Origin of the sequence: Blastococcus capsensis (assembly GCF_030165005.1) — a bacterium.
GTDB lineage: Bacteria > Actinomycetota > Actinomycetes > Mycobacteriales > Geodermatophilaceae > Blastococcus > Blastococcus capsensis.
Genome location: NZ_JASNNW010000007.1, coordinates 114,674 through 168,923, shown reverse-complemented (window position 1 = coordinate 168,923; position 54,250 = coordinate 114,674). Strand labels below are relative to the sequence as shown.

Annotated in this window: 58 protein-coding genes (2 of these 58 cut by a window edge); 35 read left to right on the top strand and 23 right to left on the bottom strand. The window is 74.0% G+C overall.

The features are described 5' to 3' along the window. Both QOZ86_RS08360 and QOZ86_RS08355 read right to left on the bottom strand, forming a co-directional pair. On the bottom strand, nt 1-71 hold the start of the coding sequence (locus tag QOZ86_RS08360) for an MFS transporter (RefSeq protein ID WP_284491497.1). It extends 1,108 nt beyond the left edge of the window; the window shows 71 of its 1,179 coding nt (coding positions 1-71); its start codon is at nt 69-71; its stop codon lies beyond the left edge, outside the window. Continuing rightward, nucleotides 68-772 (bottom strand): GntR family transcriptional regulator, encoded by a 705-nt coding sequence (locus QOZ86_RS08355; protein ID WP_284491496.1) that lies wholly within the window; start codon nt 770-772, stop codon nt 68-70. Before QOZ86_RS08355 ends, QOZ86_RS08360 begins: the two co-directional genes overlap by 4 nt. Nucleotides 773-844: 72 nt before the next feature. Here QOZ86_RS08355 and rraA point away from each other — a divergent pair, with 72 nt between their 5' ends. Continuing rightward, nucleotides 845-1,333: a ribonuclease E activity regulator RraA gene (gene rraA / locus QOZ86_RS08350; protein ID WP_284491495.1), complete on the top strand. Its 489-nt coding sequence runs from the start codon at nt 845-847 to the stop codon at nt 1,331-1,333. A gap of 11 nt (nt 1,334-1,344) precedes the next feature. On the opposite strand, the gene QOZ86_RS08345 is transcribed toward rraA, so the two are convergent. After that, entirely contained in the window at nt 1,345-1,578 is a 234-nt protein-coding gene (locus QOZ86_RS08345; RefSeq protein WP_284491494.1) for a hypothetical protein, read from the bottom strand. Nucleotides 1,579-1,595: 17 nt separating this feature from the next. Between QOZ86_RS08345 and QOZ86_RS08340 the strand changes: the two genes are divergently transcribed. Next, a complete protein-coding gene (locus QOZ86_RS08340) occupies nt 1,596-2,225 on the top strand; it encodes a hypothetical protein (protein ID WP_284491493.1) in 630 nt (209 codons plus the stop codon). A gap of 5 nt (nt 2,226-2,230) precedes the next feature. On the opposite strand, the gene QOZ86_RS08335 is transcribed toward QOZ86_RS08340, so the two are convergent. The 3 genes from QOZ86_RS08335 to QOZ86_RS08325 all read right to left on the bottom strand — a co-directional run bounded on the left by QOZ86_RS08335 (nt 2,231) and on the right by QOZ86_RS08325 (nt 5,047). After that, nucleotides 2,231-2,785 carry a dihydrofolate reductase family protein gene (locus QOZ86_RS08335; protein WP_284491492.1) on the bottom strand — a complete coding sequence of 185 codons (555 nt, stop codon included), beginning with the start codon at nt 2,783-2,785 and terminating at the stop codon, nt 2,231-2,233. A 63-nt stretch (nt 2,786-2,848) separates the two neighbouring features. Then, a complete protein-coding gene (locus tag QOZ86_RS08330) occupies nt 2,849-3,583 on the bottom strand; it encodes a FadR/GntR family transcriptional regulator (RefSeq protein ID WP_284491491.1) in 735 nt (244 codons plus the stop codon). Nucleotides 3,584-3,706: 123 nt separating this feature from the next. Next, nucleotides 3,707-5,047 carry an MFS transporter gene (locus tag QOZ86_RS08325; RefSeq protein WP_284491490.1) on the bottom strand — a complete coding sequence of 447 codons (1,341 nt, stop codon included), beginning with the start codon at nt 5,045-5,047 and terminating at the stop codon, nt 3,707-3,709. Nucleotides 5,048-5,472: 425 nt separating this feature from the next. Between QOZ86_RS08325 and QOZ86_RS08320 the strand changes: the two genes are divergently transcribed. From QOZ86_RS08320 to QOZ86_RS08225, 20 genes are all read left to right on the top strand, one after another. After that, the gene (locus QOZ86_RS08320) at nt 5,473-6,741 is read left to right on the top strand and encodes a CaiB/BaiF CoA transferase family protein (protein ID WP_284491489.1); all 1,269 of its coding nucleotides are present in this window, start codon (nt 5,473-5,475) and stop codon (nt 6,739-6,741) included. Further along, nucleotides 6,738-7,544: an enoyl-CoA hydratase/isomerase family protein gene (locus QOZ86_RS08315; protein WP_284491488.1), complete on the top strand. Its 807-nt coding sequence runs from the start codon at nt 6,738-6,740 to the stop codon at nt 7,542-7,544. The genes QOZ86_RS08320 and QOZ86_RS08315 overlap by 4 nt, the downstream gene beginning before the upstream one ends. Further along, nucleotides 7,541-8,797 (top strand): acyl-CoA dehydrogenase family protein, encoded by a 1,257-nt coding sequence (locus QOZ86_RS08310; protein ID WP_284491487.1) that lies wholly within the window; start codon nt 7,541-7,543, stop codon nt 8,795-8,797. The genes QOZ86_RS08315 and QOZ86_RS08310 overlap by 4 nt, the downstream gene beginning before the upstream one ends. After that, nucleotides 8,794-9,573 (top strand): SDR family NAD(P)-dependent oxidoreductase, encoded by a 780-nt coding sequence (locus QOZ86_RS08305; protein WP_284491486.1) that lies wholly within the window; start codon nt 8,794-8,796, stop codon nt 9,571-9,573. The genes QOZ86_RS08310 and QOZ86_RS08305 overlap by 4 nt, the downstream gene beginning before the upstream one ends. Before the next feature lie 49 nt (nt 9,574-9,622). Beyond that, nucleotides 9,623-10,501 (top strand): 3-hydroxyacyl-CoA dehydrogenase family protein, encoded by an 879-nt coding sequence (locus QOZ86_RS08300; RefSeq protein WP_284491485.1) that lies wholly within the window; start codon nt 9,623-9,625, stop codon nt 10,499-10,501. A 25-nt stretch (nt 10,502-10,526) separates the two neighbouring features. Beyond that, the gene (locus tag QOZ86_RS08295) at nt 10,527-11,402 is read left to right on the top strand and encodes a 3-hydroxyacyl-CoA dehydrogenase family protein (protein ID WP_284491484.1); all 876 of its coding nucleotides are present in this window, start codon (nt 10,527-10,529) and stop codon (nt 11,400-11,402) included. After that, on the top strand, nt 11,399-12,178 hold the full coding sequence (locus QOZ86_RS08290) for an enoyl-CoA hydratase-related protein (protein WP_284491483.1): 780 nt from the start codon (nt 11,399-11,401) through the stop codon (nt 12,176-12,178). Before QOZ86_RS08295 ends, QOZ86_RS08290 begins: the two co-directional genes overlap by 4 nt. Next, a complete protein-coding gene (locus QOZ86_RS08285; RefSeq protein ID WP_284491482.1) occupies nt 12,175-13,209 on the top strand; it encodes an acyl-CoA dehydrogenase family protein in 1,035 nt (344 codons plus the stop codon). Before QOZ86_RS08290 ends, QOZ86_RS08285 begins: the two co-directional genes overlap by 4 nt. Further along, the gene (locus tag QOZ86_RS08280) at nt 13,206-14,372 is read left to right on the top strand and encodes a CaiB/BaiF CoA transferase family protein (protein ID WP_284491481.1); all 1,167 of its coding nucleotides are present in this window, start codon (nt 13,206-13,208) and stop codon (nt 14,370-14,372) included. The genes QOZ86_RS08285 and QOZ86_RS08280 overlap by 4 nt, the downstream gene beginning before the upstream one ends. Beyond that, on the top strand, nt 14,369-15,364 hold the full coding sequence (locus QOZ86_RS08275; protein ID WP_284491480.1) for an NADPH:quinone oxidoreductase family protein: 996 nt from the start codon (nt 14,369-14,371) through the stop codon (nt 15,362-15,364). The genes QOZ86_RS08280 and QOZ86_RS08275 overlap by 4 nt, the downstream gene beginning before the upstream one ends. Before the next feature lie 44 nt (nt 15,365-15,408). Next, nucleotides 15,409-17,106, top strand: a complete 1,698-nt coding sequence (locus QOZ86_RS08270; RefSeq protein WP_284491479.1) for an AMP-binding protein — start codon at nt 15,409-15,411, stop codon at nt 17,104-17,106. Beyond that, nucleotides 17,103-18,041: an NAD(P)-dependent oxidoreductase gene (locus tag QOZ86_RS08265; RefSeq protein WP_284491478.1), complete on the top strand. Its 939-nt coding sequence runs from the start codon at nt 17,103-17,105 to the stop codon at nt 18,039-18,041. Before QOZ86_RS08270 ends, QOZ86_RS08265 begins: the two co-directional genes overlap by 4 nt. Further along, nucleotides 18,038-18,448: a carboxymuconolactone decarboxylase family protein gene (locus tag QOZ86_RS08260; protein ID WP_284491477.1), complete on the top strand. Its 411-nt coding sequence runs from the start codon at nt 18,038-18,040 to the stop codon at nt 18,446-18,448. Before QOZ86_RS08265 ends, QOZ86_RS08260 begins: the two co-directional genes overlap by 4 nt. A 26-nt stretch (nt 18,449-18,474) precedes the next feature. Further along, nucleotides 18,475-19,305 carry an N-acyl homoserine lactonase family protein gene (locus tag QOZ86_RS08255; RefSeq protein WP_284491476.1) on the top strand — a complete coding sequence of 277 codons (831 nt, stop codon included), beginning with the start codon at nt 18,475-18,477 and terminating at the stop codon, nt 19,303-19,305. Then, nucleotides 19,302-19,700 (top strand): hypothetical protein, encoded by a 399-nt coding sequence (locus QOZ86_RS08250; RefSeq protein WP_284491475.1) that lies wholly within the window; start codon nt 19,302-19,304, stop codon nt 19,698-19,700. The genes QOZ86_RS08255 and QOZ86_RS08250 overlap by 4 nt, the downstream gene beginning before the upstream one ends. After that, nucleotides 19,697-20,575, top strand: coding sequence for an alpha/beta fold hydrolase (locus tag QOZ86_RS08245; protein WP_284491474.1), 879 nt, complete (start codon nt 19,697-19,699; stop codon nt 20,573-20,575). The genes QOZ86_RS08250 and QOZ86_RS08245 overlap by 4 nt, the downstream gene beginning before the upstream one ends. Then, complete coding sequence (locus QOZ86_RS08240; protein ID WP_284491473.1) at nt 20,572-21,480, top strand: amidohydrolase family protein; 909 nt, start codon at nt 20,572-20,574, stop codon at nt 21,478-21,480. Before QOZ86_RS08245 ends, QOZ86_RS08240 begins: the two co-directional genes overlap by 4 nt. Before the next feature lie 47 nt (nt 21,481-21,527). Next, the gene (locus QOZ86_RS08235; RefSeq protein ID WP_284491472.1) at nt 21,528-23,090 is read left to right on the top strand and encodes an acyl--CoA ligase family protein; all 1,563 of its coding nucleotides are present in this window, start codon (nt 21,528-21,530) and stop codon (nt 23,088-23,090) included. 63 nt (nt 23,091-23,153) lie between these two features. Beyond that, nucleotides 23,154-24,578 carry an NADP-dependent succinic semialdehyde dehydrogenase gene (locus tag QOZ86_RS08230; protein WP_284491471.1) on the top strand — a complete coding sequence of 475 codons (1,425 nt, stop codon included), beginning with the start codon at nt 23,154-23,156 and terminating at the stop codon, nt 24,576-24,578. 53 nt (nt 24,579-24,631) lie between these two features. Continuing rightward, nucleotides 24,632-25,624 carry an NAD(P)H-quinone oxidoreductase gene (locus tag QOZ86_RS08225; protein ID WP_284491470.1) on the top strand — a complete coding sequence of 331 codons (993 nt, stop codon included), beginning with the start codon at nt 24,632-24,634 and terminating at the stop codon, nt 25,622-25,624. On the opposite strand, the gene QOZ86_RS08220 is transcribed toward QOZ86_RS08225, so the two are convergent. The 5 genes from QOZ86_RS08220 to QOZ86_RS08200 all read right to left on the bottom strand — a co-directional run bounded on the left by QOZ86_RS08220 (nt 25,610) and on the right by QOZ86_RS08200 (nt 29,976). After that, a complete protein-coding gene (locus QOZ86_RS08220; RefSeq protein WP_284491469.1) occupies nt 25,610-25,828 on the bottom strand; it encodes a hypothetical protein in 219 nt (72 codons plus the stop codon). The genes QOZ86_RS08225 and QOZ86_RS08220 overlap by 15 nt on opposite strands. Nucleotides 25,829-26,147: 319 nt before the next feature. Then, nucleotides 26,148-28,475 carry a heavy metal translocating P-type ATPase gene (locus tag QOZ86_RS08215; RefSeq protein WP_284491468.1) on the bottom strand — a complete coding sequence of 776 codons (2,328 nt, stop codon included), beginning with the start codon at nt 28,473-28,475 and terminating at the stop codon, nt 26,148-26,150. After that, nucleotides 28,472-29,404, bottom strand: coding sequence for a DUF8832 domain-containing protein (locus tag QOZ86_RS08210; protein WP_284491467.1), 933 nt, complete (start codon nt 29,402-29,404; stop codon nt 28,472-28,474). Before QOZ86_RS08210 ends, QOZ86_RS08215 begins: the two co-directional genes overlap by 4 nt. A 13-nt stretch (nt 29,405-29,417) precedes the next feature. Then, nucleotides 29,418-29,630 carry a heavy-metal-associated domain-containing protein gene (locus tag QOZ86_RS08205; RefSeq protein WP_284491466.1) on the bottom strand — a complete coding sequence of 71 codons (213 nt, stop codon included), beginning with the start codon at nt 29,628-29,630 and terminating at the stop codon, nt 29,418-29,420. 25 nt (nt 29,631-29,655) lie between these two features. Then, nucleotides 29,656-29,976, bottom strand: a complete 321-nt coding sequence (locus tag QOZ86_RS08200) for a metal-sensitive transcriptional regulator (RefSeq protein WP_431521206.1) — start codon at nt 29,974-29,976, stop codon at nt 29,656-29,658. Nucleotides 29,977-30,254: 278 nt separating this feature from the next. On the opposite strand from QOZ86_RS08200, the gene QOZ86_RS08195 reads away from it, so the two are divergent. Genes QOZ86_RS08195 through QOZ86_RS08180 form a run of 4 tightly spaced genes read left to right on the top strand, consistent with a single transcriptional unit; the run spans nt 30,255 to nt 32,955 of the window. Further along, nucleotides 30,255-30,659, top strand: coding sequence for an STAS domain-containing protein (locus tag QOZ86_RS08195; RefSeq protein WP_284491465.1), 405 nt, complete (start codon nt 30,255-30,257; stop codon nt 30,657-30,659). 49 nt (nt 30,660-30,708) lie between these two features. After that, entirely contained in the window at nt 30,709-31,980 is a 1,272-nt protein-coding gene (locus QOZ86_RS08190; protein WP_284491464.1) for a YibE/F family protein, read from the top strand. After that, complete coding sequence (locus QOZ86_RS08185; RefSeq protein WP_284491463.1) at nt 31,977-32,636, top strand: class I SAM-dependent methyltransferase; 660 nt, start codon at nt 31,977-31,979, stop codon at nt 32,634-32,636. The genes QOZ86_RS08190 and QOZ86_RS08185 overlap by 4 nt, the downstream gene beginning before the upstream one ends. Continuing rightward, nucleotides 32,626-32,955, top strand: a complete 330-nt coding sequence (locus tag QOZ86_RS08180) for a TraR/DksA family transcriptional regulator (RefSeq protein ID WP_284491462.1) — start codon at nt 32,626-32,628, stop codon at nt 32,953-32,955. The genes QOZ86_RS08185 and QOZ86_RS08180 overlap by 11 nt, the downstream gene beginning before the upstream one ends. 33 nt (nt 32,956-32,988) lie before the next feature. Here QOZ86_RS08180 and QOZ86_RS08175 read toward each other — a convergent pair whose 3' ends face one another. Genes QOZ86_RS08175 through QOZ86_RS08155 form a run of 5 tightly spaced genes read right to left on the bottom strand, consistent with a single transcriptional unit; the run spans nt 32,989 to nt 38,054 of the window. After that, a complete protein-coding gene (locus QOZ86_RS08175; RefSeq protein WP_284491461.1) occupies nt 32,989-33,969 on the bottom strand; it encodes a glycosyltransferase family 2 protein in 981 nt (326 codons plus the stop codon). Continuing rightward, nucleotides 33,966-34,853: a glycosyltransferase family 2 protein gene (locus tag QOZ86_RS08170; protein WP_284491460.1), complete on the bottom strand. Its 888-nt coding sequence runs from the start codon at nt 34,851-34,853 to the stop codon at nt 33,966-33,968. Before QOZ86_RS08170 ends, QOZ86_RS08175 begins: the two co-directional genes overlap by 4 nt. Continuing rightward, complete coding sequence (locus tag QOZ86_RS08165) at nt 34,850-35,914, bottom strand: prenyltransferase/squalene oxidase repeat-containing protein (protein WP_284491459.1); 1,065 nt, start codon at nt 35,912-35,914, stop codon at nt 34,850-34,852. Before QOZ86_RS08165 ends, QOZ86_RS08170 begins: the two co-directional genes overlap by 4 nt. 34 nt (nt 35,915-35,948) lie before the next feature. After that, nucleotides 35,949-36,737 (bottom strand): class I SAM-dependent methyltransferase, encoded by a 789-nt coding sequence (locus QOZ86_RS08160; RefSeq protein WP_284491458.1) that lies wholly within the window; start codon nt 36,735-36,737, stop codon nt 35,949-35,951. 54 nt (nt 36,738-36,791) lie between these two features. Further along, nucleotides 36,792-38,054: a glycosyltransferase family 4 protein gene (locus QOZ86_RS08155; RefSeq protein ID WP_284491457.1), complete on the bottom strand. Its 1,263-nt coding sequence runs from the start codon at nt 38,052-38,054 to the stop codon at nt 36,792-36,794. A 96-nt stretch (nt 38,055-38,150) separates the two neighbouring features. Between QOZ86_RS08155 and QOZ86_RS08150 the strand changes: the two genes are divergently transcribed. The 3 genes from QOZ86_RS08150 (at nt 38,151) to QOZ86_RS08140 (ending at nt 40,565) form a co-directional block, all read left to right on the top strand. Beyond that, nucleotides 38,151-38,444: a Dabb family protein gene (locus tag QOZ86_RS08150; protein WP_284491456.1), complete on the top strand. Its 294-nt coding sequence runs from the start codon at nt 38,151-38,153 to the stop codon at nt 38,442-38,444. A 49-nt stretch (nt 38,445-38,493) separates the two neighbouring features. Continuing rightward, nucleotides 38,494-39,264 carry a hypothetical protein gene (locus QOZ86_RS08145; protein WP_284491455.1) on the top strand — a complete coding sequence of 257 codons (771 nt, stop codon included), beginning with the start codon at nt 38,494-38,496 and terminating at the stop codon, nt 39,262-39,264. Nucleotides 39,265-39,449: 185 nt separating this feature from the next. Next, nucleotides 39,450-40,565, top strand: coding sequence for a DUF4192 domain-containing protein (locus QOZ86_RS08140; protein WP_284491454.1), 1,116 nt, complete (start codon nt 39,450-39,452; stop codon nt 40,563-40,565). Between the two features lie 15 nt (nt 40,566-40,580). Here the strand turns inward: QOZ86_RS08140 and QOZ86_RS08135 are convergent, their stop codons facing one another. After that, nucleotides 40,581-42,659 (bottom strand): S9 family peptidase, encoded by a 2,079-nt coding sequence (locus tag QOZ86_RS08135; protein WP_284491453.1) that lies wholly within the window; start codon nt 42,657-42,659, stop codon nt 40,581-40,583. 461 nt (nt 42,660-43,120) lie between these two features. Further along, the gene (locus tag QOZ86_RS08130; RefSeq protein WP_284491452.1) at nt 43,121-43,846 is read right to left on the bottom strand and encodes an iron-dependent transcriptional repressor DtxR; all 726 of its coding nucleotides are present in this window, start codon (nt 43,844-43,846) and stop codon (nt 43,121-43,123) included. A gap of 152 nt (nt 43,847-43,998) precedes the next feature. Between QOZ86_RS08130 and QOZ86_RS08125 the strand changes: the two genes are divergently transcribed. The 3 genes from QOZ86_RS08125 (at nt 43,999) to QOZ86_RS08115 (ending at nt 48,391) form a co-directional block, all read left to right on the top strand. Continuing rightward, nucleotides 43,999-45,180 (top strand): acetoin utilization protein AcuC, encoded by a 1,182-nt coding sequence (locus tag QOZ86_RS08125; RefSeq protein WP_284491451.1) that lies wholly within the window; start codon nt 43,999-44,001, stop codon nt 45,178-45,180. Next, on the top strand, nt 45,173-47,926 hold the full coding sequence (locus QOZ86_RS08120; RefSeq protein WP_284491450.1) for a bifunctional acetate--CoA ligase family protein/GNAT family N-acetyltransferase: 2,754 nt from the start codon (nt 45,173-45,175) through the stop codon (nt 47,924-47,926). Before QOZ86_RS08125 ends, QOZ86_RS08120 begins: the two co-directional genes overlap by 8 nt. Before the next feature lie 177 nt (nt 47,927-48,103). Then, the gene (locus tag QOZ86_RS08115) at nt 48,104-48,391 is read left to right on the top strand and encodes a methyltransferase domain-containing protein (RefSeq protein ID WP_284491449.1); all 288 of its coding nucleotides are present in this window, start codon (nt 48,104-48,106) and stop codon (nt 48,389-48,391) included. A gap of 167 nt (nt 48,392-48,558) precedes the next feature. On the opposite strand, the gene sigB is transcribed toward QOZ86_RS08115, so the two are convergent. Continuing rightward, nucleotides 48,559-49,545 carry an RNA polymerase sigma factor SigB gene (gene sigB / locus QOZ86_RS08110; protein ID WP_284491448.1) on the bottom strand — a complete coding sequence of 329 codons (987 nt, stop codon included), beginning with the start codon at nt 49,543-49,545 and terminating at the stop codon, nt 48,559-48,561. 282 nt (nt 49,546-49,827) lie between these two features. Then, complete coding sequence (gene dtd, locus QOZ86_RS08105; RefSeq protein ID WP_348637958.1) at nt 49,828-50,277, bottom strand: D-aminoacyl-tRNA deacylase; 450 nt, start codon at nt 50,275-50,277, stop codon at nt 49,828-49,830. Nucleotides 50,278-50,458: 181 nt separating this feature from the next. Here dtd and QOZ86_RS08100 point away from each other — a divergent pair, with 181 nt between their 5' ends. After that, on the top strand, nt 50,459-50,860 hold the full coding sequence (locus tag QOZ86_RS08100; protein ID WP_284491447.1) for a nuclear transport factor 2-like protein: 402 nt from the start codon (nt 50,459-50,461) through the stop codon (nt 50,858-50,860). Nucleotides 50,861-50,910: 50 nt separating this feature from the next. Here QOZ86_RS08100 and QOZ86_RS08095 read toward each other — a convergent pair whose 3' ends face one another. Further along, nucleotides 50,911-52,290 (bottom strand): sensor histidine kinase, encoded by a 1,380-nt coding sequence (locus tag QOZ86_RS08095; RefSeq protein WP_284491446.1) that lies wholly within the window; start codon nt 52,288-52,290, stop codon nt 50,911-50,913. Next, nucleotides 52,287-52,982 (bottom strand): response regulator transcription factor, encoded by a 696-nt coding sequence (locus tag QOZ86_RS08090; protein WP_284491445.1) that lies wholly within the window; start codon nt 52,980-52,982, stop codon nt 52,287-52,289. Before QOZ86_RS08090 ends, QOZ86_RS08095 begins: the two co-directional genes overlap by 4 nt. A 146-nt stretch (nt 52,983-53,128) precedes the next feature. On the opposite strand from QOZ86_RS08090, the gene QOZ86_RS08085 reads away from it, so the two are divergent. Together QOZ86_RS08085 and QOZ86_RS08080 are read left to right on the top strand one after the other, a co-directional pair. After that, on the top strand, nt 53,129-53,458 hold the full coding sequence (locus QOZ86_RS08085; protein WP_284491444.1) for a PepSY domain-containing protein: 330 nt from the start codon (nt 53,129-53,131) through the stop codon (nt 53,456-53,458). A gap of 51 nt (nt 53,459-53,509) precedes the next feature. After that, complete coding sequence (locus QOZ86_RS08080) at nt 53,510-53,878, top strand: PepSY domain-containing protein (protein WP_284491443.1); 369 nt, start codon at nt 53,510-53,512, stop codon at nt 53,876-53,878. 110 nt (nt 53,879-53,988) lie between these two features. Here QOZ86_RS08080 and QOZ86_RS08075 read toward each other — a convergent pair whose 3' ends face one another. Then, nucleotides 53,989-54,250, bottom strand: partial view of a hypothetical protein gene (locus QOZ86_RS08075; RefSeq protein WP_431521205.1) — the 3' portion only. 53 nt of this gene lie beyond the right edge of the window; the window shows 262 of its 315 coding nt (coding positions 54-315); the start codon falls outside the window, past its right edge — the gene reads right to left on this strand; the stop codon is at nt 53,989-53,991.

Sequence of the window (54,250 nt, the reverse complement as noted above, 5' to 3'; positions counted from 1 at the left end):
GTGATCACCTGGGTGAGCGCGGCGTGCAGCAGGAGCACGGCGAGCATCCGCCGCGCGGGGTCGGCGCTCACGGGCTGGGGTGGTCGGTGCCGGCACCGCCGTCGGCCAGCCGATCGGCCGATCGGGCCCCGAGGCTGCTCGCCACGTGCCGGCGCATCAGCTCCGCCGCGGCCACCGCGTCCTGATCACGGACGGCCTCGAACAGCAGTCGGTGCTCGGTCGCCCGGGCATCGCGCTCGGCCTGGCTGCGCCCGGTCTCGAGCCCGTGCCGCCGGTAACGGTCGCTCTTGACCCAGAGGCCGTCCAGCGTCTGCACCAGCAGGGCGTTGTGGGAGGCCTGGTGGATGGCCGCGTGGAACCGGTGGTGGCTCTCCAGCTGGGCGGTGGAGGGGCGGGTGGGCAGTGCCTCCAGGCCGGCGAGGGCGGCCGCGATCTCGGCGAGGTCGGCGTCGGTCCGGCGCTGCGTGGCGAGGGACGCCGCCAGCGGGTCGAGGGCACCCCGCACCTCCAGCAGATCGCGGGCCTCGGTGGCATCCAGCGGGCGTACTCGGGCGTCCCGGTGCGCATCGAGCTCGACCAGGCCTTCCTGCTTGAGCCGGCAGAGCGCCTCGCGCAGAGGAGTGGTGCTCATGCCGATGGTCCGGGCGAGTGCGACCTGCGGCAGCACGGCGCCCGGGATGAGATCTCCGGAGAGGATGAGTTCGCGGATGCGGGCGTAGGCGAGGTCGCCCTTCGTCATGAAGGGGAGGTCCTCGCCAGCTCCTCTGGCCATGAACTCCTCCTCTGGTGACGGCGACTGTTATAGGTTATAACGAGAGCCTGTCGCCTCCGAGAGCGAGTTGCCGTGCCTGTTCCCGCCACCACCGACCTCTGCGACGCCCACCCCTCGGCCCAGGTCTGCGAGCCGGTTCTTCAGTCGTTCGGCGGCCGGTCGGCCTTCGCCGGCCCGATCACGACGCTGAAAGTGTTCGAGGACAACACGTTGGTGCGCGAGGCGGTCGGCAGGCCGGGGGAGGGTCGGGTGCTGGTGGTGGACGGCGGAGGATCGCGCCGGTGCTCGCTGTTGGGCGGGAACCTCGGGGTCGCCGCCGCGACCAACGGCTGGGCAGGGGTGGTCGTGCACGGCTGCGTCCGGGACGTCGCCGAACTCGCCGCGCAGCCGATCGGCGTGCGGGCGCTCGCTGCGTTCCCGCGCAAGAGCGAGCTCGGTCTGCACTCGGGCCAGACCGGGCTGCCGGTCCTCTTCGCCGGGGTCCTCTTCCGCGAGGGAGAGTGGCTGTGCGCCGACGAGGACGGCATCGTGGTCCTGCCGGGCGCTCCGTCGGCCGGCTGAGCCGCCCGCGGTCAGCTGCGGCGCAGCACGCGGGCGAGGCGGTGCTTCCGGCCGGCGGTCAGCTCGGCTCCCGGAACGGGGTCCGGCTCCGCGACGGCGGCGAGGGCCGCGTGCCGTTCGTGCAGGCGACTGCGGACGTCGTCGGGCGAGTACGCACGGCGCTGCCGCTCATTGCGGGCCAGCACGGTGCCGGTCGCGGCGACGCCGGCGAGCCCGGCCAGTCCCAGGAGCTTCCAGAGGCGCACGTCCGTAACGTAGCGCCGTGCCCCCGCTGACCCTCGACGAGGCGGTCGACCTCACCCGCACCGGCGACGTGTGGGTCTTCCGCGGCGCCTCGGTCGCCGACCGGGCCATCCAGACCCTCACCAACGCCCCGGTCAACCACGTCGGCATGGCCGTGGTGCTGGAGGACCTGCCTCCGCTGCTGTGGCACGCCGAGCTCGGCCGGTCGCTGCCCGACGTGTGGGCCGGCCGGCACCAGCGCGGCGTCCAGCTGCACGACCTGCGCGACGCCGTGCTGACCTGGCGGCAGAAGTACGGCCAGCGGGCGTGGCTCCGCCAGCTCGTCGGCCCCGCGGACGACGGTGGCGTTTCCCCGGAGATGGAGAACGCCGTCCTCCGCACGATCGCCCGCATGGACGGCCGGCCCTTCCCGACCACCCGGCACCTGGCCGGCGGGTGGGTCAACGGCCGGCTGCGCCGGGGGACCACCACCGAGGCGGTGTACTGCGCCGAGCTGGTGGCCGCCACGTACACAGCGATGGGCCTGCTCAGCGGCGACCGGCCGCGCAACTGGTACGACCCGGGCAGCTTCTGGTCCGGCGACGACCTCGAGCTCCAGCAGGGCGCCGCCCTCGGGCCGGAGATCCCGGTCGACGCCCCGGCGGCCTGAGGGCGCTACCGCCGCACCCGGTAGGTGCTCTGCACCATCCCGCCGGCGAAGCTGCGCGTGCCGACGTGCTCGAGCGGCACGTCGGCGGCCAGCTCGCCGAACGGCGTCAACCCGGTGCCGATCAGCACCGGGACCCGTGACAGCGTCAGGTCCGAGACCAGGCCGGCCGCGAGGAACGCGTGCACCGTCCGGCCGCCGTCGACGTACACCCGCCGGTACCCGGCCGCGTCCAGCGCTGCCACCGTCTCCCCCAACGACCGGTGCACGGTGATCCGCGGATCGACGTCGGCCGGCAGCGAGGTGCTCAGCACGTGCACCGGCTTCCCCTGGTAGGGCCAGTCGGCGAACGGCGCGATGAACTCGTAGGTGGCGCGGCCCATGACCAGGGCGTCGACGCCGGAGAGGAACTCGGCGAATCCGAAGTCGCCGCCGGCGCCGTCGTCCGGTGCACCGCCGGCCTCGCCGCCGCCGGTGCGCCAGGAGAGATCGCCGTCGAGGCGGGCGATGAACCCGTCGACGCTCATGCCGAGGAAGACCGAACCGGTGAAGGAGACGTCCATGCCGGGCACCGTGCCGCACGGGTACGACAGCGCGGCCTGCTGCCCCTGGGCGGGGCGGGCCGCTCAGCGCTGCTGGTAGGCCAGCAGGTGCTCGCGCAGGTAGGTGAGGTGCTCGATCATCGCTTCCTCGCCGGCTGCGGGATCCCGGTCGGCGAGCGCGCGCACGATCCGCTGGTGCTGGCGCACGGTGGTCCGGCCCACCTCGGGGGAGAGGTCGAGGTAGTGCACCGGCTCGGTCTCGAGGTGCAGCGCGCTCACGAACGAGGCCAGCACCCGGTTGCCGGAGGCCCGGGCGATCGCCCCGTGGAATTGCTCGTCCAGGGCCGGCACCCGGGGATCCTCCACCGAGATCGACTTCTGCAGGGCCACGATGTCCCGCAGTTCCTGCAGGTCCTCCTCGGTGCGGTGGACGGCCGCCAGGCGCACGGCCGGCACCTCGAGGTGCTGCCGGACCAGCGCGACCTCCTCGAACTCGATCGTGCCGAGCGCGAGCAGGTGGTGCACGGAGTCGACGAGCGCGCTGCGCAGCGCGGAGTGGTCGACGTTGCGGACGAAGCTGCCGCCCCCGGCCCCGGGGGTCTTGGTGATCAGGCTCTGCGTGGACAGGGACCGCAGGGCCTCGCGCACGGTCGTGCGGCTGACCGCGAACTGCCGGGCCAGTTCGACCTCGCCCGGCAGCCGGTCGCCCGGACGCACCGAGCCGGAGAGAATGGCCGCCTTGATCTGGTCCTCGACCTGCTGGCGGGGCCGCAGCACCTTCTTGCCGATGCTGCCGTGCACCGACACGGATTCCGCCACTGCGTCCCCTCGTCTGCCAGGGCCCGCCCCGGCCGGGGCGCCCGGCGGGGGCTCGGGGTGGGTTCCGGGTTTGTCTTCCATGTGGCCACCCGTCTGCGGAGGGCTCCGTCGCGTCGGTGACCGTCAGTGCTCGAGTGCCGGCTCCTTCGTCGCCGCGGCGAAGTCGACGTCCTTGGTCTCCGGACCCATCGCCGCCCCGACCGTGATGAACGCGCAGCCGATCACCAGCAGCGGCAGCACCGTCCACTCGAAGGGCATGAAGGCGGACAGGCCGGACTGGTAGAAGGCGTAGAAGGAGGGGATGACCACCGCCAGGCTGTAGCCGAGCCCGAAGCCGGTCGCCCGGACCCCGGTCTGGAAGCGCTCGTTGATGTAGACGGTCGTGAGGCCCCACACCGAGACCACGAGCACGGCGATGACCGTGACCATGATCATGACCACGAACAGGTTCTGCGGCTTCGTCGCCAGGTAGAGGGCGTAGACCGCGGTGCCGCCGATGCCGGCGATCCCGCCCCACACCATCAGGAACGGCCGGCGGCCGGTCCGCTGGCTGATGACGGCGCAGACGACGTACATGACGGCCACCACGAGGTACGCCACGATGAGGGTCACGCTGATCTGGGTCGGGGTGAGGTTGCTCTGGGTGCCCAGCAGGCCGGGCAGGATGGCGGTGACGGTGTTCAAGGAGAGCCAGAAGCCGGTCATGAGGACGAAGACCTGGATGAAGCTCTTGCGGTTCTGGCCGGTGAACAGATCCTTCACCGGGGTCCCGCCGCCGCCGCTGCCCTCGAACAGCTCCGACTCCCGGACGCTCTTCAGGTAGTACGCGACGAAGGCCAGGGCCATGGCGCCACCGATGAAGAACGGGATGCGCCATCCCCACTGCACGTACGGCGAGTCGAGGTCGCCGGCCGGGGCGATCTGCAGCATGACGAACGTGATCACGGCGACCGAGACGTAGGCGAGCGGGAAGCCGGTCATGATCAGGCCACCGTTGAGACCGCGCTTCTCCTTCGGGGAGTACTCCATCGCCAGAGGGCTGGCCGCGGTGTACTCGCCGCCGACGAAGATGCCGATGACGAAGCGCAGCAGCACGAAGACGACGACCGAGCCGATCCCCCAGGTCTGGTACCCGGGCAGCAGTCCGACGACGATCGTCAGGATGCCGAAGCCGGCGACCGCGATGACGGTGGCGTTCTTGCGCCCGTGCATGTCCGCGTAGCGGCCGAAGATGAGCGCCCCGAGGGGCCGGCCGACCAGCGTCGCGGCGAAGATCATGCCGGTGATGACGGCCGTGGTGGACGCGTCGAGATCGGGGGAGATGAAGTACCCGATCGCGGGCGCCAGGGCGATGATCGGCAGGTAGATGTCGAACATGTCCACGTAGAACCCGTAGAAGGCGCCTCGCTGGGCGTGCTTGCGATTCCGTTCGTGCTCGTCGGTGGCCTGCGCGGCTGTCGTCATGCCTCTTCCTCCGTCTCAGGGCCAGGTTCCGCGAGCGCGGATCCTGCTGTCGGGACCGGGGGACTCCCGTCGAGGTGGTGGCCGGGCCCGCCGTGGCGGGAGCCGGCGGAGTCGCCGGGAGGAGCCCTGTGGGGTTCCGCTGCCGCGCTCACCGCCCACCGGTCGAGCGGTCGGGAAACGCGTGCCGGGATAATGTCGGTCATTAAGCAGCTGTGTCAAGACTCACCGTCCAGTTGCCGGTCGCGTCCGTACGGCACGGCCGACTGCGACACGCTGTCGTACCTATCACCCCTGGTGAGCGCCGCGCGGCTCGCACGATCGCGTCCCGGAAGCGGGCCTGCTGTGTTGCGGATCGCGATCACCTAAATGTCCGACATTGACACCCGCGGCGTCGACTGCCTACGTTTCGGCCCAGGCCGCGAGACATGAAGGGGCGGTGCGGAACAGTGTCATCGACGAGAACCGGGGCGGGGTGCCAGGCGCCCCTGGAGGGGCTCCGGGTGATCGACATGTCGACGTCCTACGCCGGCCCGACCGCCTCCATGTATTTGGCTGACCTCGGCGCCGACGTCGTGAAGGTGGAGCGCCCACGCACCGGTGACGACGCCCGCTGGTGGAGCCCGCCGAGCGTCGACGGCGCATCCGCCTGGTTCGCCTCGGCCAACCGCAACAAGCGCAGCGTCGCGGTCGACCTCCGGTCCGGGGACGGGATCGCCGTCCTCCACCGGCTCCTAGCCGGCGCCGACGTCCTCGTCGAGAACCTCAACCCGTCGAAGCTCGCGCCCCTCGGGCTGACCCCCGACGACGTCCGGGCACGCCATCCGCGGCTGGTCTACTGCGCGATGTCGGGCCTCGGGCTGACCGGGCCCGACGCCGCGCTGCCCGGGTACGACCTCGTCGCCCAGGCCCGGTCCGGCCTGATGTCGGTCACCGGCCCGGCCGGTGGATCCCCCCAGCGCGTCTCGACGGCGCTCTCCGACATCGTCACCGGGATGGCGGCGGCGCTGGCCGTCACCGCCGCCGTCGTCCGGCAGCGCGCCACCGGGCAGGGCGACCTCGTCGACGTCTCGCTCCTGGATTCCGACCTGGCCCTGCTCGCGCCGCGGGTGGCGGCCTACCTGGCCGGTGAGCCGGAGCCGGCTCCCAGCGGGGGGACCGACTCGGTCCTGGCCGTGTACCAGCCCTTCCCGACCGCCGACCGGGACATCGTCATCGCGATCGGCAACGACGTGATCTGGCGGCGGTTCTGCGCCGCCGTCGGCCTCACCGCCCTCGCCGACGACGACCGGCTCCGCGACAACGCCGGCCGGCGTGCGCACCGGGGGGAGCTCATCGCCGCGATCACCGGGGTCCTCGCGCGACGGCCGGCGGCCGAGTGGCTCGCCGTCCTGGGAGACGCCGGCGTGCCGGCCTCCCTCGTGCAGGGGCTGGCCGAGGTGACGGCCGACCCGCAGGTGGTCGCCCGGGGCGCGATCCTGCCGGTCCCCGGTTTCGACGGCGTGCTCAACGGCGTGCGCAGCCCCTTCCGGCTGGCGTCGATCCCCGAGCCCCGCAACGAGCGGTTCCCCGAGCTCGGGGAGCACACGGTCGAGGTGCTGCGGCAGGCCGGATTCGATGCCGGGGCCATCGACGGCCTCCTCGCCTCCGGCGCCGTCGCCGCGCCTGCTCCCACCGCCGGCAGGAGGGTGTCGTGAGCGGCTCCGCCGTCGTCGAGGTCGACCGGGACGGCCCGGTGGCGACCATCCGGATCACCCGGCCCGACGTGTACAACGCGCTGAACGCCCGGGTGCTGCGCGACCTCGACGCGGCACTCGCCGGGCTCCCGGCCGATGGCGCCCGGGCGATCGTGCTCACCGGCACCGGGCACCGCGCCTTCAGCGCCGGCGCCGACCTCGACGAGCTCGCCGGGCTGTCGGCCGACGACGCCTACGACGTCCTCGGCGCCGGTCAGGCGGTGGTCGGGCGGATCGAGCGCTGCCCCGTCCCGGTGGTCGCCGCCGTCAACGGGCTGGCTCTGGGCGGCGGTTTCGAGGTGGTGCTGGCGTGCACGTTCGCGGTCCTGGCCGACAACGCCCAGCTCGGCCTGCCCGAGACCGGGCTCGGGCTCGTGCCCGGCTACGGCGGCACCCAGCGGCTGGTCCGCAGGGTCGGGCAGCCGGTCGCGGCGCACACCATGCTCACCGGGGCCCGGATCCCCGCCGACCGCGCCTACGCCCTCGGCCTGACGCCGGTGCCGCCGGTCCCGGTCGACGACGTGCTGGCGACGGCGCAGGAGCTGGCCGCCCAGGTGGCGGCCCGCGGGCCCCGGGCGGTGCGGGCGGTGCTGCTGGCGCTGCGGCACGGAGCCGACGCGCCGCTCGAGACCGGCCTGGCGTTCGAGACCGCGCTGGCCGGCCTGGTCACCGGCTCCGCCGAGGCGGCCGAGGGCATCGCCGCCTTCAAGGCCCGTCGCCCCCCGCGGTTCGCCGCCGCCCCGCGTCCGGAGGAGGAGGCATGACCGGCTCCCGCACCGCCGGGGAACCGCTGTTCGACGCCGAGCCGGACGCCTACCTCGCGCTGCACGGCGCGCTGGACGAGGAGGTCGCCGACGCGCTGCTCGACCCTCGGGAGCGCGAGGTACGGACGCGCACCCGCGAGGTGGTCGCCGAGCACGTCGCCCCGGGCGCGGCCGCCCGCGACCGGGACCACGTCTTCGCCCACGACAGCTACCAGGCGCTGGCCCGGGCCGGTCTCGGCGGTCTGCTGGTGCCGGAGGAGCACGGCGGGAGCGCGGACAGCACGGTGGCCTACGCGGCGGCGATGGAGGAGATCACCGCCGGGTGCCCGGCCACGAGCCTGGTCTACATGACCCAGATGCACGCCGCCTCCCCGATCCTGCACTCGGGCAGCCCCGACCTCGCGCGGCAGTACGTCCCCGGCCTGGTCGACGGCAGCCGGTACGGCTCGCTCGGCGTCACCGAACCGGGGGCCGGCAGCGACGCCTCGTCCCTGCGGACCCGCGCGGTGGCCGAGACGGACGCGGACGGGCGGGCATGCGGGTACGCGATCACCGGGTCGAAGACCTTCATCACCACCGGCGACCGCTCCGACGTGGTCATCTGCTTCGCCACCGTCGACCCGCGCGCCGGCCGGCGCGGCATCACCGCGTTCGTCGTCGACGGCGACGCCCCGGGGCTCTCCCGGGGCGCGCCCATGGCCAAGACCGGGATGCACGGCTCCACCACCGCGGAGGTGTTCTTCGACCGGACGCCGGTACCCGTCTCCCACCGCCTCGGCGGGGAGGGCGAGGGCTGGGCGATCGTGGTCAGCTCGGTGACGAAGTCCCGGATCAGCGCGGCCGCGCAGGGCGTCGGGCTGGCGCGGGGGGCCTACGCGCACGCGCTGGCCGCACTGCACCGGGTGCACGGCGCCGACCTGCCGCCCGACGTGGCCTTCGCCCTGGCCGACATGCGCGGCGCCATCCTGCGCGGCCGGCTCACGCTCCTCGGCGTCGCCCGCGAGGTGGACCGGACCGGCGGGGCGGCCGGCGGCACGATCGCGCTGATGAAGCAGACCTGCACCGACATCGGCTGGCAGGTCGCCGTGGCGGCCACGAAGGTGCTCGGACGGGTCGGCGACCTGGCCGTGCACGGGATCGAGCGCTATCTCCGGGACGCCAAGGTGACCCAGATCTACGACGGGACGAACGAAGTGCAACGGCTCCTGATCGCCCGTGACACCGCTGGACGGCTGAAGGGGGCCCTCCGGTGACCGCCGCGCAGCAAGCCCCGGAGCAGCAGCCCCTGCTGGGCAAGGTCGCCGTCGTCACCGGCGCCGGCCGTGGGCTCGGCCGGGCCCTGGCGGTGGCGCTGGCCGGTGCCGGCGCCGACGTGGCGGTGGCCGCGCGCAGCCGGGACCAGCTGGAGTCGGTCGCCGCCGAGATCGAGAGCACCGGACGGCGGGCGCTGGTCGTGCCGACCGACGTCACCGACCCCGCGGCCGTCCAGCGGCTGGTCGACACCACGGTCGCCGAGCTCGGCGGCCTGGACGTCCTGGTGAACAACTCCGGGGTCATCGACAGCACCCCGCTGCTCGACCAGGACCCGTCGGACTGGGACCGGGTCATGGACACCAACGTCCGAGGCACCTACCTGGCCACCCGCGCCGCCGGCGCGCACATGGTGGCCCAGTGCTCGGGCAAGGTGATCAACATCGCCTCCAACTTCGCGTTCAAGGGGGTATCCGGCCACGCGGCCTACTGCGCCTCCAAGGCCGCGGTCGTGGCCTTCACCCGGTCGATGGCCGTGGAGTGGGCCCGCCACGGGGTCCAGGTCAACGCCCTGGCGCCCGGCTACTTCGCCACCGACATGAACGCCGGGCTGCGGGCCGACGGCGAGGCGCTCTCCCGGGTGCTGCGCGCGGTCCCCGCCCGCCGGATGGGCGAGCCGCACGAACTCGCCCCCTGGCTGCTGCTGCTGGCCGGCCCCGCGTCGGACTTCATGACCGGCGAGGTGGTCGTCGTCGACGGCGGCCAGACGGCCCGATGACCGCTCACCCGCACCCGACTCCCGCCCCGGCGAGGAAGAAGAAGGACCGATGACCCAGGACCAGCTCACCGTCGCCGTCATCGGCGGCGGCACCATGGGGGCGGGGATCGCCGTCGTGGCCGCCCGAGCGGGACACCGCACCATCCTCCGGGACCTCGACGACGCCGCCGTGCAGCGCGGCCTCGACACCGTCGAGAGCTTCCTGCGCAGGAGTGCATCGCTCGGCAAGCTCACCGAGGACCAGCTCGAGGCCGCCCTGGCCAACCTGTCGGGCACCACCGAGCTGCGCGACCTCGCCCCGGCGGACGTGGTCGTCGAGGCGGTGTTCGAGGACCTGGAGGTGAAGAAGACCCTCTTCGCCGAGCTGGACGACGTCGTCTCCCGCGACACGCTGTTCCACACCAACACCTCGACGCTGTCGGTCACGTCGATCGCCTCGGGTTCCCGGCACCCCGAGCGGGTGGTCGGCACCCACTACTGCAACCCCGCCCAGCTGATGAAGCTGGTCGAGGTGGCCGAGGGCCGGCACACCGCTCCGGAGGCCACGAAACGGTCGCTGGAGTTCCTCGCCGGCGTGGGCAAGACGACGGTCATCACCAAGGACCGCCCCGGCTTCATCCTCAACCGCTTCCTCATCCCGTGGGAGAACAACTGCATCCGGGCCCTGGAGGCCGGACTGGGCACCGTGGAGTCGATCGACCGGGCCGTGCTGGGCGCGCTCCGTCACCCCATGGGTCCCTTCCAGCTGCTCGACGTGGTGGGCCTCGACGTGCACAAGGCGGTGTCGATGCGGCTGTACGAGCAGCTGCGCGAGCCGCGCTTCGCGCCGCCGCCGCTGGTCGACCGCATGATCGCCGCCGGCGACCTGGGCCGGAAGACCGGCCGCGGCTTCTACACCTACGAGACCACCAGGGCCTTCGGTGCCTGAGACCCGAAGCGAACGGAGTTCGAGCATGAGGACCTTCCCGCGGGTCGCCGTCCTGGGTTTCGGGACGATGGGGGCCGGGATCGCCCAGGTCGTGGCCGCCTCCGGCCGCGACGTCGTCGTCCTGGAGACCGAGCAGGCGCGGATCGACCGCGGCACCGAGGCGGTGCGCACCTTCCTCGACGGCGGGGTCAGCCGCGGCAAGACCACCGCCGAGGAGCGGGACGCCGTCCTCGGCCGGATCAGGGGCACCGCCGACCTCGCCGACCTCGCCGGTGTCGACCTGGTGATCGAGGCGGTCGTCGAGCAGCACGACGTCAAGGTCGACCTGCTCGGGCGGGTCGCGGAGACCGTCGGGCCGGAGACGGTGCTCACGACCAACACCTCGGCGCTGTCGGTGACCGACCTGGCCGCGTCGCTGTCCGCCCCCGGCCGCATGGCCGGGCTGCATTTCTTCAACCCGGCGCCGGTGATGGCGCTGGTCGAGGTGGTGCGGGCGCTGCAGACCGACGCCGACGTCGTGGCCGACCTGGTCGCGTTCGTCGAGGACATCGGCAAGTCGCCGGTGGAGGTCAAGGACCGGCCCGGCTTCCTGGTCAACCGGCTGCTGATGCCCTACCTCAACGACGTCGTGCAGGAGTACGACGACGGCCTGGCCAGCGCCGAGGACATCGACGTCGCGATCCAGCTGGGGCTGGGCTACAAGCTCGGCCCGCTGGCACTGCTGGACCTGATCGGCATCGACGTGCACCGGCACGCCACCGAGTCCGCCTACGAGGCGACGCTCGATCCCCAGTTCGCCCCGCCGCCGTTGCTGCACCAGATGGTCGCGGCCGGCTACCTCGGCACCAAGAGCGGCCGAGGCTTCCGCGCGGGCACCACCGAGCACGGAGAGGTTCGATGAGCGACTACACCGACATCCGGAGCGAGACCTCGGGGCCGGTCCTGACCCTGACCATCGACCGGGAGGACGCCGGCAACAAGCTGCGGGCGCAGACCCTGCTGGAGCTCAAGGACGCCCTCCAGCGGTTCCGCACCGATCCCGCGTTGCGTGCCGCGGTGCTCACCGGGGCGGGCGACAAGTTCTTCTGCATCGGCGGGGAGCACGACGAGACCACGTCGCTGGACTACTCCCAGGTGCTGCCGATCATCGACGTGTACGAGGCGATCGACACCATCGCCAAGCCGGTCGTCGCGGCGGTGAACGGCTTCGCGGTGGGTGGCGGCAACGTGCTGCACAACATCTGCGATCTGACCATCGCGTCGGAGAACGCCGTCTTCCGGCAGGTCGGGCCCATGGTCGGCAGCTTCGACGCCGGCTACGGCACCTGGTACCTGGAGGACTCCATCGGCCGGAAGCGGGCCAAGGAGATGTGGTACCTCAACCGCAAGTACACCGCGGCCCAGGCGCTGGCCATGGGACTGGTCAACGAGGTCGTCCCGGCCGGCCAGGCGGTGTCGCGGGCGCAGGAGGTGGCCGCGGAGATCGCCACCCGCAGCCCGATGGCCATCGGGGCGCTCAAGGGTGCGTTCTCCGCCCGGCACACCGGGGTGCTGGGGCAGGCGCGCATGGCCCACGACCAGCAGCTCACCCTCTACCTGGCCACCAAGGAGGCGCACGAGACGGGGAACGCCTTCGGCGCCAAGCGGACGCCGGACCCGGAAACGTTCTGGTCGTGAGGCGGCCCTGGGCCGGCCCCCGGCTCGACGACGAGCAGCAGGCGGTCCTCGACCTCGTCGACGACCTCACCGGGGGCCCGCTCGCCCGCGTGGGCGACGACCGGCCGGACGACGTCGACGCCGCCCGCCGGGTCCTCGCCGACCAGGGGTTGTGGACGCTCGGCGTGGCGGAGTCCGACGGCGGCGGGGGAGCGCCGGCGCCGACCACGCTGGTCGCCCTGGCCCGGCTCGGGGGCACGTGGCCGGCGCTGGCGTGGGCGTCGGTGCAGGCGCACGCCGCGGCGCCGGCCCTGGCGGCCGCGCGCCGGACGCCCGCGCTGCTCGACGGCCTGCACGACGGCGCCCCGGTGGCGGTGACGGCGGGCGACCCGGGGTCGGTCACGCTCACCGGGGGGCGGCTGACCGGCGCCCTGGACCGGATCGACCCGGCCGGCCGGGAGCCCCGGCTGGTGCTGCTGCTCGACGCCGACACCGCCGTCCTCGTCCCGCCGGAGGGCATCTCGTTCGGGACCCCGGTCGCGCGTACCGGCCTCGACGGCGCGCTGACCGTCGGCGTCCGGCTGGACGCGGCGGTGCCCGAGGGCGACGTGCTGCGCGGACCGCACGTCAGGCGGGCCCGCACCCTCCTGGACGCCGGCGCGGCCGCCGTCGCCGCCGGCATCGCCGAGGCCGCTGCCGCCGCGGCGCTGGCCTACAGCGCCGGCCGCGTGCAGTTCGGCGCCCCGCTCACCGAGCTCCCGACCGTCCGCGCGTCGCTGTCGGCGCAGGCCGCCACCGCCCGGGCGCTCCTCGTTTCCGCGGTCACCGCCAACCTCGACCGGCCGGACGCCGTGGCCGCGGCCCTCCTCCCCGCCTGCGACGCGGCCATCGACGTCGCGGCGGCCGCCGTGCAGTCGCACGGTGGCTACGGCTACATGACCGAGTACCCCGTGGAGGGCCTGCTGCGGGACGCGGTGTCGCTGCGGGCCGCCTGCGGCGCCGTCGAGGCCGCCCGGACGGCGGCGCGCACGCTGGTGGGGGCCGGCGGATGAGCGCCACCGGGAACGGCCGGCCGGCACCGCCCCTGGCCGGGATCCGGGTGCTGGACTTCTCCACCCTGCTGCCCGGTCCGCTGGCGACGCTGCTGCTGGCCGAGGCCGGCGCGGAGGTCCTCCAGGTCGAGCGACCCCCGCACGGCGACGAGATGCGCAGCTACGTGCCCCGGCTCGGGGAGAGCAGCGCCAACTACGCGCTGCTCAACCGGGGGAAGCGCAGCGCGGCGGTCGACCTCAAGGACCCCGCCGTCCGCGACCGGCTGCTCGCGCTGGCTCCCGAGGTGGACGTCGTCGTCGAGCAGTTCCGGCCCGGCGTGATGGACCGGCTCGGCCTCGGGTACGAGGACTTCCGGGCGGTCGCCCCCGGGACCATCTACTGCTCGATCACCGGCTACGGCCAGACCGGGCCGGCGGCCGGCCGCGCCGGGCACGACCTGAACTACCTCGCCGAGTCCGGTCTGCTGGGGGTGGTCGTCGACGAGCGCGGCGACCCGCACCTGCCACCGACGGTGATCGCCGACATCGCCGGCGGCACGTACCCGGCGGTGGTGAACATCCTGCTGGCGCTGTTCCGGCGGCAGACCACCGGCGAGGGCTGCCACCTCGACATCGGCATGACCCCGAACCTGAGCACGCTCGCCTACGGCTACCTGGCCACGCACGCGGGCAGCGGGACCTGGCCGGAGCCCGGCCGCGACCTGCTCACCGGCGGCAGCCCCCGCTACCACGTCTACCGGACCGCCGACGGCCGGCACGTGGCGGCCGCGCCCCTCGAGGAACGCTTCTGGCGCCGCTTCTGCGAGCTCGTCGACCTGCCCGCGGAGCTCCGGTCCGACGCCGGCCGGGAGGACGAGGTCATCGCCGCGGTCGCCGAGCGGATCGCCGCCTCCCCCGCCGCGTACTGGAGCGAGCGGTTCGGCGGCGAGGACGTGTGCTGCTGCGTCGTCGCCACGCTCGAGGAGGCCGCGCGCAGCCAGACCCTGCGCACCCGCTCCGGGCACCGGGTGGCCGGGCCCGGGTTCGACGTCAGCGCGCTGCCCGTCCCCGTCGTGGACCAGCTCCGGTCCGCGCCGGGAGCCCTGCCCTATCCGCCGCTGCGGACCGGACCGGAGGCGCTGACCTTCGACCGGGCCGCCACCCCGTCCGGGAGCCCCGCATGAAAGCAGCACTGGTGCAGGAGTTCGGCCCGCCGGAGACCCTCGTCACCGGCGAGCTCGCCGATCCGGTGGCCGGGCCGGGCGAGGTGCTCGTCGAGGTGGCGGCGGCCGGGGTCAACTTCCCGGACGTCCTCGTCGTGGCCGGCAGCTACCAGATCCTCCCGGAGCGCCCGTTCAGCCCCGGCAAGGAGATCGCCGGAACCGTCCGCGCGGTCGGGGAGGGGGTCGACCGGCTCACCGTCGGCGACCGGGTCCTCGCCCAGATCGAGCACGGCGGCTACGCCGAGCTGGTCGCCGTGCCCGAGCCCCAGGTGGTGACCCTGCCCGACGAGGTGCCCTTCGTCGACGCGGCCGCTTTCGGGCTGGGCGCCATCACCGCGCACTTCGCGCTGGTGCGGCGGGCCGGTCTGCGGCCGGGGGAGACCGTCCTGGTCACCGGCGCCGGCGGCGGCGTCGGCTCGGCCGGCGTGCAGATCGCCAGGGCGCTCGGCGCGACGGTGATCGCCGTGGCCCAGGACGAGGAACGGGCCGCGCTCGCCCGGCAGCAAGGGGCCGACTCGGTGGTGATGGCGGGCACGTCCATGCGGGACGACGTCCTGGCGCTGACCGAGGGCCGCGGGGCGGACGTGGTCCTCGAGCTCGTGGGGGGTGACGTGTTCGCCCAGTCGCTGCGCTGTACCGCATGGGAGGGGCGGCTGGTCGTGATCGGCTTCGCCTCCGGCGACCTGCCGACCATCAAGGCCGGCCACGTCCTGGTCAAGAACCTCGCCGTCCTCGGGCTGCAGGTCTCCGACTACCGCGACCGCGAACCGGAGTCGGTGCGGGCCGCGATCGAGCACCTGCTGCAGCTGTACGTCGACGGGCGGCTCACCGTCCCGGTCGCCCGCACCTACCCGCTCGAGCAGGCCGGTGCCGCCCTCGAGGCCGTCGCGTCCGGCAGCGTCGCCGGAAAGGTCGTCCTCACCTGCACCCCGGCCGCCGCCGCACCGAGCTGAGCCCTGCATCCGAGCCCCACCCACCCGTACGAGGAGCGATCGTGGTGACCGATCAGCGAACCAGCACGCCGTCCCCCACCCCCGCCGGAGCGCATCCGGGTATCCGGCCCGACAGCCGGCTGACGGCCGAACTCGCCCGCGACTACGAGCACAGCGGAGCCTGGGCCGCGGAACCGCTCCGTGCACTGCTCACGGCCGCGGCCGCCGAGCACCCGGACCGGGTGGCGGCGATCGACCGGATCAGCGGGGCGCCGGGCGCCCGGCGGACGACCTACGCCGAGCTCGACGAGCGGGCCTCCCGGTACGCCCGCGGCCTGCACGCCCTCGGCGTCCGCGCCGGTGACTTCGTCGCGGTGATGCTGCCGAACTCGACCGACTTCGCGGCGCTCATCTTCGCGATCAACGAACTGGGTGCCGTCTACAGCGGCATCCCGGTGGCCTACGGCGAGCGGGAGGTCGAGGTCATCCTGCGCCGGACCGGCGCCGCCGTCGTGGTCGTGGCGGAGCGGTTCGGCAGCAACAGCCCGCGGGCGCTGGTGCAGGGCCTGCGGGGCGGGTTGCCGTCGGTCCGGCACGTCGTGGTGGCCGGCGATCCGGCCGACGGCGACCCGGCCGGCGACGGCGTCCGGCCCCTGTCCTCGCTGCTGGACGCACCCGAGGTGGAGCTGCCCGCGCCCGACCCGCGTGCCCTCTGCCACGTCGGCTTCACCTCGGGCACGACCGGGGAGCCGAAGGGCGTCATGAACACCCACCAGACCCTGTCCGCCGTGCTGCGGAACTGGGTGGCGCACGTGGGCCGGGAGACCCTCGGCGAGCCCCTGGTCAACCTGACCGCCTCGCCGGTCGGCCACCACACCGGCTTCCTGTGGGGCGTCCTGCTGACCACCTACCTGCGCGGCACGGCGGTGTACCTGGACCGCTGGGTGCCCGAGCAGGCAGTCGCCGTGGTCCGGGAGGAGGGCGTCACCACCATGTTCTCGGCGCCCACGTTCCTGCAGGACCTGGTGCTGACCGAGCTGGCGCACGACGAGCAGTGCTCCCTGCGCACCGTGGTGCTGGCCGGCGCTCCCGTGCCGCGGACCCTCCCGACGGTGGCCGGTGAGCTGTTCGGCTGCTACGTCTGCCCGGCCTGGGGCATGACGGAGCTCGGCATCGGGATCTCCTGCGCGCCCTCCCTGCCCGCCGCCGCGCAGGCGACCGACGGCGTCCCGGTGCCGGGCACCGACGTCAGCATCGTCGACACGGCGGGGGTGGAGGCCGCGCCCGGCGTCATCGGGGCGCTGCGGATCCGGGGGCCCGGGCTCTTCCTGGGCTACCTCGACCTGCCCGAGGCGACCGCCCGGGAGATCGACGCCGACGGCTGGTTCACCACCGGCGACACCGCCCGGCGCACCGAGGAGGGCTACATCCTCCTCGAAGGGCGCACGAAGGACATCGTGATCCGCGGCGGGGAGAACATCCCCGTGACCGTGGTGGAGAGCCTGCTGTTCCAGCATCCGCAGATCGTCGAGGCCTCGGTCATCGGGATCCCCGACGTCCGGCTGGGCGAGCGGGCCTGCGCGGTCGTCGTGCCCCAGGGCGCCGCCACGCCGGCCCTGGCCGAGGTGTGCGACTTCCTCCTGGCCCAGGGGCTGTCCAAGCACTTCCTGCCCGAACGGCTGGAACTGGTCGACTCGCTCCCCAAGACGCCGAGCGGGAAGATCCGCAAGGTGGAGCTGCGCACCCGGTTCGCGGGCTCGTGAGCACCCTCTTCGTGGGCCTGGGGCGCATGGGTGCACCCATGGCCCGCCGCCATGCCGCCCGATTCGACACGGTGCTGTTCGACGCCGACCCCGCGGTCGCCGCCGCGCTGGCCGGGGAGCTGGGCTGTCGGGCGCTGCCGACCCTGGCCGAGGTCCCGGACCACGTCGACACCGTCGTCCTGATGCTGCCCGACAGCCGGGTCGTCGAGGCGGTGCTCCTGACCGACGGGCTGCTCGCCCGGCTGCCGGCCGGGGCGCTGGTCGTCGACATGGGCTCCTCCGAGCCGGCCAGCACCCGGCGGCTGGCCGCCGACGCGCGGGCACGCGGCACCGGGTACGTGGACGCGCCCGTCTCCGGGGGCGTCGCCCGCGCCGTCACCGGAGAGCTGTCGATCATGGTCGGAGGCGATCCGGAGGACGTCGAGCGCGCCCGGCCGCACCTGGAGCCGCTGGGGAGTGCGGTGCTCGTGGTGGGCGCCGCGGGTGCCGGGCACGCCGCCAAGGCGCTGAACAACCTGCTGTCGGCGACGAACCTGGCGGCAGCCGCCGAGGTGCTCACCGTCGCCGCGGGCTTCGGCATCGCGCCGGAGGTGATGGTCCAGGTGCTGAACGCCTCCACCGGCCGGTCCCAGGCCACCGAGGTCAAGTACCCGAAGCACGTCCTGACCGGCAGCTACGACTCCGGCTTCGCCATGGACCTGATGATCAAGGACCTCGGCATCGCCCGGTCGCTGGCGGCGGCGCAGGAGGCGAGCACGCCGGTCACCGACGCCGCGTACGCCGCGGCGGTCCGGGCCCGCGAGGCCCTCGGCGGCGCCGGCCTAGACCACACCGAGATCGCCCGCCACTACGAGTCGGTCAACCGGGCCCCGCTGCGCAGCGGGACCGGGGACCGACAGGCACCACCCGGAACCGACGACGAGGAGACCCCGTGACCGACGACCCGCAGGCCTACATCGACGACATGGCCCGATCCCGGGGCTATGTCCTCGACTACCACAAGGTCATGGCCAAGCACGACTTCCCGGTCCTGCAGGCGGCCAACGGGCTGGTCGGCGCGGCCTATCTGGACCAGCGCAGGCTCGACCGCAAGACCAAGGAACTGATCTTCATCGTCAGCCTGACGGTGATCCGGGCGTCCAAGGGGCACATCCAGAGCCACATCCGGGTGGCGCTTGACCTGGGCGTCAGCCCCCAGGAGATCCTCGAGGCCATCGAGATCGCCCTCCCGGAGGCCGGCATCGTGGCGTTCCAGGCCGGCTTCGACGCGTGGCGCGAGGTCGTCGGCGCCGACGGCCTCGAGCCGACCGTCGCCGTGCACGAGGGCGGCCGCGGGGCCTGATGGCCGGGGTGAGGGATATGGCGGGCATGGCAGCCGGAGCGGACGCCACGCCGGACGACGTCTACGAGGTGGTCGTCGTCCGGCACGGCACCCGCCGGGCGCGGCGGAGCGAGGTGTTCCTGAACTACGCCCAGTACGGCGAGCCGGACGCCGACTTCACTGTCGACTACTACCTGTGGATCCTGCGCAGCCGGAGCACGACCGTCCTGGTCGACACCGGCTTCGGCCGCGGGCCGGCGCAGGCGCGGGGGCGCACGGTGCTGGTCGACCCCGCCGAGGCGTACCGGCGGCTGGGGGTGGACACCGCCGCGCCGCATCCCCTGGTCGTCACCCACGCGCACTACGACCACATCGGCAACGTCGACCTCTTCCCCGCGGCGACGGTGGTGGTCAGCGGTGCCGAGGTCGACTTCTGGACCTCCCCGATGGCCGCCAAGCCGCTGATCGGGCACTTCACCGAGGCCGACGAGGTGGCGGCCCTGACCCGGGCCGAGGCCGAGGGCCGGCTGCGCCGGTTCACCGGCTCCGTGGAGGTGGCGCCGGGCGTCGTCGTCACCGAGGTCGGCGGGCACACGCCGGGGCAGGCCATGGTCACCGTCCGGACCGGTGCGGGCGTCGTGCTGCTGGCCTCCGACGCCGTGCACTTCACCGAGGAGCTGGAACGGGACATGCCCTTCATCGCGGTCACCGACCTGCCCGGCGCATACCAGGGTCTCCAGACGGTCCGCGACCTGCTCGCCTCCGGGGCGGTCGAGCACGTCCTCACCGGCCACGACGCCGGCGTGCTCGACCGGCTCGAACCGGTGTCGCCGGAGCTCGCCGGCATCGCCGGGGTGCTCGGGAGGCTACCGGCATGACCGGGCGGGAGTGGCTGGCCGGCTGGGCCCGCGCGGTGGCCGCCGATCCGGAGAACGCCCACATCGGCCGGTTCTCCGTCTTCACCGCCCGCCTGGTGGCCGACGACGAGGGAGACGTCCTGCTCCGCTACGACCGGGGCACGGTCTCCGTCGACGACGGCACCCCCGGTGCAGACCTGGAGCTGCGCGGGCCGGTCGGCGCCTGGCGCGAGCTGGTGGACGCCGGCGCCGCGCCACGCCGGCACGACCTGCTGGCCCTGACCAAGGCGGCCGACGGCCTCGAGGTGGTCGCCGGCCGCGAGCAGCTCATCCGGCACCTGCGGGTGATCACCCGGCTGGTGGAGCTCGCGAGGCTCCACGACCGGGCGGCGCGCGGGGAGGTGATCCGGCGGTGATCGAGGACGTCGTCGGCCGGTACGTCCACCTCCGGTCGTCCGGCACCGACTACCGCGTCTACTTCGAGGAGGCCGGCAGCGGGCCGGTGCTGCTCGCCCTGCACACCGCGGGGTCGGACAGCCGCCAGTTCCGGCACCTGCTGACCGACCCGGAGGTGACCGGCCGGCACCGGGTGGTCGCCTTCGACCTGCCCTGGCACGGCCGGTCGCTGCCGCCGGAGGGCTGGTGGACCGAGGAGTACCTGCTCACCACCGACCGGTACGTGGCCCTCGTCGAGGACGTCTGCGCGGCGCTGGAACTCGACCGGCCCGTCGTCCTCGGCTGTTCCATGGCCGGTTCGCTGGTGATCGAGCTGGCCCGGCGGGACCCGGAACGCTGGGCCGGGGTGATCGGGCTGTCGGGTGCGCTGCACGTCGAGGGGCGGTTCCAGGACTGGCCGCTGCACCCCGACATCAACGCCCAGCAGGCCGTCGCCTCCTGGACGGCGAGCCTGATGTCGCCGTCCAGCCCCGAGGTCGCCCGCCGCGAGGTGTGGTGGACCTACAGCCAGGGCGGGCCGGGGATCTACCGGGGGGACACGTTCTTCTACTCGGAGGACCTGGACCTGCGCGGGAGGGCCGGCGACATCGACACCGCACGGTGCCCGGTGTACCTGCTGACCGGCGAGTACGACCACGCCTGCAGCCCCGAGGGCACCGCAGCGGCGCTGGCGGCCATCCCGGGCGCCCGCGGCGGGACCATGCCGGGGATCGGGCACTTCCCCATGGCGGAGAACTACCCCCTGTTCCGCACCCACCTGCTGCCGGTGCTGGCCGAGCTGGCCGCGGCCCGCACCGGCGACGGCCCGGCCGAGCCTTCGGAGGACCGCCGATGAGCGGTATCGATGCCCACTGCCACGTCTTCGTCGCCGACGGCGTCGACATGTCCCGGCTCGTCGGTGGCGCCGCCTACGACCCACCGGCGTTCGACGTGCACGACCACGCGGAGCACCTGCGGGCCGCGGGGTGCGACCGCGGGGTGCTGGTCCAGCCCAGCGCCTACGGCGACGACCACCGGTGCCTGCTCGCCGCGCTGCGGACCCGGCCCGACGCCCTGCGCGGCGTGGCGTGCGTCGCGCCGGGCACGTCTCCGCAGGAGCTGGCCGAGATGCACGCCGTGGGTGTGCGCGGCACCCGCGTGCAGGACGGCTACCCCGGTGGTGTGCCCGTCGAGTCCCTGGTGGAGGTCGGCGAGACGGTGGCGCCGCTGGGCTGGCACGTGGAGGTCTGGACCGACGTCCGCCGGCACGTCGACCGGCTCGGCGACGCCGTCCGCCGCTGCCCGGCGCCGGTGGTCCTCGACCACCTCGGCTACCTGCCGTCGGACGTGGGACTCGACGACCCCGCCGTCCGGCTGGTGCTGGAGCTGCTGGAGGAGGACCGGATCTGGGTGACGCTGTCGGGGCTGGAGCGGCTGCTGCCGCCCGGGGTCGACGCCGAGGCCGGCGGCGCCGCGTTCGCCGAGGCGTGGGAACGGCACGAGGAGGCGATCGCCGCCCGGGTCCGCGCGCTCGTCGAGGTGCGCCCGCAGAACCTGCTGTGGGGCAGCGACTGGCCGCACGTGGGCGTCCAGCTGCCCGTGCCCGACGCCGCCGGGATGCGCGGGCGGCTGGAGCGGTGGGTGCCCGACCCGGCCGTCCGGCACGCCGTCCTGGTCGACAACCCCGCCCGCCGGTACGGGTTCGGTCCCGCTGGGACGGCGTCCCCCGAGCCGGTTGCACCTGGACCGGGCAGGGTGTGACCCAGGCTCCACACGATCCGCTCCCGCCGACCCCCCAGGAGATCCGGATGGCCTCGTTCACGTTCAGCCAGCTCAGCCCCACCGCGTACCTCGAGAGGTCGGCGCGGGTGTTCCCCGATCGCACCGCGATCATCGACGGGGACCGTCGCTCCACCTACCGGGAGTTCGCCGACCGGTCCCGCCGGCTGGCCGGTGGGCTGGCCGCGCGTGGCATCGCACCCGGCGACCGGGTGGCGGCACTGTGCGCCAACAGCGCCACGATGCTGGAGCTGCACAACGGGATCCCGTGGGCCGGCGCGGTGATCGTTCCGCTGAACACCCGCCTCTCCCCCGGGGAGCTCGGATACGTCCTGGAGCACTCCGGGGCCTCGCTCCTGGTCGCCGACCCCCAGTTCGCCGCGACCGCGACCGAGGTGGCGGCGGCGGTCGGCGTCCCGCTGGTGCTGGCCGGTGATCGGGACAGCGAGTACGAGCAGCTGCTGGCCGGCGGCGAACCGTTGGCGCTGCCCTGCGCGGACGAGACCGGGTTGCTCGCCCTGAACTACACGTCCGGCACCACGGGACGGCCGAAGGGGGTGATGTACGCGCACCGGGGGGCCTACCTCCAGGCCCTGGCGATGGCGATGCACACCGGGCTGGGGTCCACCAGCCAGTACCTCTGGACCCTGCCGATGTTCCACTGCAACGGCTGGTGCTTCCCGTGGGCCGTCTCGGCCGCCGGCGCCACCCACGTCTGCCTGCCGCGGATCGAGCCGGCGCGCATCTGGCAGCTGCTGCGCACCGAGGGCATCACGCACTTCAGCGCGGCGCCCACCGTCCTGACGATGATCCTCAACGCCGACGAGGCGGCCGAGGGGCCGGTGGAACCACGGGTGGAGGTGCAGACCGGCGGAGCGCCCCCGACGCCCACCCTGCTGGCGCGCATGTCGGCGCTGAACATGGACGTCACCCACCTGTACGGGCTCACCGAGACCTACGGTCCGCTGGCGCTCAACGAGTGGCATCCGGAGTGGGACGACCTGGACACCGAGCAGCAGGCGGAGCTCAAGGCCCGGCAGGGTGTGGGGAACGTGGTCGCGGATCCGCTGCGCGTCGTGGACGACAAGGGTGCCGACGTGCCCCGCGACGCCACGACGGTCGGGGAGATCGTCGCCCGCGGCAACGACGTGATGCTCGGCTACTACCGCGACGACGAGGCCACAGCGGCGGTCACCCTCGCCGACGCGGACGGGCAGCGGGGCTGGTTCCGCACCGGTGACCTCGCGGTCGTCCACCCGGACGGCTACGTGGAGATCCGGGACCGCAGCAAGGACATCATCATCTCCGGGGGCGAGAACATCTCCTCGGTGGAGGTCGAGCGCGCCCTCGACGCGCACGCCGCCGTCGCCGAGTCCGCCGTGGTGGCCGAACCGCACGAGAAGTGGGGTGAGGTCCCGGTGGCCTACGTGACGCTGCGGGCCGAGGCGGACGTCACCGACCAGGAACTGGCCGACTTCGTCCGGTCCCGGCTGGCCTCGTTCAAGGTGCCGAAGCGGTTCGTCCGCGGCGACCTGCCGAAGACCTCCACCGGCAAGGTGCAGAAGAACCTGCTGCGCGAGCAGCACAGCTGATCCCCACCCGCCGACCTCCGCAGCACCCGCTGCCGGACCACGACACCCACACGGGAGAACACCATGGCGATCGCCACGATCAACCCGGCCACCGGGGAGACGCTCAAGACCTACGACGCGCTTCCCGACGAGGCGCTGGAGGAGAAGCTCGCCCGCGCGGCTGCCGCGTTCGCCGACTACCGGCTGACCGCACCGCAGGAGCGGGCCGGCTGGCTGTCGGCCGCCGCCGATGTGCTGGCGGACGAGATCGACGCGGTCGCGGAGCTGATGGTCACCGAGATGGGAAAGACGCTCGCATCGGCGAAGGCGGAGGCCGGCAAGTGCGTGACGGCGCTGCGGTTCTACGCCGAGCGGGGGCCGGAGTTCCTCGAGCCGCAGGTCAAGGACGCGCAGGCGGTGGGTGCGCAGCAGGCCTACGTGGTCCACCAGCCGCTGGGTGTGGTGCTGGCGATCATGCCGTGGAACTTCCCGCTGTGGCAGGCGATGCGGTTCGCCGCCCCGGCGCTGATGGCCGGCAACGTGGGGCTGCTCAAGCACGCGAGCAACGTGCCGCAGACAGCGCTGTACCTGGAGCAGCTGTTCCGCCGGGCCGGCTTCCCCGCCGACGTCTTCCAGACCCTGCTCATCGGTTCCGGCACCGTGGAGCGGGTGCTGCGGGACGACCGCGTCATCGCCGCGACGCTGACCGGCAGCGGCCCGGCCGGGCAGTCGGTGGCCGCGATCGCCGGGGACGCGCTGAAGAAGACCGTGCTGGAACTCGGCGGGTCCGACCCGTTCATCGTCATGCCCTCGGCACACCTGGACACCGCTGCCGAGGTGGCCACGACCGCCCGCAACCAGAACAACGGGCAGAGCTGCATCGCGGCCAAGCGGTTCTTCGTGCACCGCGACGTCGTCGAGGAGTTCACCCGGCTGTTCGCCGAGAAGATCGCCGCCCTGACCGTCGGGGACCCGATGGACGAGGAGACCCAGGTCGGCCCGCTGGCCACCGAGTCGGGGCTGCGCGACGTCGAGGGCTACGTCGATGACGCCCGCAGCAAGGGGGCCACCGTCGTCGTCGGCGGGGAGCGGGTGGACCGGCCGGGCTGGTTCTACCAGCCCACCCTCGTCACCGGCGTGACCCCGGAGATGGGAATGCACTCCGAGGAGGTGTTCGGCCCGGTCGCCGCGCTGTACACCGTGGACTCGCTGGAGGAGGCGATCGAGCTGGCCAACAGCCACGTCTACGGGCTGGGGTCGAACCTGTGGAGCGAGGACGAGGACGAGCGGGCGCAGTTCGTCCGCGACATCGCCTCGGGCATGGCGTTCATCAACGGGATGACCGCCAGCTACCCCGAGCTGCCCTTCGGCGGGATCAAGCAGAGCGGCTACGGCCGGGAGCTGACCGAGGTCGGGATGTACGAGTTCATGAACGCCAAGACCGTCTGGGTCGGCGGCCCCAGCAGCGAGCAGGCGAAGGGCAGCACCGCAGGTGCCGCCGCGGAGTGACCTTCCGGCCGGGCCGGTAGGGGGACAGGTGCACGTGCAGTGAGGAGCGGTGGATGCGCGCGGTGACGATGTCGGAGCACGGCGGCCCGGAGGTGCTCGGCTGGGGAGAGGCGCCGGACCCCGTGTGCGGTCCGGGGGAGGTGGTCGTCGACGTGGTCGCCGCGGCCGTCAACCGCGCCGACATCATGCAGCGGGAGGGGAACTACCCGCCGCCGCCCGGGGTCAGCGAGATCCTCGGGCTGGAGTGCAGCGGCGTCATCAGCGAGGTCGGCCCGGAGGTGACCGGGTGGTCGGTCGGCGACGAGGTGTGCGCGCTGCTCTCCGGCGGCGGTTACGCCGAACGGGTCGCCGTGCCCAGCGGGCAGCTGCTGCCGCCGCCCGCCGGGGTGGACCTGGCGACCGCCGCCGCACTGCCCGAGGTGGCCTGCACGGTCTGGTCGAACGTATTCATGCTCGCCGGGCTGCGCGCCGGGCAGGTGTTCCTCGTGCACGGCGGCTCGAGCGGCATCGGGACGATGGCGATCCAGCTGGCCGCCCGCGCCGGTGCCCGGGTGGCCACCACGGCCGGCAGCGCCGCGAAGCTGGACGCGTGCCGGGAACTCGGTGCCGAGATCCTGGTGAACTACCGCGAGCAGGACTTCGTGGCCGAGGTGCGGCAGGCCACGGACGGGCACGGTGCCGACGTGGTGCTGGACAACATGGGCGCCGCCTACCTGGGGCGCAACGTCGACGTCCTGGCCACCGGCGGGCAGCTGGTGACCATCGGCATGCAAGGCGGCACGCGGGGTGAGCTGGACTTCGGCGTCCTCATGCGGAAGCGGGGGACCGTGCGGGCCACCACGCTCCGTGGCCGCCCGGCCACCGGCCCGGGCAGCAAGGCCGAGGTCGTCGCCGCCGTGCGCGCCGAGGTCTGGCCCGATGTCGAGAAGGGCGTGATCCGGCCGGTCGTGGATCGGCGGCTGCCCATGAGCCGGGCCGCGGACGCGCACGCACTCCTCGAGGGCAGCAGCCACGTGGGCAAGGTCCTGCTCCTAACGGCGTCCTGACCCGGCGACGGACTGGCCGGCCAGCCCGGACGCCGCGGCCAGGCCACCGGTGACCGCGGCGGCCCGGCGGTAGCGGGGCACGGCGAGGACCGGCAGCATGCTGGCCGCGTGCAGGCCGTCGACCGCGGCGGCCAGCCGCAGGCTCGCCCCGTCCGGCCGGGTCAGCACGAGCGCGTGCTGGGCGACCGGCCGCGCGCCGAGCACGCGGGCGATGCCACAGCCGGTCGTGCGAGAACCGCGGGTCGACCGCCGCGGCGACCGCGGCGGGACGCGCGAGCAGGAGGAGGCCGGCGGCGAGACCGGTGCCGGAGATCCCGCGGGCAGCTCGTCACCGAGTGCGGTCGATGGCACTGTTCACCGTGACGCCTCCGGGCAGGGACGTGGATGTGCGGACGGTCGGTCTCTGCCGACGATGGTGGGCAGCGACCGACTGCGCGCGGGGGAGAAGGGCCACCACGTGCGGGGTCCGTGCACAGTCTGGCTCTGAGTGCCGTGGCACTCAGAGCCAGACTGTCGGCAGGTACTACCCCGCTCGGCCCGCGGTCGCAGCACCGGCTGGGTGTCCACCGGCGACGGCGAGGGTCGCGTCCCGGTTCTCCGGCAGCGGCGAGAAGCCGCGCAGCCGCAGGCTGTTGGACACCACGAACACCGAGCTGAACGCCATGGCCGCACCGGCGATCATGGGGTTCAGCAGCCCCGCGGCGGCCAGCGGCAGCGCGGCCACGTTGTAGGCGAAGGCCCAGAACAGGTTGCCCTTGATCGTGCCCAGCGTCCGGCGGGACAGCCGGATCGCGTCCGCGGCCACCCGGAGGTCGCCACGCACCAGGGTCAGGTCGCCGGCCTGGATGGCGACGTCGGTGCCGGTCCCCATGGCCAGGCCGAGGTCGGCCTGGGCCAGCGCCGGTGCGTCGTTCACGCCGTCGCCCACCATGGCCACGGTGCGGCCCTCGTCCTGCAACCGCCGTACGACGGCCACCTTGTCCTGCGGGAGCACCTCGGCGATCACCTCGTCGATGCCCACCTGGGCGGCGACGGCCCGCGCGGCCCTCTCGTTGTCGCCGGTGAGCAGGATCGGCGTCAGCCCGAGGGCGCGCAGCTGGGCGACGGCGGTCGCAGAGGTCGGCTTGACCGCGTCGGCGACGACGAGCACCCCCCGTGCCGCGCCGTCCCAGCCGACCGCGATCGCGGTGCGGCCGGCTCCCTCGGCCTCGGTGACGGCCCGGTCGAGGTCGGCGGGCAGCGACATCGCCCGGTCGGCCAGCAGGCGCCGGCGGCCGACGACCACCGCCGAGCCCTCGACCATGCCCTGGACGCCCAGGCCCTCGAGGTTGGCGAAGTCGGCCACCGGCGGGAGGTCGCCGGTGCGCTCGGTCGCGCCCCGGGCCACGGCCTGCGCGATCGGGTGCTCGGACGCCGACTCCAGCGCACCGGCCAGCCGCAGCACCCGGGCGGCGTCCTCGCCGGCGGCGGGGACGACGTCCAGCAGCGTCATCCGGCCGGTCGTGACCGTTCCGGTCTTGTCCAGCACGACGGTGTCCACCCGGCGGGTGGACTCCAGCACCTCGGGGCCCTTGATCAGGATGCCCAGCTGCGCGCCGCGGCCGGTGCCCACCATCAGCGCGGTGGGTGTGGCCAGCCCCAGGGCGCACGGGCAGGCGATGATCAGCACGGCCACCGCGGCGGTGAAGGCGGCCGGCAGGCCGGCGCCGGTGCCCACCCAGAAGCCGAGGGTCGCCACGGCCAGCGCGAGCACGACCGGCACGAAGATCCCGGAGATCCGGTCGGCCAGCCGCTGCACCTCGGCCTTGCCGTTCTGCGCGTCCTCGACCAGCCGCGCCATCTGCGCCAGCTGGGTCTCGCTACCCACGCGGGTGGCGCGCACGACCAGCCGGCCGCCGGCGTTGACCGTGCCACCGGTGACCGGGTCGCCGGGACGGACCTCGACGGGCACCGACTCACCGGTCAGCATCGAGGCGTCGACGGCGGACGAGCCCTCGGTCACCTCGCCGTCGGCGGCGATCCGCTCGCCGGGGCGGACGACGAACAGGTCGCCCGCACCCAGCTCGCCGACCGGGACCCGCTGCTCGGTGCCGCCGCGCAGCACCGAGACCTCCTTGGCACCCAGCTCCAGCAGTGCGCGCAGCGCCGCGCCGGCCCGGCGCTTGGACCGCGCCTCGAACCAGCGGCCGGCCAGGATGAACGTCGTCACCCCGGCCGCGGCCTCGAGGTAGATGTTGGCGCTGCCGTCGGTGCGGGCGATGGTCAGCTCGAACGGGTGTGTCATGCCGGGCACGCCGGCGGTGCCCCAGAACAGCGCGTACAGCGACCAGCCGAACGCGGCCAGCGTGCCCAGCGACACCAGGGTGTCCATGGTCGCCGCGCCGTGGCGCAGGTTGGTCCAGGCCGCCCGGTGGAACGGGGCCCCGCCCCACACCACCACCGGGGCGGCGAGGGTCAGCGACAGCCACTGCCAGTACTCGAACTGCAGCGCGGGGATCATGGCCATCGCGATCACCGGCACGCTGAGCAGCGCCGAGACGACCAGCCGCGTGCGTAGCGCGCGCACCGGTGCGTCGGCCGGGTCCGCCTCGGCCTCCTCGGCGAGCCCGGGCCGCGGGGGTTCGGGCAGCCGCGCGCTGTAGCCGGTCTTCTCGATCGTGGCGATCAGGTCCTCGGTGCGCACGCCGTCACCGAAGCTGACCTTCGCCTTCTCGGTCGCGTAGTTGACCGTGGCGGTGACGCCGTCGAGCTTGTTGAGCTTCTTCTCCACCCGGGCGGCGCAGGAGGCGCAGGTCATCCCGCCGATCAGCAGCTCGACGTCGCTGGTGGTGCCCGCGGGTGCGGTGGTCATGATCCGTGCTCCTCGTGCGAGGCGGCGGGAGCCCTTCCGGCGGGCACCGTGAACGCGGCCGTGTGCACCGCGTCGTCGTGCCGGAAGTCCAGGAACAGCCGGTAGGTACCCGTCGACGGGGCGGTGGTGGCGAACTCGACGTGCGGTCCGGGCGCGGGCTCGACCGCTTCGTGCCCGGCGGGGTGGACGTGCAGGTAGGCGAGGTCGCCGTCGCGCAGGGCCACCAGGTGCCCGTAGGCGCCGAGGTAGGGCTGCAGGTCGGTGACCGGCACGCCGTCGCGGCTCACGCTGAACGTCAGCTCCGACGCCGAGCCCGGCGTCAGTCCGCCGGTGAGCACGACCGTGTAGCCGTCCACCTCCGCGATCGTCGACGGCTCCGACAGCGGCTGCGGCTCGTAGCCGCCCGGGACGGCGAGGTCGGCGCCGAGCACGCGGTTCTCGCCGTCGGCGGCGGCGGTGAAGTCGGCGAACAGCCGCCAGCTGCCCGGCTCCAGCGCCAGCGGGGCCCGCCAGACGCCGTCGGCGCCGAGCTCGGGGTGGACGTGCTGGTAGCCGGTGAGGTCGCGGCGCACGGCGACCAGGTGCAGGTCGACCTCGGAGTCGGCCTCGTACCCGGTGACCGGCGAGCCGCCGGGGCCCAGCACGGTGAAGGCGACGGGGGTGGCGGAGCCGGCGGGAGCGGTGTCCGTGGCCAGGTCGAGGGTGTAGCCGTCCTCGGCGACCTGGAGCCCGGCCGGCAGGTCCGCGGGCGCGGGAGCGGCGGTCACGTGGCCGCCGTCCCCGTGCCTCGCGTCGGCCGCGGGATGCCCGGCCGCGGGGGAGTCGTCCCCCAGGCCGACCGGGCCGACCGCGGAGCCCACGCCGACGGCCGCGCCGAACACGGCGACGAGGCCGACGGCGAACGCGGCGATCTTCGTGGGTGTGTTCATGGCGCCGGCCGCGTCAGCGGCCGCTCACCTCGTATCCGGCCTCCTCGACGGCGGCGCGCACGGCAGCTTCGTCGACCGGCTCCGCGCTGGTCAGGGTCAGCCCGCCGGTGGCGAGATCGACCTCCACACCGGTGACACCGGGCAGCTGCGAGACCTCCTCGGTGACCGAGGTGACGCAGTGCCCGCAGGTCATACCGGTGACGGTGTAGCTGGCGGTGGTGGTCATGGGGTTCCTCCCGGGAGGTGGATGGTCAGGAGCGGACGAGCCGGGCGATGGCGTCGGTGGCCTCGCGGACCTTCTCCTCGGCCTCGCGGCCGCCCGCTCGGGCGGCGTCGACGACGCAGTGGCTGAGGTGTTCCTCGAGCAGGCCGAGGGAAACGGCCTGCAACGCCTTCGTCATGGCCGAGATCTGGGTGAGGATGTCGATGCAGTACTTCTCGTCTTCCACCATGCGCTGCAGGCCGCGAGCCTGGCCCTCGATCCGCCGCAGACGCTTGAGGTAGTCGTCCTTGCGGTGGATGTAGCCGTGCGCGTGGTCGTGGCCGCTGCAGCCGCCCTCGGTGGTCTCCACGTCGTCCCTCCTGTCGGCGCCGCGGGGTCGCGATGCCGCGCTGAACTATACCCCCCTAGGGTAGGCGTCGCCAGGATCGGGATCATCGCCGTCCCGGAGCCGCGCCAGGCCGGCCCGGGCGCAGGCCAGCTCGTCCTGCCGCCCGACGATCACCTCCGCCGACGCGCCTCGCTCGGGTGCCGAGGTGAACGCCGCATCGGACGAGGAGCTCCCCCGTCCATGACGCGGAACTCCCTCCGGCAGGCGTGAACCGGCGCCGGGCGGGGCAGGAAGAGCCCGTGGAGGAGACGACCAGCGCCACCCCGCAGGCCTCGCCCGACCGCTCCGTCGCGGACGAGGAGCCCACCGTCGAGCACACCGTCGAAGGGGAGACCGCCCGGCTCAGCATCACCGGCGAACTCACCGACACCGCCCGACGCCCGCTCGTGCGCACCGTCACCGACGTGCTCCTGGCCGAGCACTCGCTGCGCCGGGTCGAGCTGGACCTGCGCGGGGTGACGTTCATGAGCTCCGCCGGCCTCGCAGTGCTGGTCCAGGTCCAGAAGCTCGGCGTGCCGCGCGGCATCGAGACCGTGCTCGTGGACCCGCCGCCGTCGGTGGCCCGCCCGCTCCAGCTCACCGGCCTGTGGTACCGGTTCACCATCGCCGAGGCCGGCGGTGAGCGGGCGGCCGGGCACTCGTAGTCAGGTGTCGGGTGCGGGCCGGCGGCGACCGGGCTCCTAGCCTGACCGGGTGTCGTCCACCCACGCCCACAGCCACGGTCCGGACCCGGACGCGCCTCCGCCCACCGCGGAGGCCCTCGGCCGCCGGCGCCGCGCCGTGTGGCTGATGCTCCTCATCCTGGTCCCGGCCGCGCTGGCCACGGTGATCGGACTGGTCGCCCTGTGGCCGGACGGCGAGCCCACCCGCGCCGAGCAGGTGGCGGCCACCTACCTGCCGCCGGGCACCACCTATCCCGACGCACGTGTGATCTCCGTGGAGAGGGTCGAGTGCGGGGACCCGGGTGGTGTGCCCGTCACCTGTGCGTCCGTCGTCGTGGAGGTCCTCGACGGCGACGGGGCCGGGGACTTCACGCAGCTCGACCTGCAGTCCGACGTCGTCGCCAACGGCGTGGCCGAAGGGGACACCCTCGTGCTGACCCGCGACGCGGGGGCCGAGGGCGGCCCGTCGTACCAGTTCTTCGACTACGAGCGGGACACCCCGATGATCGCGCTGGCCGTCGGCTTCGCGGTCGTGGTCGGCCTGGTGGCCCGGCTGCGCGGGCTGGCCTCCCTCGTCGGGCTGGCGTTCGCCTTCTTCGTGCTGCTGCAGTTCGTGCTGCCCGGGCTGCTCGCCTACGACTCGCCTGCGCTGGTCAGCCTGGTCGGCTCGGCGGCGATCATGTTCGTCGTCCTCTACCTGGCCCACGGCTTCTCCGCCCGGACGACCACCGCGCTGGTCGGCACGCTGTTCGGGCTGTCGCTGGTCGCCGTCCTCGGGTCGCTGTCCGTGGCCGCCGCCCGGCTGACCGGCCTCACCAGCGAGGAGACGGCGCAGCTGAACAGCTTCGACCCGACGCTGGACTTCTCCGGCCTGGTGCTCGCCGGCATCGTGGTGGCCGGCCTCGGCGTGCTCAACGACGTCACGATCACCCAGGCGTCGGCCATCTGGCAGCTGCACGAGGTGGACCCGTCGATGACCTGGCGGGAGCTCTACACCCGCGGGATGACGGTGGGGCGCGACCACATCGCCTCGACCGTCTACACGATCGTCTTCGCCTACGCCGGTGCCGCGCTCCCGCTGCTGCTGCTCTTCGAGGTCTACTCCCAGCCCTGGCAGGTCATCGTGACCTCCTCGGCGCTGGCCGAGGAGGTCATCCGGACCATGGTCGGCGCCATCGCGCTGGTGCTCGCCGTCCCGGTGACCACCGCTGCCGGCGCCTTCTTCGCGAAGGCCGCCGACACCCAGGCCGGAGCCGCCACCGAGCGCGGGCTGACTGTGCTGCGTGCCCGGTTCGCCCGATGAGCGAGGCTGTCCCCATGCTCCCGCCCGTACCGCCCCCGAGCGCCGGTCTCCTCGCCGCCGCCCAGGCCGCCCCGGGCTTCATGCCCGATGATGAGGGCGCCGCCCTGTACGAGGCGGCCCGCGCCGTCGCCGTCCCCGGGCCGCTGCTCGAGGTGGGCAGCTGGATGGGCAAGTCCGCGCTGTACCTGGCCGCCGCCGCGCGGGAGACCGGCCGGCAGGTGGTCACCGTCGACCACCATCGCGGCTCGGAGGAGCACCAGCCCGGCTGGGAGTACCACGACCCCTCGCTGGTGGACCCCGCCGTCGGGCGGATCGACACCCTGCCGCGCTTCCGCCGGACCATCGCCGAGGCCGGGGCCGAGGACGTCGTCATCGCCGTCGTCACCCGGTCGGAGACGCTGGCCCCGCTGTGGGGCGCCCCGCTCGCGCTGCTCTTCCTCGACGGCAGCCACACCGAGGAGTCCGCTCGCCGCGACCAGGACGCCTGGGTGGCCAAGCTCAGGGTGGGCGGCACCCTGGCGATCCACGACGTCTTCCCCGACCCGGCCGACGGCGGGCAGGCGCCCTACGGCGTCTACCGGCGGGTGCTGGAGTCCGGTGACTTCACCGAGTTGCCGGACACCGGCTCGCTGCGCCTGCTGCGCCGTGAGCGCTGATCCGCTCGGGGCGGAGCGGGCGGCGGTGCTCGCGCAGATCGACGCGCTGACCCGGGAGTTCGACGAGGTGGTCGCCGCCGCCAGGGCGTCCAACGCCGACGACGAGCACGATCCGGAGGGCGCCACGATCGCCTTCGAGCGGCAGCAGGTGGCCGCCCTGCTGGAGCACGCCCGCCGGCGGCTGGCCGACGTCGACGCCGCCGTCACCGCCGTGGAGGCCGGCACCTACGGCCGGTGTGAGGGCTGCGGCCGGCCGATCGCGCCCGAGCGGCTGGAAGCCCGCCCGGCCGCACGCACCTGCATCGACTGCGCCCGCTGAAGCCGTCGGGTGCTGCCCCCGCCCGCTCGGCGCTCAGCTGACGTAGCGGCGGGCGGAGGATTTCTGCTGGGCCGCCTCCAGGGCGGCGAAGCGTGCCTCGGCGTGCGGCGGTAGGACCCGCCGTTCCCGCAGCACCCACGGCAGGCCGCGGGCCGCCTGCAGCAGCCCGCGGAGGGTCACCCGGTCGCGGGGCACCGTGCGCAGCAGGTGCAGCGTGCGCCGTAGCGCCGGGCGGAAGGGGCGGCGCAGCCACGTCGTCCACAGGGTGTTCCGGATGCCGTCGGCGCGCCGCCGGTGCGGGTCGCGGGCGGTGCTCGCCTGGTGGTGGACGGTCAGCGCCGGCAGGTAGCACAGCTCCCAGCCGCGAGCGGCCAGGTCGCCGGCCATGAGCTCCTCCTCACCGCCCAGCCAGAGCCGTTCGGAGAACCCGCCGACCTCCTCGAACGCCTCGCGCCGGAGCACGGAGGCGCCGGCGAGGAAGGACCCGAGCGCCGGCCCGGGCAGCCAGTCGGCGCCCCGGACGGGGGAGTCGCGCAGCTCGGCGACGATCGGGTCCTCGGTGCCTCCCGGCTCCACCAGGATCCGCGCCGTCACGACCGCCAGCCGCGGGTGGGCGTCGAGGGCGTCGGCCGCCGTGCGGAGGGCGCCGGGTTCCCACCAGGTGTCGTCGTCGCAGAAGGCGACGTACGGGGTCTCGAGACGAGCCACCCCCAGGTTGCGGCCAACGGCGCCCAGGTTCTCCCGGCTGGCGATCAGCTCCACCTGCGGGAACCGGTCCCGGACGGAGTCGGCGGTGCCGTCGGTCGAGCCGTTGTCCACCACGACCACGTGCGGGTGCTCGGGCAGGGCGACCAGGCGCTCGAGGGCGAGCAGCAGCTCGTCCCGGCGCTGATGGGTGATGACGACGACGGCGACCCGCGGATCCGTCTGACCCTCATGCAGCGTTCCTGGCCCCGTCGCGGGGAGGACGGGGTCATTCTCCGAGTGGTGGGGGGCAGCAGGGTCCGTTCTCACGACCGGCTCCCCTGGAGGCGGTGCAGGTCGGCCAGCACGCCAGGAGGAACCGGCCGCCGCCGGCGCAGCGCGGCCGGCAGGTCCGGCGCCGCCCGCAGCAGCCCCTCGATCCCCGGCCGGCCGGCCAGCACCGCCCGCCCGGTCGTCCGGACCAGCTCGCCGGCCGGCAGGCGCATCGCCGCGGTGAGGACCCGGCTCCGCCAGATACCGGCCTGCCGGCGGGCCGGCGCCTCGCGCCTGGGGGAGGGGTGGTGGTGGATGGTCACCTCGTCGACGTAGGACAGCCCCCACCCGGCGCCGGCCAGGTCCAGAGCCACCCGCTCCTCCTCGCCGGGGAAGCGCACGACCGGGTCGAAGCCGCCGACGGCCTGGAAGGCCTCGGTGCGGACCAGTGCGGCGCAGGCGACGAACCCGAGCAGCGAGGGGCCCGGCAGATCCGGTGCCGTGCCCAGCGGGCTCCGGGCCATCTCCGCACAGACGGAGTCGAGCCGCTCGTCCGGGCCGACGAGGATCCGGGCGCTGAGCAGGGCCAGCCGGGGATGGGCGCGCATGATCGCCACCGCGCGCGCCAGGTCACCCGGGGCCCACCACGAGTCGTCGTCGGCGAAGGCGAGGAACGGGGTGTGCGCCTCCGCGGCCCCCAGGGTGCGCCCGTGGGCCCCCTCGTTGCGGTCCAGCGGAAGGAGGGTCACCTCGGGATGGGCCTGGCGCACCGCGGCGACGGTGCCGTCGGTGGATGCGTTGTCGACGAGCACCACCGGGGCCTCGTGGCGGGGCAGCGTGGCGAGCAGGTCGGCGCGGCGGTTGCGGCTGGCGATGACCACCGTGACCTCGGCGTCCGGCGGGCCGGAGGCCTCGGTCTGGGTCTCGGGCAGCGTGGTCATGGGGAGACCCTGCCCGCAGACCCGGGGAGCCAATCGGTGTCCGGCGTGACTTCCCGCGTTCCCGCGGGCGGCAGCGCCCACGGATCGGCGAACAGCCCGGCGGCGGACGACGCGCCGCAGAGGGCGTCGGCGGCCAGGACCACCGCGGCCGCCGTCCAGGTGGTCCGCTCGATCGGCCACCGGGCGTCGTCGGGGTAGACGTACCCGGTCCAGTACGCGCCGTCGTCGTCGCGCAGGTGCTGCATCGCCGCGACCTGCTCCAGCGCCGCGTCGCGCTGGCCGGCGGCGACGAGAGCCAGCGCGAGCTCGCAGGTCTCGGCGCCGGTCACCCAGGGCCGCTCGGCGACGCAGCGGATGCCCAGCCCCGGGACGACGAACCGGTCCCAGCCCTCCGCCAGCCGGTCGCCGGCGGCCGTGCCGGTGACCGCGCCGCCCAGCACGGGGTAGTACCAGTCCATCGAGTAGCGCGACCGGTCGGCGAAGGACTCCGGCCGCTCCCGCAGGGCACTGCCGAGGTCGGCGACGGCCAGCTCCCAGTCCGGCTGCGCCTCGCCGGTCAGCTCGGCCAGGGCCAGCCCGCAGCGCAGCGCCTGGAACAGGCTGGCGTTCCCGGTGAGCAGCGCCAGGTCGTCGGGGGTGCCGTCCGGGCGCAGGGCCCAGCCGATGGCACCGCCCGGCAGCTGCATCCGGACGACGAGGTCCAGCGCGGCCCGCACCGCCGGCCACAGCTCGGTGGTGAGCGCCTCGTCGCCGGTGGCCAACCAGGAGTGCCAGACCCCGACGGCGAGGTAGCCGGCGTGGTTGCTCTCCGCGGCCGGGGCGGTCTCGGCGCCCTCGCGGTACTCGGCTGCCCAGCTGCCGCCGGGGCGCTGCCGACCGGCCAGCCAGCGATAGGCCGCCGCGGCCCGGGCGTGCTCGCCGCCGACGTCGAGCGCCATCGCCGCCTCGACCGAGTCCCAGGGATCCAGCTGACCGGTGCGGAACCACGGCAGCGCGCCGTCCCCCGACTGCTCGCCGGCGATCCAGGCGACCGTCTGCCGCACCTGGTCGGCGCCGAGCACTCCGGGCAGCTCCGGCAGCAGGAGGCCCGCCCGGTCAGCCGGCGGCAGCGGAAGGCTCCCGGTCGGCGGGGCCGGCGCCCGCCGACCACGTGCGCGCCGCTGGGGCGGCGGGCTCGGTCGGCTTGTCGGCGTAGACGACGAAGCTCTTGCCGAACAGCGGGTCCAGCAGCCGTTCGGCGGTGCGGGTCAGCCACGGGCGGTGCGTGAGGTCCCAGACCAGCAGCCGGTGGTACGCGCGCACCGGGGGAGAGTCCTTCTCGACGCCGACGGCGCACTTCAGCCACCAGAACGGCGCGTGCAGGGCGTGCGCGTGGTGGCTGGCGCCCGGGACGAGGCCCGCGGTGGCCAGCCGGGCCCGCAGGACGTCGCCACGGTAGATGCGGATGTGCCCGCCTTCGTTGGCGTGGTACTCGTCCGACAGCGCCCAGCAGACGCGTTCGGGCCCGTAGCGGGGGACGGTCACCGCGGCCCTTCCACCCGGCTTGAGGACCCGGAAGATCTCGGCCATCGCCGTGGCGTCGTCGGGGATGTGCTCGAGCACCTCCGACGCCATCACCCGGTCGACGCTCGCGTCCGGGAAGGGCAGGCGCAGCAGGTCGCCGCGGACCACCTCGTAGCGGGTCCCCGACGGGGCCTCGCCGGCCTCGGCGATCGCCCCGAGCCAGCGCTTCGTCGTCTCGACCTCCGGCTGCCCCCAGTCGACGGCGACGACGTGCGCGCCCCGGCGGTAGGCCTCGAAAGCGTGCCGGCCCTCGCCGCACCCGAGGTCGAGGACGGTCATCCCCGGCCGCAGGTCGAGGCGGTCGTAGTCGACGGTCAGCACGGTTGCTCCGGTTCGACTCCGGGTCCGATCCGCTCGTCGGTCGCCGGCGCGCCCTCACCCGTCGTTCTCACGACGCCCCTTCCGTTCCAGCGTCTGCGCGTACCAGTCGGCGGTCCGCTCGGCCGTGGCCCGCCAGGTGTAGGTGTCGAGCACCCGCCGCCGTCCGGCCCGGCCGAGCTGCTCGGCCAGGGACGGGGAGTCCAGGACCAGCTTCAGCGCGGCGGTGAGCTCGCCGACGTCGCCGGCAAGGACCCGGAGGCCGGCCTTCGTGCCGACCACCTCGGGCAGCGCCCCGGCGTCGGTGGTGACCAGCGGCGTCGCGCACGCCATCGCCTCGATGGCCGGCAGCGAGAAGCCCTCGTAGAGGGAGGGGATCGCCACCACCGTCGCCCGCTGGAAGAGACCGATCAGCTCGTCCTCGGCCACCGGGCCGGTGAACCGGACGGCGTCGTGGAGCGCGAGCCGGTCCAGCGCCGCTTCCGCAGGCCCTCCGGGACGGGCGGTGCCGACGACGGTCAGCCGGACGGGCCGCTCGGTGCGCAGCTTGGCCAGCGCCTCGAGCAGGTGCACCAGGCCTTTGAGCGCGACGTCGGCGCTCGTGACGGCCAGGATCGAGTCCGTCTCCCGAGCCTGCCCGGCCGGCGGCGGGGTGAACCGGCCCGGGTCGATGCCGACGGGGACGACCTCGATCCGCTCGGGAGCCAGGGCCATGTGCTCGCAGATGTCCCGGCGTGAGCTCTCCGAGACGGTGGTGACCCCGTCGAGCTGCCGGACCACCCGCGCCTGCATGGCGGTGAAGGCGTACCAGCGGTGCAGCGTCAGCCTGCGCCGCAGTGTCGGGGCGGCGGCCAGTTCCAGCCGGCGGTCGATCGCGACGGGGTGGTGGACGGTGGCGACGGTCGGGATCCCGGCGCGCACCAGCCGCAGCAGCCCGTAGCCCAGCGACTGGTTGTCGTGCACCACGTCGAACTGGTCGCGGCGCGGCAGCAGGTGGCGGGCCGCGCGGACGGTGAAGGTGAGCGGCTCCGGGAAGCCGGCGGTGCACATCGTGGCCCACTCGGCGACGTCGATCCAGTCGCGGATCTCCGAGGGCCGGGGCGTGCGGAACGGATCGGGTTCGCGGTAGAGGTCCAGGCTCGGCACGCGGGTGAGCGGGACCCCCTCGTCGAGGTCGGGATAGGGCTGGCCGCTGAGCACCTCGACGCGGTGCCCGAGCTCGGCCAGCTCCCGGGACAGGGCACGGACGTAGATGCCCTGCCCACCGCTGTGCGGCTTGCTCCGGTAGGACAGCAGTGCAATGCGCAACGACCGTCCCATGGGAACGGACTCTAACGAGCGGCTGCCGGCGCCCGGCTACCCGCCGGTAACGCCCGATCGCGGGGTCCCGGGCCGGGCGGCTGGCACAGTAGGGCCATGATCCGTCACGTCGTGGTCTTCACCTGGTCCGCCGACGCCGACCCGCAGCGGCGGGCCACCACCGTTGAGGCCCTCCGTGGCCTGCGGCGCGAGGTGGGCGGGATGTCGTCGCTGGTCGTCGCCGACGACGCCGGGCTGGTCGACGGGAACGCCTCCACCGTGCTCATCGCCGAGTTCCCCGACGTCGAGGCCTTCTACCGCTACGCGCAGGACCCGGTGCACCTCGCCGTCATCGCCGAGCACGTCCGGCCGATCCTGGCCGCCCGCAGCGCCATCCAGTACCGCGCCTGAGGCGTCGCGGCCAGGGACGTCCGGGTCCGTGGGCGGCTAGGTTCGGGGCATGTCGTCTGCGCGCCGCGTCCCCCGCCGGCACCGGGTCCCCGGGGTGCTGCTCGCCGGACTGGCCTCGGCCATCCTGTTCGTCGGGTGCGGAGGGGACGAGGAGCCCGGAGTCGGCCCGGCGGCCACCGAGACCTCCACCGCCACGTCGACGTCGGCCGACGAGCCCCGCGCACCGGACCTGGCCTCCGGGCTGCTGCCGGCCGAGGCGTTCGGGCCCGAGGCCACGGTCATCGCGGTGTCGCCGGAGCAGTTGCGGCAGGGGGCGGGCCTGGCTGCCGAGAGCGAGGACCTGCAGCTCACTCCGGAGAGCTGCCGGGCCACGGTCGCCGGCACCCAGCCCGACATCGACGACTTCGAGGACATCGCCGCGCAAACCGCCACCACCGGGGCGTCGACGACGGTGGAGATGCTGCTGCGTGGTGGCCCGCTGGAGGAAACCGTCGCCCAGCTGGCCGATGCGGCCCAACGCTGCCCGACGGCCCAGATCAGCTCCCCCGAGTTCGGGCAGGCGACCGTCACCTTCGAGAACCTCCCGGTCGAGGACCTCGGCGACGGCGCGGCCCTGGTGCGCTACACCACCTCTCTGGCCGCACCCGATGGTTCCCAGGTGTCCGTGCCGACCCTGATCGGGGCGGTCGAGGACGGTGACCGGCTGCTGCTCCTGCTCAACATCGACGCCGGCCAGGACCCGGCTGCGGCCACGGACCCGGCGGCCTTCGCCGATCTCCTCGAGCAGGCCTACGAGGCACAGGCCGACGCACTCGGCTGAGGAAGTCCACGTCTCAGGCCCGCTCCCGGGGCCCGGCCCGAGCGTGCGAGGGTCGGGGAGGAGCGGGTCCTTCTACTCGCGAGCTCGGGTGAGCCTCTGGACGGGGCCACGTCCACAGCCCCCGGCTGCGTCCACAGATCCGTCGACGGGCCCCGGCCGCGCCTGCCGCCGGAAAAGGTCGGGCCATGGACGCTCCTCCCGACGCACACGGCACCGACCACCCCGAGGTCCGGATCTCCGATCCGGGGGAGGTGGTCGCCGCGCTGCCGCACCTGCTCGGGTTCCACCCCCGGGAGTCGGTGGTCCTGGTCGGACTGGGCGGCCCGACCGGCGGGCGGGTCGGCCTCACCGTCCGGGGTGACCTGCCATCGACCGGAGCTACCGGCACGGCGGCACGCCAGCTCGTGGCGAGCCTGCGCAGCGACGCGCCGACCGCCGCGCTGCTGGTCGTGGTGTCGGACGACCCCGACGACTTCGACCCTGGGGCCGGTGACGAAGAGACCGGCGGCCTCGTGCTCGGCACCCAGCTGCCGCACCGGCCGTTGGTGCACGAGCTGCTGCTGGCCCTGTCGGCGGCGGACCTGCCGGTGCGGGACGTGCTGCTGGTGCGTCGTGGCCGCTGGTGGTCCTACGACTGCCCCTACCCCTGTTGCGCTCCCGGGGCGGGCACCCCGCTCCCGGGCGGGGTGAGCGAGCTGGCCGTGGCGGCGGTCGCCACCGGGCAGGTGGTGGCGACCGACCGGGCGGCGCTGTCGGCCCGGATCGCCGCGCCGCCGGGGGCCCGCGGCGGCATGCGTGCCGCCTGTGCCCGGGTGGCCGCCCGGCGGACGGCCCGGCGCCGGGTGGTGGGCCCGGAGGTGCTGGCCGACGAGTCGTGGGCCGCACTGGTCCGAGCGGTCGCCCGGTGCCGTCCGGGCCCCGGGGGCGACGGTCCGCTGGAGGACCACGAGGTCGCCGACCTGCTGTGGGCCCTGCGTGACCCGCAGGTGCGTGACTCCGCGCTCCAGCTCGCGCTGGGTGCCGATGCGACAGCGGCGGAGACCCTCTGGACCGAGTGCACCCGGCGGGCACCTGCGCCGCTGGACGCGGTGCCGGCCACCTTGCTGGCCGTCAGCGTCTGGCTGCGCGGCGACGGCGCCATGGCCAACGTCGCGCTGGACCGGGCGATGAGCAGCGATCCCGACCTCGCGCTGGCCCGGCTGCTCAGCCAGGGGCTCGCCGCCTGCCTCCCCCCGCGGGAGCTGCGTGCCCTCCTCGAACAGGCGGCCGACGCGGGTGACCCTGCGCGTCGGCCGGCCTGACCGGGGGTGCGCGCCTCAGAGCAGCTCGGGTCGCCGCCACTCCTCGCCGAGGACGTGCTCGGCGAGGAAGTTCAGCACGGTCGAGTACCAGACCTGGGAGTTGCCCGGCGTCACGACCCAGTGGTTCTCGTCGGGGAAGTAGAGGAACCCGGACGGGATGCCGCGCTTCTGCAGCCCGTACCAGAGGGACAGCGCCTCGCCGATCGGCACGCGGTAGTCCTTGTCGCCGTGGATCACCAGCATCGGTGTGCGGATCTGGTCCACGTACCGGTGCGGCGAGTTCTGCTCGTAGCGGCGCGGTTCGGTGAACGGATCACCGAACTCCTTCTCCCAGTAGTAGGCCGAGTCGGTGGTGCCGGTGAACGCCTCGAGGTTCCACAGGCTGGCGTGGGTCACGATCGCAGCGAACCGGTCGGTCTGCGTGGCGATCCAGTTGGCCATGTAGCCGCCGAACGAGCCGCCCATCGCCGCCGTGCGGCTCGCGTCGATCTCCGGCCGCTGCTCGGCGGCGTCCACGGCCGCCATGAGGTCGGTGTAGGGCGCCCCGCCCCACTCGCCCCAGCCGCGGCGGACGAAGTCCTGGCCGAACCCCTGGGACAGTGCGGGGTTGGGCAGCAGGACCGCGTACCCCTGGGCCGCCAGCACCCACGGGCACCAGCGCCAGGACCACGAGTTCCAGCTCATCAGCGGACCGCCGTGGATCCACAGCACCAGGGGAGCCGGCCGCGCCGCCGACGCCCCCTCGGGGAGGATCAGCCACGACTGCACCCCGGTGCCGTCGGTGGCGCTCGCGCGCAGCTCGTGCAGCGTGCCCGGGAGGCGCTCCACCGTGGCGGGGCCGGGCAGCGGCTCGGGGTCCTGCATCGGGGCCGACGGGTCCAGCCGGACCGGCACCGGCGGCGAGTCGTAGGCCGACCGGAGGGCGTACAGCGCACTGCCGTCGCGGGCCACCTGCAGGTCGCTGTAGGCGCCGTCCCCCGTGAGCCGCACCGGCTTCCCGCCCTCGACCGGCACCCGGAACACCGCGTGCCGGCCGTCGTCGTCCGCGAGGAAGTAGACGGCGCTGCCGTCGGCACCGAACTGCGGCGCGCTGGGCCACCGGTCGAAGTCGGGCGTGACCTCCCGGACGCTGCCGTCGGCGACCTGCACGAGGAGCAGCGTGTAGTCCGGCGGTTCGGCGTAGGACGACATCGCCTCCCGCACGCAGACGAGCTGCGTGCCGTCGGGGGAGAAGGCGGCGGCGTAGACGTCGGCCAGCGGGTCGTCGACGAGCACCCGGGTCTCGCCGGTGGCCGTCTCGGTGAGCACCAGCCGGCTGCGGCGTCCGGCCGGCCCGTCGGGCACGTCGTCGGCGCGGACCAGGCGGGCCCCGTCGGGGGACAGCGCGATGCCGTCTCCCGCACCGGCGGGCGGAAGGGCGTCCGGGGTGAGGTCGCGCAGCTGGACCGGGGAGCGCCCGGTCGGGTCCTCGTCGGCCGGGAGCCGGCCGGCCCAGAACACGTGCGGACTCGCGGGACCGAGGTCGTGGTCCCAGAACCGCACCGGGTAGGCCTCGTGCAGGACGGCCGAGACCCCGGCGTCCTCGCGCTTCTTCCGCCGCTCCTGGTCGGCGTCGGGGTCGGAGCCGCCGGGCATGGTGGCGGCGACGACCACCACGTCGCCGCTGTCGGCGGCCACGGCGAACGAGCTGATCCCGCCGGGGCGATCGATCGCCGGCCGGGCCTCGCCGCCGTCGGCGGGCAGGCTCCACAGCGCCGGGGTGGGCTCCTCCTTGGCGTCCGCGCCCGGATCCGGCCGGGCGGAGAGGAACAGCAGCGACCCGTCGGGAGCCCACCGAGGAGCGGACTCACCAGGTGCGCTGCGGGTCAGCCGCCGGGCGGGGCGCTGCCCCTGCGGGTCCAGCTCCCAGAGTGCCGACTGCCACGTCTTCCGGTCCGGGGCCAGCGTGTGCAGCGACACGGCCAGCCGCGACCCGTCCGGCGACAGGGCCAGGGCACCGATCCGCGGTATCGCGACGAAGTCGGCCAGGTGGTGGAACGGCGTGGGCGGGGCCTCGGGGGCCGGGTCTGCGGGTTCAGCAGCGGAGGAGCTCACCGGGGCCTTCTCTCTCGCGAGGGAGCAGGAATCCGCCCCACCGTAGTGAGCCGGACGCCGCCGCCCCCTTCCGCCGCGGCGGGGCTCGCCGCGGCGGATCGGTCAGCGCACGCCCCAGGCCTGCAGAAAGGCCCCGGGGTGCGCTCGTCCAGCTCCGTCGTGACCGCCCGCAGCATGTCGCCGGCGGCGGAGGGGTCGCCGGCCGGGACGCGCAGGAGCTCGGTGCCGTCGTCCCGCCGGGTGACGACGAGGTCGTGCACCGACGGCGCCGGAACCACCCCCGTCAGCACGGCCGCAGACCAACGACCCGGCGAGCCGGGCCCGGTGCAGCAGCGGCCCGAGGTGCCGGGGGAGCGGCTGCGCGGTGCAGACGTCGGTCGCCCGCACCGGGGGCCGTCGGGCTCCCGCGGATCGGTACCAGGTGGCTCCACGGTCGCTGGTCGTCCTGGCGCGGCGGCCGCTCAGAGCAGAGGGGCGGCCTCGAGCGGGGTGAGCTCCTCGTCGACCGCGCTCACGAACATGTGCTGGGCGACGCCGGCCGGCAGCACGTACCCGTCGAGGCTCACCGAACCGTCGGCCAGCTGGGCGGTCATCGTGACCCCGGGGCGTACGCGGTGCTCGGCGAGGGCACGCAGCAGCGGCGCGTCCTCCTGCAACTGCTCGCTGATCCGCCGGATGACGACCGGCCGGCCTGCCGCGGTGGCCGTGGTCGCCAGCAGGGTGAGCGAGTCGAGCACCGCGGAGGTCCCACCACCAACCGGCTCGTCGCCGCGCAGTGCCTCCAGGCCCGGGATCGGGTTGCCGAACGGGGAGACCGTCGGGTTGCCGAGCAGCGACAGCAGGCGGCGCTCGACCGCCTCGCTCATGACGTGCTCCCAGCGGCACGCCTCCTCGTGGACGTCGGCGTAGTCCAGCCCGATGACGTCCACGAGCAGGCACTCGGCCAGCCGGTGCTTGCGCATCACGGCGGTGGCCACCTGCCGACCCTGGTCGGAGAGCTGCAGGTGCCGGTCTCCCTCGACCGTGAGCAGCCCGTCCCGCTCCATGCGGGCGACGGTCTGGCTCACCGTGGGGCCGCTCTGGTGCAGACGCTCGGCGATCCGCGCCCGGAGGGGGACGATGCCTTCTTCCTCCAGCTCGAAGATGGTGCGGAGGTACATCTCCGTGGTGTCGATCAGGTCGTTCACAGGTACTCCTCCGTGTCGGCGGCCAGTCTACGGGGCGCAGGACTCCGGACGGGGTGGCCGAGCTGGGCCCGGGGACGGACGTGCCGGGATCCGAACCGGTAGCGTCCGGCTGGATCAGGCGCGCTCGGCCGGGCGCGCCGGGGGAGGGGTCGATGAGCGACTCGGTGGCGGTCGTCTGGGACGACGCGTTGCTCGGCTACACCATGGGCGGCGACCACCCACTGCACCCGGTGCGGCTGGACCTGACCATGCGCCTGGCCGACAGCCTCGGCGTCCTGGCCACCGACCGACTGCGGGTGCTTCCCCCGAGCCCCGCCGGCGAGGACCTGCTGACCCTCGTCCACGATCCGGGCTACCTCGAGGCCGTCCGGCAGGCACCGTTCGTCCCCGACGTCGGCCACGGCATGGGCACTCCGGACAACCCGATCTTCCCCGACATGTACGACGCCGCGGCCCTCATCACCGGCGGCAGCGTGCTCGCCGCCCGGCAGGTGCACAGCGGCGCCGCGCAGCACGCCGTCAACATCTCCGGCGGGCTGCACCACGCCATGCGGGACCGGGCCTCGGGTTTCTGCGTGTTCAACGACGCCGCCGTCGCCATCGCCTGGCTGCTGCGGCAGGGCTACGAGCGGATCGCCTACGTCGACCTCGACGTCCACCACGGCGACGGCGTGCAGGTCGCCTTCTACGACGACCCCCGCGTGCTCACGGTGAGCATCCACCAGACGCCGCTCACCCTCTTCCCGGGCACCGGCTACCCGGAGGAGACCGGCGACGCGGACAAGGCGCTGGGCAGCGCGGTGAACCTGGCGCTGCCCAACGGCACGGACGACTCCGCCTGGCTGCGGGCGTTCACCGCGGTCGTGCCCAGCGTGCTCACGGCGTTCCAGCCGCAGATCATCGTCACCCAGTGCGGCTGCGACGCCCACCACGAGGACCCGCTGGCCGACCTCGCGCTCACCGTCGACGGGCAGCGGGCCAGCTACAAGGCCATGCACGACCTGGCCCACCAGCTCTGCGACGGCCGGTGGATCGCCCTGGGCGGTGGCGGCTACGGCCTGGTGCGCTGCGTGCCGCGGGCCTGGACGCACCTGCTCGCCGAGGTGAGCGGCACCCCGCTGGACCCGGCCACCGAGATCCCCGAGTCCTGGCGCGAGGACGTGCTCCGCCGCGGGCTGCGGGCCCGGCCACCCACGCACATGACCGAGGGCGGGTACACCGGGTTCTCCCGCTGGGACAGCTTCAGCGAGTCGCGCGTCGACCGGGCGATCATGCGCACCCGCCGCGCGAGCTTCCCTTACTTCGGTCTCGACCCGGACGACCCCCGTGACTGAAAAAGGACCCCTCTCCCCCCCACTGCTCGCAGGCTCGCAGCGGGCCCCTGGAGAGGGGCCGCCGACCGAGGACCAGCAGAACCCGACCCCGCCTCCGGGCTGGGAGGCCGACATCGTGGCCGCCGACGGCGGCACGGTGCACCTGCGGCCGATCTGCCCCGACGACGCCGAGGGCCTCAACGGCCTCATGGACCGCAGCAGCGACCAGACCCGCTACTACCGGTTCTTCGGCCCGATGAAGCGGCTCTCCGACCGCGACCTGCACCGGTTCACCCACGTCGACCACGACCGGCGGGTGGCCTTCGTGGTGCTGCTGGGCGACCAGATCATCGGGGTCGGCCGCTACGACCGGTACCCGGACACCGACGACGCCGAGGTGGCCTTCCTGGTCGAGGACGCCCACCAGGGCCGCGGCCTCGGGTCGGTGCTGCTCGAGCACCTGGCCGCCGCCGGCCGGGAGCGCGGCATCAAGCGGTTCGTCGCCGAGGTGCTCGCCCAGAACAGCAAGATGGTGCGGGTCTTCCGCGACGCCGGCTACAAGGCCGAGCGTTCCTACGAGGACGGCGTCGTCCACCTGACCTTCCCCATCCAGCAGACCGAGGACGCCCTCGCCGTCGCTTACGAGCGGGAGCAGCGCAGCGAGTCCCGGTCGATCGGGCGGCTGCTCACGCCGTCGTCGGTGGCCGTGGTCGGCGCCAGCAACGACGACGGCAAGATCGGCAACGCGGTGCTCCGGCACCTGCTCGACTACGGCTTCGCCGGCCCGGTCTACCCGGTGAACCCCGGTGCCCGTCACGTCCGCGGCGTCCCGGCCTACGCCGACATCGAGTCCATCCCCGACGACGTGGACCTCGCCGTCCTGGCGGTCCCGGCGGACGAGGTCGCCGGCGTCCTGGAATCCTGCCGCCGCAAGCGCGTGCGCGGGCTGGTGGTCATCTCCGGCGGGTTCGGCGAGGCAGGGCCCGAGGGACGCGCCGCGGAGCGGGAGCTGGTCGCCGCGGCGCGAGCCTCCGGCATGCGGGTGGTCGGTCCGAACTGCCTGGGCATCGTCAACACCGATCCCGAGGTGCGGCTGAACGCCAGCCTGGCGCCGATGGTGCCCGGCCGGGGCCGGGTCGGCTTCTTCGCCCAGTCCGGCGCGCTCGGCGTGGCGCTGCTCGAGCGGGCCCGCAGCCGGGGCATCGGCCTGTCCACGTTCGTCTCCGCCGGCAACCGTGCCGACGTCAGCGGCAACGACCTCCTGCAGTACTGGGCCACCGACGCCGGCACCGAGGTGGTGCTGCTGCACCTGGAGAGCTTCGGCAACCCGCGCAAGTTCGCCCGGCTGGCCCGCACGGTGGGGCGCACCAAGCCGGTGGTCGCGGTGAAGAGCGGCCGGCACGTCGGGGTCACCCCGGGGCTCGCGGGCACCTCGGTGGCCGTCCCCGAGCAGTCGGTGGCCGCGCTGTTCGCCTCGGCCGGCGTGATCAGGGTCGAGACCGTCGCGCAGTTGTTCGACGTCGGCACCCTGCTGGCCCACCAGCCGCTGCCGCCGGGCAACCGGGTCGCCGTCGTCGGGAACTCCACCGCGATCGGGGTGCTGGTCGCCGACGCCGTCCTCGAGGAGGGCCTGGAGCTGTCGCACGCGGCTCCCGTGGACATCGGGGTGCGCGGCACGGCCGATGAGTTCCGGGCCGCCCTGCAGGCCGCGGTCGACGACGACCGGGTGGACGCGGTCGTCGCGGTCTTCCTGCCGCCGCTGATGGCCGGGTCCCAGGAGTACGGCCCGGCGCTGCGCGAGGTGTCGGTGAACTCGGCCAAGCCGATCGTCGCCAGCTTCCTGTCCACCGAAGGCATCCCCCCGGAGCTGACGGTGCCCGACGAGCAGGGCATGCCCGCACGCGGGTCGGTGCCGTCGTACAGCACCCCCGAGCGGGCGGTCATCGCGCTCGCCAAGGCCACCGAGTACGCCCGCTGGCGGCGCCGGCCGGTCGGTGAGCAGCCGGAGCTCCCCGGCGTCGACGAGGCCGCCGCCGAGGTCATCGTGCACGGCGCGCTCGCCGAGTCGCCCGGCGGCCGCGAGCTCACCGACGACGAGCTGATCGGTCTGCTCGCCACCTACGGCGTGCCGCTGCTGGGCACCCGCACGGTCACCGACGCCGAGGCCGCGGTCACCGCCGCGGAAGCGGTCGGCTACCCGGTGGTGCTGAAGTCGACGGCCCCCTGGCTGCGGCACCGCTCCGACCTCGGCGGGGTGCGGCTGGACCTGCCCGACGCCGACGCGGTGCGCGCCGCCTTCACCGCGATCCCGTCCGGCGACCCGGTCATCGTCCAGGAGATGGCCGCCCCGGGCGTGGCCACCGTGGTGGAGATCGTCGACGACCCGTCGTTCGGCGCGCTGGTCAGCTTCGGCCTCGGGGGAGTGGCCACCGACCTGCTGGGCGACCGCGCCTACCGCACGCTGCCGCTCACCGACCTCGACGCCGCGGAGCTGGTCCGCTCACCCCGGGCGTTCCCGCTGCTGAACGGCTACCGGGGGTCGGAGCCGGTCGACCTGGCGGCGCTGGAGGAGCTGCTCCTCCGGGTGGCCCGGCTGGCCGACGACCTGCCCGAGGTCCTGCGGCTGACGCTGGAGCCGGTGATCGTGGGCCCGGCCGACCCGTGGCACGGCGGTCGCTCGCTCGTGGTCGCCGGCGGCACCGCGGTGGTCGGCCCGCCGACCGCTCGGGTGGACCCCGGCCCCCGGCGGATGCGCAGCCCCGTCTGATCCCGCCTCCTGCGGTCTTGCTGCTGTTCCTGCGGCGATGCGGACCCACTGACCCAGCAGCGACACCGCAGAGGCGACGGGGCGCGCGGCGGGTGCTGGCGTCCGGGTCCGCTCGGTGCTGCACTCGCCAGCACGCCCCCGCGGCGCGGAGCGCGTGCGTCTGCCGGGAGCTCTGCGATGACCAGATATGCCGTCGCATACCGCCTGGGGTCCACTCCCTGGGAGCGGTACGCCGGCGCGGCGGCCGGGAGCATCCAGGCCCTGCTGGACCGCGAGGAGGTGGACCGGCCGCGCCCGCTCGGCCGGGCGCTGGACCTGGGCTGCGGCCGAGGCGGGTGCAGCTCGGAGCTCGCGCGACGGAGCTGGGAGGTCGTGGGCGTCGACGCCGAGCCACGGGCCATCGCGGGGCTGGGCTGGCCGCTGAACCGGACCGCTCCGCAGTGGTACCGCCTGCGGCGGGCCTAGCCGCGCGGTACCCGTCCGAAGCTCGCGGTCCGGGGCCGTGGGGGGCCACGTCGAGCTCCGAGGGCGCCGCGCAGGACTCCCGTACCGCGAGAACCGCTCCCAGAGCCGGTTCCGTGGAGCGACGAGAGCCCGCCCCCGGGCCGGGGACGGGCTCTCGTCGGCGTCGCTCAGGCCAGGTAGTCGCGCAGGGCGTCGGCGCGCTGCGGGTCGCGCAGCTTGGTCATCGTCTCGCGCTCGATCTGGCGGACCCGCTCCCGGGACAGCCCGAACTGCTTGCCGATCTGCTCCAGCGTCCGGGGCTGGCCGCCGTCCAGGCCGAATCGCAGGACGACGACGTCGCGCTCGCGGTCCTCCAGCGTCGACAGAACCGTGCGCACGTCGCCCTTCATCATCTGGAAGGCGACGGCGTCTTCGGCGACGGCGGCGTCGGCGTCCTCGATGAAGTCGCCGAGCCGGGACTCCTCGTCGGCGCCCACGGTCTGGTCGAGGCTGACCAGGTCACGGCTGTACTCGAGCAGCTCGGTGATCCGCTCCTCGGGCAGGTCCAGCTCGAGACCCAGCTCCTCGGCGGTGGGCTCCCGCTCGAGCTCCTGGTGCATCCGCCGGCGGGTCCGCACCACCTTGTTGACCTGCTCGGCGAGGTGGACGGGTAGCCGGATGGTCCGGCCGGAGTCGGCCATGGCCCGGGTGATGGCCTGGCGGATCCACCAGGTGGCGTACGTCGAGAACTTGAAGCCCTTGGTGTAGTCGAACTTCTCGACCGCACGGATCAGGCCGACGTTCCCTTCCTGGATCAGGTCCAGGAACGTCATGCCGTGGCCGGTGTAGCGCTTGGCCACGGAGACGACCAGCCGGAGGTTGGCCTCCAGCAGGTGGGCCTTCGCGGCCTTGCCGTCGGTCGCCAGCGTCTTGTAGTCCCGCTTGCGGGCCGGAGTGAGGCCTTGCTGCTCCGCGATCAGCCGCTCGGCGTAGAGCCCGGCCTCGATCCGCTTGGCCAGCTCCACCTCTTGCTCCGCGGTGAGCAGAGCGGTCTTGCCGATGGTGTTGAGGTAGACGCGCACGAGGTCGGTGGAGACCAGGCCGCTGGTGTCGGGCTCCCGTCGGGGGGCGCGCACGTCCAGGGTGTCGGTGGGGGAGGACTGCAGCAGCGTCACGGTGGGTCTTCGTCCTTGCCTTCGATTCGGATGCATCCGCCGGTGTCGTCGGGCGGCGGAGCGTCATCCAGGCGTGGAGCGGGGGCCAGGGCTACGGGGTCACCGGCCGGTCCCGCCCTTCTCTGTCCGGTGTGGTACGCCCTGCACAACGGCTGCCACGGGGTCAGGTGTTCCGCAATTCGACCGTTCACAGCAAACCGACAGGGAGTGTTGTAGGCCACCCTCCGGTACCCGGCAGCGCCGGATGCCAGACATGTCATTTCTGCGACGGAGTGTCGGGCGTCAGGTCTCCAGGAGGAGGGTCATCGGTCCCTCGTTGACCGACGAGACGCTCATGGCCGCGCCGAAGATCCCGGTGGCCACGGTGGCCCCCCGACGGCGGAGCGCGGCCACCACCTCCTCCACCAGCGGCTCCGCGACCTCGCCCGGGGCGGCAGCCTGCCACGACGGCCGCCGCCCCTTCCGGGTGTCGGCGTACAGCGTGAACTGGCTGACCACGAGGACGGGCAGCCCGAGGTCGGCGGCGGACACGGCGCCGTCCGGGCCAGGGAAGATGCGTAGCTCGTGAATCTTCCGGGCCATCGCCCGGGCGGTGGCCTCGTCGTCCTCGTGGCCGACTCCGACCAGTGACAGCAGTCCCGCGCCGATCTCGGCGACGATGATGCCCTCAACGGTTACAGCGGCTGTACTGACCCGGCTGACGACGGCGCGCACCAGGTCATCCTCCGTCATCGGCGAGCGCGTGCCCTCCGGCGGGCCGGTGCACAGGGCCCCCGCCGGAGCGATCACCCTTGTCGGGACGCCCGCGCGAGGACACCCTGGGACGGTTGGCAATCGACGGTTGGCAATCACCGCCGGAGCGGCGCGTCGACCGGGCAGCGCGCCGTGATCCTCGGTCCTGAGGAGGACTGTCGTGGACGTCCATCCGAACGTCGATCTGCTGCGTCGTCTCTATGCCGCCATGCGGTCCGGTGACGTCGCGACGCTCCAGCAACTGCACACGGCCGACTTCCGGTTGTCCATCTCCGGCACCAGCGCGATCTCGGGGGAGTTCGAGGGCGTCCGAGGGGCCGCGGAGCAGTTCGAGCAGTCGATGGCGCTGACCGGCGGCCAGCTGGAGATGACCGTACGGCACCGGATGGCGATCGGGCAGGCTCGCGGGCGCGCTGACCGTGACCATGGCCAGGACGCCACCGCCGAGGCGCTGCTCGGCCGTGACCCGTTCGCATTGTCGACCGGGATGCTGCTCGACCAGCCCATGCGTCGAGGACGCAGTCGAGCGGTCGCGCCTCCTGGCGCACGCGTCACCGGGTAGAGCCATGCCGTCTCCCTACGACCGGGGAACGTGGCCGGGGGACTGTCGGGTCAGCCGGCCAGCGGAAGTCGGACGACCAACCGGGCACCGGCGGCGGCGTCCTCGATGCTGACCTCTCCGCCGTGCTGCAGGACGACGTCGCGGACGATGGCCAGGCCCAGGCCGGTTCCGCCGGCGTCGCGGCTGCGGGCGTCGTCGAGGCGGGTGAAGCGGTCGAACACCCGCTCCCGCTGATCGACGGGGATGCCAGGGCCGTCGTCGGTCACGGTGAGCAGCGCCCGGTCGGTCGCGGTCAGCGCGACGGCCACGGTGGTGCCGGCGTGCCGGAGCGCATTGCCGAGCAGGTTCTGGACGACGCGGGTGAGCGCATCCCGGTCGCCGATGATCCGGGCGCCGGAGACCGCGGAGGTGTCGAGGCGCAGCGCGGTGTGCGCACGGACGCGACCGACCGTCTCCAGGACGAGGTCGTCGAGGTCGACCTCGTCGCGGGCGAGGGGCACACGGGCGTCGATCCTGGCCAGGCGGAGGAGGTCGTCGACCAGCCGGGACAGTCGCTGGGCGTCCTCGGTCAGCGCTGAGAGTTGATTGCGCCACGACGGGTCTTCGTGCAGCGCGGCGACCTCCAGCTGGGTGCGCAGGGACGCCAGGGGGCTGCGGATCTCGTGGGCGGCGTCGGCGACGAACTCCCGCTGCCGTCGGGTGGCGGCCTCGGCCCGGCCGAGCAGCGCGTTGAACGTGACGGCGAGCCGGGCGAGTTCGTCTCCGCCGGCGGGGACGGCGAGCCGCCGGTCGAGTGCGTCGCCGGGGATGTCGGCGGCCTGCCGGCGCAGCGCCTCCACCGGGCGGAGCGCCCGACCCGCCAGGAACCACGTCAGGACGGCGAGGACGACGACCACCGCCGGCGCGCCGATGGCGAGCGCCGAGATCAGCTCCTCGACGCTCTCCTCCGCGTCGTCCAGCGGTAGGCCGACCTGGACGACGAAACGCTGCCCGTCCGGTGCGGTGACCGGGAGGGCGAGCACGCGGTAGGGCTCGTCCTGCTCACCGGGCAGGGCGAGGCCCTGCTGGGTGACCAGTTCGAGGCCGGTGCCTGCCGGGGCCCTCAGCAGCGGCCGGCCGTCCGGCAGCTCCACGGAGGAGGCCAGGACGGCGCCATCCTCGTCGAGGACGTGGACGACCTCGTCGTCGTCGCCGGCGCGCAACGACTCCGCCGAACTGCCGGAGGTGATCGTCGCGGCTACCCGCTCGGCCCGGTCGAGGGCGGCCTCGTCCACGCTCGCCAGCAGCGCCGACTCGAGCCGGACGGTGAGCAGCACCGCCGCCAGCGCGATTGCTCCGGCGATGACCACGACCGCGGCCGCCGTCAGCCGGGCCCGCAGGGAGCGGCGACGCAGCCAGCCGGGTCGGCCCCGCAGTGGCCGGACGCTCATCCGCCGGCGGCATCGATGCGGTAGCCGACGCCACGCACCGTCTCGATGCTCCTCCGCCCGAACGGTGCGTCGATCTTGCGCCGGAGGTAGCCGACGTAGACCTCGACGATGTTCGGGTCGCCGGCGAAGTTCTCGTCCCACACCTCGGCCAGCAGCTCCGACTTCGCCACCGCATCGCCGGCCCGTCGCATCAGGTGCTCGAGCAGCGCGAACTCCCGGGCGGTCAGCGACAGCTCGGTGTCCCCGCGCCGCACCCGGTGCGCGGCCGGGTCCAGGACCAGGTCGTCCACCACCAGCTGCGCCGGCCGCTCGGGAGCGCCGCGCCGCACCAGGGCACGCAGCCGGGCCACCAGCACGACGAACGGGAACGGCTTGGTCAGGTAGTCGTCGGCGCCCAGGTCGAGCGCGTCGGCGATGTCGTACTCACCGTCCTTCGCCGTCAGCATCAGCACCGGCGTCCACACCTGGCGGGCCCGCAGCTCGCGCAGCACGTCGTACCCGGAGCGGCCCGGCAGCATGATGTCCAGGACGATCGCGCCGTAGCCGCCGAGCAGGGCCCGGTCCAGACCGGTCACGCCGTCGCCGGTGACATCCACCGAGAATCCCTCGGCGTGCAGCCCGCGGGCCACGGCGGCCGCCAGGTTCCGCTCGTCCTCGACGACCAGCACCCGCACCCGCCCACCCCATTCCATCGTCAGTGTCCGTTCTGCCAGGTCGGTGCTGAGAGGAAGCTGAGAGGTACGGCCTGTTCCCCACGGTTCTCAGCGTCCGCTCAGCGGGGCCGGTCGACACTGGGGTGGTGCCCCCACGAGGGGTTGTCCCGAACCCCGGAGGAGACATGAAGAAGAGCACCTGGACCATCGGCGGCGCCGCGGCCGTCATCGTGCTGGCCGGCGGAGGTGGCGTGGCCCTCGCCGCCGCAGGTGACGACGAGGACGCGCGCCCGGACGTCGCCATCACCGGTGATGCCCTGGAGCAGGCCAGCGAGGCCGCCCTCGCGCATCTCGGCGAAGGCGAGGTCACCGACACCGAGGTCGGCGACGAGGAGGGCTACTACGAGGTCGAGGTCACCCTCGACGACGGCGGCCAGGTCGACGTCCACCTCGATGAGGACTTCACCGTGCTCGGCGACGAGCGCGACGAGGAGGAATCCGGCGACGACGACTGATCGCCGCCGCACCGGAGCCACGCAACAGCAGCTGACCCTGGAGGAGAAAACGTGAACAGCAGGCTCAAGGGTGCCGCCCTCGGCACCGCGGCTCTGGCCGCGGTGGTCATCGGCGGGACGCAGATCGCACAGGCGGAGAACGATGACGCTCCGCGGGCCGATGCCGTCATCGACGACGGCACCGAGGTGCCCGAGGACGACGCCGGCGAGAAGGATGAGCAGGCCACCGGACCGGACCGCGACCAGGCCGGCGCCGCCGCCCTCGAGGCGGCCGGCGGCGGGACGGTCACCGAGGTCGAGGTCGCGGACGAGGGCGACACCGGCTACGAGGTCGAGGTCCGGCTCGACGACGGCAGTTTCGTCGAGGTCGCGCTCGACGAGTCGTTCACCGTCGTCTCCGTCGAGAACGACGACGACTGACCGCTCTGAAGCACGACCGCCGAGAGGGCGGTGCGGCGGGTGGGGCGGGACAGCGTCACGGGAACTTCTCGAGGGTGCGGGGATGGGGCGGTTGGGGGCGGGGGACCAGGTCAGCCGGTGAAGGCCAGCCAGAGGGCGATGGCGACGACGGGTCCCTGTTCGCTGCGCTGCGGGCCGGAGCGCGCGGCTACCTGCTCAAGGGCGCCGACCGCGAGGAGATCGTCCGGGCGGTGCTGGCGGTCGCCGGCGGCGACGCCGTCTACGGGGGTGCGGTCGCCCGCCGGGTCGTCGACGCCCTGACCGGGGCCGCGTCGCGAGCTCCGGCATTTCCCGAGTTGACCGGCCGGGAGCACGAGGTGCTCGAGCTGCTCG

What these genes read in the sequence shown, in the direction of transcription:
- QOZ86_RS08125 (WP_284491451.1), top strand. Translation starts at nt 43,999, where the DNA reads ATGAGCGACTCGGTGGCGGTCGTCTGGGACGACGCGTTGCTCGGCTAC.
- QOZ86_RS08145 (WP_284491455.1), top strand. Translation starts at nt 38,494, where the DNA reads ATGTCGTCTGCGCGCCGCGTCCCCCGCCGGCACCGGGTCCCCGGGGTG.
- QOZ86_RS08240 (WP_284491473.1), top strand. Translation starts at nt 20,572, where the DNA reads ATGAGCGGTATCGATGCCCACTGCCACGTCTTCGTCGCCGACGGCGTC.
- QOZ86_RS08290 (WP_284491483.1), top strand. Translation starts at nt 11,399, where the DNA reads ATGAGCGACTACACCGACATCCGGAGCGAGACCTCGGGGCCGGTCCTG.
- QOZ86_RS08185 (WP_284491463.1), top strand. Translation starts at nt 31,977, where the DNA reads ATGAGCGAGGCTGTCCCCATGCTCCCGCCCGTACCGCCCCCGAGCGCC.
- QOZ86_RS08210 (WP_284491467.1), bottom strand. Translation starts at nt 29,404, where the DNA reads ATGAACACACCCACGAAGATCGCCGCGTTCGCCGTCGGCCTCGTCGCC.
- QOZ86_RS08275 (WP_284491480.1), top strand. Translation starts at nt 14,369, where the DNA reads ATGAAAGCAGCACTGGTGCAGGAGTTCGGCCCGCCGGAGACCCTCGTC.
- QOZ86_RS08320 (WP_284491489.1), top strand. Translation starts at nt 5,473, where the DNA reads ATGAAGGGGCGGTGCGGAACAGTGTCATCGACGAGAACCGGGGCGGGG.
- QOZ86_RS08090 (WP_284491445.1), bottom strand. Translation starts at nt 52,982, where the DNA reads ATGGAATGGGGTGGGCGGGTGCGGGTGCTGGTCGTCGAGGACGAGCGG.
- QOZ86_RS08280 (WP_284491481.1), top strand. Translation starts at nt 13,206, where the DNA reads ATGAGCGCCACCGGGAACGGCCGGCCGGCACCGCCCCTGGCCGGGATC.
- QOZ86_RS08215 (WP_284491468.1), bottom strand. Translation starts at nt 28,475, where the DNA reads ATGACCACCGCACCCGCGGGCACCACCAGCGACGTCGAGCTGCTGATC.
- dtd (WP_348637958.1), bottom strand. Translation starts at nt 50,277, where the DNA reads ATGACGGAGGATGACCTGGTGCGCGCCGTCGTCAGCCGGGTCAGTACA.
- QOZ86_RS08230 (WP_284491471.1), top strand. Translation starts at nt 23,154, where the DNA reads ATGGCGATCGCCACGATCAACCCGGCCACCGGGGAGACGCTCAAGACC.
- QOZ86_RS08115 (WP_284491449.1), top strand. Translation starts at nt 48,104, where the DNA reads ATGACCAGATATGCCGTCGCATACCGCCTGGGGTCCACTCCCTGGGAG.
- QOZ86_RS08235 (WP_284491472.1), top strand. Translation starts at nt 21,528, where the DNA reads ATGGCCTCGTTCACGTTCAGCCAGCTCAGCCCCACCGCGTACCTCGAG.
- QOZ86_RS08250 (WP_284491475.1), top strand. Translation starts at nt 19,302, where the DNA reads ATGACCGGGCGGGAGTGGCTGGCCGGCTGGGCCCGCGCGGTGGCCGCC.
- QOZ86_RS08325 (WP_284491490.1), bottom strand. Translation starts at nt 5,047, where the DNA reads ATGACGACAGCCGCGCAGGCCACCGACGAGCACGAACGGAATCGCAAG.
- QOZ86_RS08225 (WP_284491470.1), top strand. Translation starts at nt 24,632, where the DNA reads ATGCGCGCGGTGACGATGTCGGAGCACGGCGGCCCGGAGGTGCTCGGC.
- QOZ86_RS08095 (WP_284491446.1), bottom strand. Translation starts at nt 52,290, where the DNA reads ATGAGCGTCCGGCCACTGCGGGGCCGACCCGGCTGGCTGCGTCGCCGC.
- QOZ86_RS08300 (WP_284491485.1), top strand. Translation starts at nt 9,623, where the DNA reads ATGACCCAGGACCAGCTCACCGTCGCCGTCATCGGCGGCGGCACCATG.
- QOZ86_RS08085 (WP_284491444.1), top strand. Translation starts at nt 53,129, where the DNA reads ATGAAGAAGAGCACCTGGACCATCGGCGGCGCCGCGGCCGTCATCGTG.
- QOZ86_RS08205 (WP_284491466.1), bottom strand. Translation starts at nt 29,630, where the DNA reads ATGACCACCACCGCCAGCTACACCGTCACCGGTATGACCTGCGGGCAC.
- QOZ86_RS08255 (WP_284491476.1), top strand. Translation starts at nt 18,475, where the DNA reads ATGGCAGCCGGAGCGGACGCCACGCCGGACGACGTCTACGAGGTGGTC.
- QOZ86_RS08310 (WP_284491487.1), top strand. Translation starts at nt 7,541, where the DNA reads ATGACCGGCTCCCGCACCGCCGGGGAACCGCTGTTCGACGCCGAGCCG.
- QOZ86_RS08295 (WP_284491484.1), top strand. Translation starts at nt 10,527, where the DNA reads ATGAGGACCTTCCCGCGGGTCGCCGTCCTGGGTTTCGGGACGATGGGG.
- QOZ86_RS08155 (WP_284491457.1), bottom strand. Translation starts at nt 38,054, where the DNA reads ATGGGACGGTCGTTGCGCATTGCACTGCTGTCCTACCGGAGCAAGCCG.
- QOZ86_RS08335 (WP_284491492.1), bottom strand. Translation starts at nt 2,785, where the DNA reads ATGGACGTCTCCTTCACCGGTTCGGTCTTCCTCGGCATGAGCGTCGAC.
- QOZ86_RS08140 (WP_284491454.1), top strand. Translation starts at nt 39,450, where the DNA reads ATGGACGCTCCTCCCGACGCACACGGCACCGACCACCCCGAGGTCCGG.
- QOZ86_RS08170 (WP_284491460.1), bottom strand. Translation starts at nt 34,853, where the DNA reads ATGACCACGCTGCCCGAGACCCAGACCGAGGCCTCCGGCCCGCCGGAC.
- QOZ86_RS08355 (WP_284491496.1), bottom strand. Translation starts at nt 772, where the DNA reads ATGGCCAGAGGAGCTGGCGAGGACCTCCCCTTCATGACGAAGGGCGAC.
- QOZ86_RS08150 (WP_284491456.1), top strand. Translation starts at nt 38,151, where the DNA reads ATGATCCGTCACGTCGTGGTCTTCACCTGGTCCGCCGACGCCGACCCG.